The sequence below is a fragment of the Rhizobacter sp. P2_D12 genome (genome assembly GCF_056404395.1).
On record NZ_JBFUEB010000021.1, the window covers coordinates 1 to 54066 of the forward strand.

At 69.6% G+C, this 54066-nt stretch carries 57 protein-coding genes (1 of these 57 only partly in view); 34 read left to right on the forward strand and 23 right to left on the reverse strand.

Annotated elements, in window-relative coordinates; all coding sequences use genetic code 11:
• The coding region (locus tag AC1DYN_RS09505) for a hypothetical protein (protein WP_477958882.1) at positions 1-256 on the reverse strand (256 nt) is incomplete at its 3' end.
• Positions 257-469: 213 nt separating this feature from the next.
• On the opposite strand from AC1DYN_RS09505, the gene AC1DYN_RS09510 reads away from it, so the two are divergent.
• The 3 genes from AC1DYN_RS09510 to AC1DYN_RS09520 all read left to right on the forward strand — a co-directional run bounded on the left by AC1DYN_RS09510 (position 470) and on the right by AC1DYN_RS09520 (position 5201).
• Positions 470-3319 carry a YncE family protein gene (locus AC1DYN_RS09510; protein ID WP_477958883.1) on the forward strand — a complete coding sequence of 950 codons (2850 nt, stop codon included), beginning with the start codon at positions 470-472 and terminating at the stop codon, positions 3317-3319.
• 26 nt (positions 3320-3345) lie between these two features.
• Positions 3346-4332 carry a LysR family transcriptional regulator gene (locus AC1DYN_RS09515; RefSeq protein WP_477958884.1) on the forward strand — a complete coding sequence of 329 codons (987 nt, stop codon included), beginning with the start codon at positions 3346-3348 and terminating at the stop codon, positions 4330-4332.
• Between the two features lie 89 nt (positions 4333-4421).
• A complete protein-coding gene (locus AC1DYN_RS09520; RefSeq protein WP_477958885.1) occupies positions 4422-5201 on the forward strand; it encodes an SDR family oxidoreductase in 780 nt (259 codons plus the stop codon).
• Between the two features lie 3 nt (positions 5202-5204).
• Here the strand turns inward: AC1DYN_RS09520 and AC1DYN_RS09525 are convergent, their stop codons facing one another.
• The gene (locus tag AC1DYN_RS09525) at positions 5205-6527 is read right to left on the reverse strand and encodes an alpha-hydroxy acid oxidase (protein WP_477958886.1); all 1323 of its coding nucleotides are present in this window, start codon (positions 6525-6527) and stop codon (positions 5205-5207) included.
• Between the two features lie 249 nt (positions 6528-6776).
• Here AC1DYN_RS09525 and AC1DYN_RS09530 point away from each other — a divergent pair, with 249 nt between their 5' ends.
• The 9 genes from AC1DYN_RS09530 (at position 6777) to AC1DYN_RS09570 (ending at position 11268) form a co-directional block, all read left to right on the forward strand.
• Positions 6777-7166: a YciI family protein gene (locus tag AC1DYN_RS09530; protein ID WP_477958887.1), complete on the forward strand. Its 390-nt coding sequence runs from the start codon at positions 6777-6779 to the stop codon at positions 7164-7166.
• 32 nt (positions 7167-7198) lie between these two features.
• Positions 7199-8038: a PA4780 family RIO1-like protein kinase gene (locus AC1DYN_RS09535; RefSeq protein ID WP_477958888.1), complete on the forward strand. Its 840-nt coding sequence runs from the start codon at positions 7199-7201 to the stop codon at positions 8036-8038.
• A gap of 9 nt (positions 8039-8047) precedes the next feature.
• Complete coding sequence (locus tag AC1DYN_RS09540; RefSeq protein ID WP_477958889.1) at positions 8048-8662, forward strand: DUF938 domain-containing protein; 615 nt, start codon at positions 8048-8050, stop codon at positions 8660-8662.
• On the forward strand, positions 8659-9459 hold the full coding sequence (locus AC1DYN_RS09545; protein ID WP_477958890.1) for an AAA family ATPase: 801 nt from the start codon (positions 8659-8661) through the stop codon (positions 9457-9459). The genes AC1DYN_RS09540 and AC1DYN_RS09545 overlap by 4 nt, the downstream gene beginning before the upstream one ends.
• A gap of 37 nt (positions 9460-9496) precedes the next feature.
• Positions 9497-9736, forward strand: a complete 240-nt coding sequence (locus AC1DYN_RS09550) for a hypothetical protein (protein WP_477958891.1) — start codon at positions 9497-9499, stop codon at positions 9734-9736.
• 49 nt (positions 9737-9785) lie between these two features.
• A complete protein-coding gene (locus tag AC1DYN_RS09555; protein WP_477958892.1) occupies positions 9786-10232 on the forward strand; it encodes a hypothetical protein in 447 nt (148 codons plus the stop codon).
• Entirely contained in the window at positions 10229-10441 is a 213-nt protein-coding gene (locus AC1DYN_RS09560; protein ID WP_477958893.1) for a protein tyrosine phosphatase, read from the forward strand. Before AC1DYN_RS09555 ends, AC1DYN_RS09560 begins: the two co-directional genes overlap by 4 nt.
• Position 10442: 1 nt before the next feature.
• Entirely contained in the window at positions 10443-10922 is a 480-nt protein-coding gene (locus tag AC1DYN_RS09565) for a DUF7684 family protein (protein WP_477958894.1), read from the forward strand.
• A gap of 118 nt (positions 10923-11040) precedes the next feature.
• Positions 11041-11268 (forward strand): hypothetical protein, encoded by a 228-nt coding sequence (locus AC1DYN_RS09570; protein ID WP_477958895.1) that lies wholly within the window; start codon positions 11041-11043, stop codon positions 11266-11268.
• 38 nt (positions 11269-11306) lie between these two features.
• Here AC1DYN_RS09570 and AC1DYN_RS09575 read toward each other — a convergent pair whose 3' ends face one another.
• The gene (locus AC1DYN_RS09575) at positions 11307-12059 is read right to left on the reverse strand and encodes a pirin family protein (RefSeq protein ID WP_477958896.1); all 753 of its coding nucleotides are present in this window, start codon (positions 12057-12059) and stop codon (positions 11307-11309) included.
• A gap of 137 nt (positions 12060-12196) precedes the next feature.
• Between AC1DYN_RS09575 and AC1DYN_RS09580 the strand changes: the two genes are divergently transcribed.
• Positions 12197-13129 (forward strand): LysR family transcriptional regulator, encoded by a 933-nt coding sequence (locus AC1DYN_RS09580; protein WP_477958897.1) that lies wholly within the window; start codon positions 12197-12199, stop codon positions 13127-13129.
• A 6-nt stretch (positions 13130-13135) separates the two neighbouring features.
• On the opposite strand, the gene AC1DYN_RS09585 is transcribed toward AC1DYN_RS09580, so the two are convergent.
• Positions 13136-13720: an NADPH-dependent FMN reductase gene (locus AC1DYN_RS09585; RefSeq protein ID WP_477958898.1), complete on the reverse strand. Its 585-nt coding sequence runs from the start codon at positions 13718-13720 to the stop codon at positions 13136-13138.
• A 54-nt stretch (positions 13721-13774) separates the two neighbouring features.
• Positions 13775-14749 (reverse strand): LysR family transcriptional regulator, encoded by a 975-nt coding sequence (locus tag AC1DYN_RS09590; RefSeq protein ID WP_477958899.1) that lies wholly within the window; start codon positions 14747-14749, stop codon positions 13775-13777.
• A gap of 130 nt (positions 14750-14879) precedes the next feature.
• Between AC1DYN_RS09590 and AC1DYN_RS09595 the strand changes: the two genes are divergently transcribed.
• Genes AC1DYN_RS09595 through AC1DYN_RS09625 form a run of 7 tightly spaced genes read left to right on the forward strand, consistent with a single transcriptional unit; the run spans position 14880 to position 22546 of the window.
• Positions 14880-16388: an ABC transporter substrate-binding protein gene (locus AC1DYN_RS09595; protein ID WP_477958900.1), complete on the forward strand. Its 1509-nt coding sequence runs from the start codon at positions 14880-14882 to the stop codon at positions 16386-16388.
• A 7-nt stretch (positions 16389-16395) separates the two neighbouring features.
• Positions 16396-17313 (forward strand): ABC transporter permease, encoded by a 918-nt coding sequence (locus tag AC1DYN_RS09600; protein WP_477958901.1) that lies wholly within the window; start codon positions 16396-16398, stop codon positions 17311-17313.
• Between the two features lie 8 nt (positions 17314-17321).
• Complete coding sequence (locus AC1DYN_RS09605) at positions 17322-18158, forward strand: ABC transporter permease (RefSeq protein WP_477958902.1); 837 nt, start codon at positions 17322-17324, stop codon at positions 18156-18158.
• A gap of 23 nt (positions 18159-18181) precedes the next feature.
• Positions 18182-19189 carry an ABC transporter ATP-binding protein gene (locus AC1DYN_RS09610; protein ID WP_477958903.1) on the forward strand — a complete coding sequence of 336 codons (1008 nt, stop codon included), beginning with the start codon at positions 18182-18184 and terminating at the stop codon, positions 19187-19189.
• Complete coding sequence (locus AC1DYN_RS09615; protein ID WP_477958904.1) at positions 19186-20001, forward strand: ATP-binding cassette domain-containing protein; 816 nt, start codon at positions 19186-19188, stop codon at positions 19999-20001. The genes AC1DYN_RS09610 and AC1DYN_RS09615 overlap by 4 nt, the downstream gene beginning before the upstream one ends.
• Positions 19998-21401, forward strand: coding sequence for a M20 family metallopeptidase (locus AC1DYN_RS09620; protein WP_477958905.1), 1404 nt, complete (start codon positions 19998-20000; stop codon positions 21399-21401). The genes AC1DYN_RS09615 and AC1DYN_RS09620 overlap by 4 nt, the downstream gene beginning before the upstream one ends.
• Positions 21398-22546, forward strand: coding sequence for a M20 family metallopeptidase (locus tag AC1DYN_RS09625; protein WP_477958906.1), 1149 nt, complete (start codon positions 21398-21400; stop codon positions 22544-22546). The genes AC1DYN_RS09620 and AC1DYN_RS09625 overlap by 4 nt, the downstream gene beginning before the upstream one ends.
• A 9-nt stretch (positions 22547-22555) precedes the next feature.
• Here AC1DYN_RS09625 and AC1DYN_RS09630 read toward each other — a convergent pair whose 3' ends face one another.
• Together AC1DYN_RS09630 and AC1DYN_RS09635 are read right to left on the reverse strand one after the other, a co-directional pair.
• Entirely contained in the window at positions 22556-23281 is a 726-nt protein-coding gene (locus tag AC1DYN_RS09630; protein ID WP_477958907.1) for a hypothetical protein, read from the reverse strand.
• Between the two features lie 98 nt (positions 23282-23379).
• Positions 23380-24396, reverse strand: a complete 1017-nt coding sequence (locus AC1DYN_RS09635) for a 1-aminocyclopropane-1-carboxylate deaminase (protein ID WP_477958908.1) — start codon at positions 24394-24396, stop codon at positions 23380-23382.
• A gap of 113 nt (positions 24397-24509) precedes the next feature.
• On the opposite strand from AC1DYN_RS09635, the gene AC1DYN_RS09640 reads away from it, so the two are divergent.
• Positions 24510-25019 (forward strand): Lrp/AsnC family transcriptional regulator, encoded by a 510-nt coding sequence (locus AC1DYN_RS09640; protein ID WP_477958909.1) that lies wholly within the window; start codon positions 24510-24512, stop codon positions 25017-25019.
• 95 nt (positions 25020-25114) lie between these two features.
• The gene (locus AC1DYN_RS09645) at positions 25115-29251 is read left to right on the forward strand and encodes a patatin-like phospholipase family protein (RefSeq protein WP_477958910.1); all 4137 of its coding nucleotides are present in this window, start codon (positions 25115-25117) and stop codon (positions 29249-29251) included.
• A gap of 2 nt (positions 29252-29253) precedes the next feature.
• On the opposite strand, the gene AC1DYN_RS09650 is transcribed toward AC1DYN_RS09645, so the two are convergent.
• A complete protein-coding gene (locus AC1DYN_RS09650; RefSeq protein ID WP_477958911.1) occupies positions 29254-30582 on the reverse strand; it encodes an aspartate aminotransferase family protein in 1329 nt (442 codons plus the stop codon).
• Positions 30583-30677: 95 nt separating this feature from the next.
• Here AC1DYN_RS09650 and AC1DYN_RS09655 point away from each other — a divergent pair, with 95 nt between their 5' ends.
• From AC1DYN_RS09655 to AC1DYN_RS09665, 3 genes are all read left to right on the forward strand, one after another.
• The gene (locus tag AC1DYN_RS09655) at positions 30678-31535 is read left to right on the forward strand and encodes a LysR family transcriptional regulator (protein ID WP_477958912.1); all 858 of its coding nucleotides are present in this window, start codon (positions 30678-30680) and stop codon (positions 31533-31535) included.
• A 120-nt stretch (positions 31536-31655) separates the two neighbouring features.
• Positions 31656-32054: a nuclear transport factor 2 family protein gene (locus AC1DYN_RS09660; protein ID WP_477958913.1), complete on the forward strand. Its 399-nt coding sequence runs from the start codon at positions 31656-31658 to the stop codon at positions 32052-32054.
• A 30-nt stretch (positions 32055-32084) separates the two neighbouring features.
• Positions 32085-32564 carry a VOC family protein gene (locus tag AC1DYN_RS09665; protein ID WP_477958914.1) on the forward strand — a complete coding sequence of 160 codons (480 nt, stop codon included), beginning with the start codon at positions 32085-32087 and terminating at the stop codon, positions 32562-32564.
• Between the two features lie 5 nt (positions 32565-32569).
• Here AC1DYN_RS09665 and AC1DYN_RS09670 read toward each other — a convergent pair whose 3' ends face one another.
• On the reverse strand, positions 32570-33403 hold the full coding sequence (locus tag AC1DYN_RS09670; RefSeq protein WP_477958915.1) for a DUF4256 domain-containing protein: 834 nt from the start codon (positions 33401-33403) through the stop codon (positions 32570-32572).
• On the opposite strand from AC1DYN_RS09670, the gene AC1DYN_RS09675 reads away from it, so the two are divergent.
• The gene (locus tag AC1DYN_RS09675) at positions 33395-34114 is read left to right on the forward strand and encodes a Crp/Fnr family transcriptional regulator (protein WP_477958916.1); all 720 of its coding nucleotides are present in this window, start codon (positions 33395-33397) and stop codon (positions 34112-34114) included. The genes AC1DYN_RS09670 and AC1DYN_RS09675 overlap by 9 nt on opposite strands.
• Here AC1DYN_RS09675 and AC1DYN_RS09680 read toward each other — a convergent pair.
• The 7 genes from AC1DYN_RS09680 to AC1DYN_RS09710 are packed head-to-tail and all read right to left on the reverse strand — an operon-like array spanning position 34068 to position 42958.
• Positions 34068-34715, reverse strand: coding sequence for a PAS domain-containing protein (locus AC1DYN_RS09680; protein ID WP_477958917.1), 648 nt, complete (start codon positions 34713-34715; stop codon positions 34068-34070). The genes AC1DYN_RS09675 and AC1DYN_RS09680 overlap by 47 nt on opposite strands.
• A gap of 36 nt (positions 34716-34751) precedes the next feature.
• Positions 34752-37292, reverse strand: coding sequence for a chemotaxis protein CheB (locus AC1DYN_RS09685; protein ID WP_477958918.1), 2541 nt, complete (start codon positions 37290-37292; stop codon positions 34752-34754).
• On the reverse strand, positions 37292-37552 hold the full coding sequence (locus AC1DYN_RS09690; protein ID WP_477958919.1) for a UBP-type zinc finger domain-containing protein: 261 nt from the start codon (positions 37550-37552) through the stop codon (positions 37292-37294). Before AC1DYN_RS09690 ends, AC1DYN_RS09685 begins: the two co-directional genes overlap by 1 nt.
• A gap of 15 nt (positions 37553-37567) precedes the next feature.
• Positions 37568-39247 (reverse strand): FAD-dependent oxidoreductase, encoded by a 1680-nt coding sequence (locus tag AC1DYN_RS09695; protein ID WP_477958920.1) that lies wholly within the window; start codon positions 39245-39247, stop codon positions 37568-37570.
• A 60-nt stretch (positions 39248-39307) separates the two neighbouring features.
• Positions 39308-40834 carry an amidase gene (locus AC1DYN_RS09700; RefSeq protein WP_477958921.1) on the reverse strand — a complete coding sequence of 509 codons (1527 nt, stop codon included), beginning with the start codon at positions 40832-40834 and terminating at the stop codon, positions 39308-39310.
• Between the two features lie 2 nt (positions 40835-40836).
• Positions 40837-41799: a Bug family tripartite tricarboxylate transporter substrate binding protein gene (locus AC1DYN_RS09705; protein WP_477958922.1), complete on the reverse strand. Its 963-nt coding sequence runs from the start codon at positions 41797-41799 to the stop codon at positions 40837-40839.
• A 31-nt stretch (positions 41800-41830) separates the two neighbouring features.
• Positions 41831-42958 carry an NAD(P)/FAD-dependent oxidoreductase gene (locus AC1DYN_RS09710; RefSeq protein ID WP_477958923.1) on the reverse strand — a complete coding sequence of 376 codons (1128 nt, stop codon included), beginning with the start codon at positions 42956-42958 and terminating at the stop codon, positions 41831-41833.
• A gap of 31 nt (positions 42959-42989) precedes the next feature.
• On the opposite strand from AC1DYN_RS09710, the gene AC1DYN_RS09715 reads away from it, so the two are divergent.
• Positions 42990-43589 (forward strand): helix-turn-helix domain-containing protein, encoded by a 600-nt coding sequence (locus tag AC1DYN_RS09715; protein WP_477958924.1) that lies wholly within the window; start codon positions 42990-42992, stop codon positions 43587-43589.
• Here AC1DYN_RS09715 and AC1DYN_RS09720 read toward each other — a convergent pair.
• Positions 43584-44495 (reverse strand): LysR family transcriptional regulator, encoded by a 912-nt coding sequence (locus tag AC1DYN_RS09720; RefSeq protein WP_477958925.1) that lies wholly within the window; start codon positions 44493-44495, stop codon positions 43584-43586. The two genes, AC1DYN_RS09715 and AC1DYN_RS09720, sit on opposite strands and share 6 nt — an antisense overlap.
• A gap of 88 nt (positions 44496-44583) precedes the next feature.
• On the opposite strand from AC1DYN_RS09720, the gene AC1DYN_RS09725 reads away from it, so the two are divergent.
• The 4 genes from AC1DYN_RS09725 to AC1DYN_RS09740 all read left to right on the forward strand — a co-directional run bounded on the left by AC1DYN_RS09725 (position 44584) and on the right by AC1DYN_RS09740 (position 47024).
• Positions 44584-45396 (forward strand): NAD(P)H-dependent oxidoreductase, encoded by an 813-nt coding sequence (locus AC1DYN_RS09725; RefSeq protein WP_477958926.1) that lies wholly within the window; start codon positions 44584-44586, stop codon positions 45394-45396.
• Positions 45368-45802, forward strand: coding sequence for a DUF3806 domain-containing protein (locus AC1DYN_RS09730; RefSeq protein WP_477958927.1), 435 nt, complete (start codon positions 45368-45370; stop codon positions 45800-45802). Before AC1DYN_RS09725 ends, AC1DYN_RS09730 begins: the two co-directional genes overlap by 29 nt.
• 24 nt (positions 45803-45826) lie before the next feature.
• Positions 45827-46750 carry an aminotransferase class IV gene (locus tag AC1DYN_RS09735; RefSeq protein ID WP_477958928.1) on the forward strand — a complete coding sequence of 308 codons (924 nt, stop codon included), beginning with the start codon at positions 45827-45829 and terminating at the stop codon, positions 46748-46750.
• 115 nt (positions 46751-46865) lie between these two features.
• Positions 46866-47024, forward strand: a complete 159-nt coding sequence (locus tag AC1DYN_RS09740) for a hypothetical protein (RefSeq protein ID WP_477958929.1) — start codon at positions 46866-46868, stop codon at positions 47022-47024.
• Between the two features lie 27 nt (positions 47025-47051).
• Here the strand turns inward: AC1DYN_RS09740 and AC1DYN_RS09745 are convergent, their stop codons facing one another.
• Complete coding sequence (locus AC1DYN_RS09745; protein ID WP_477958930.1) at positions 47052-47888, reverse strand: YihY family inner membrane protein; 837 nt, start codon at positions 47886-47888, stop codon at positions 47052-47054.
• A gap of 130 nt (positions 47889-48018) precedes the next feature.
• On the opposite strand from AC1DYN_RS09745, the gene AC1DYN_RS09750 reads away from it, so the two are divergent.
• Complete coding sequence (locus AC1DYN_RS09750; RefSeq protein WP_477958931.1) at positions 48019-49086, forward strand: extracellular catalytic domain type 1 short-chain-length polyhydroxyalkanoate depolymerase; 1068 nt, start codon at positions 48019-48021, stop codon at positions 49084-49086.
• 6 nt (positions 49087-49092) lie between these two features.
• Here the strand turns inward: AC1DYN_RS09750 and AC1DYN_RS09755 are convergent, their stop codons facing one another.
• The 5 genes from AC1DYN_RS09755 to AC1DYN_RS09775 all read right to left on the reverse strand — a co-directional run bounded on the left by AC1DYN_RS09755 (position 49093) and on the right by AC1DYN_RS09775 (position 53094).
• Entirely contained in the window at positions 49093-49290 is a 198-nt protein-coding gene (locus AC1DYN_RS09755) for a hypothetical protein (RefSeq protein WP_477958932.1), read from the reverse strand.
• Positions 49291-49412: 122 nt separating this feature from the next.
• Positions 49413-50534: a DNA polymerase III subunit beta gene (gene dnaN / locus AC1DYN_RS09760; RefSeq protein WP_477958933.1), complete on the reverse strand. Its 1122-nt coding sequence runs from the start codon at positions 50532-50534 to the stop codon at positions 49413-49415.
• Between the two features lie 10 nt (positions 50535-50544).
• Positions 50545-50733, reverse strand: a complete 189-nt coding sequence (locus AC1DYN_RS09765; protein ID WP_477958934.1) for a plasmid-related protein — start codon at positions 50731-50733, stop codon at positions 50545-50547.
• 80 nt (positions 50734-50813) lie between these two features.
• The gene (locus AC1DYN_RS09770; RefSeq protein ID WP_477958935.1) at positions 50814-52055 is read right to left on the reverse strand and encodes a serine hydrolase domain-containing protein; all 1242 of its coding nucleotides are present in this window, start codon (positions 52053-52055) and stop codon (positions 50814-50816) included.
• 4 nt (positions 52056-52059) lie between these two features.
• On the reverse strand, positions 52060-53094 hold the full coding sequence (locus tag AC1DYN_RS09775) for an alpha/beta fold hydrolase (protein ID WP_477958936.1): 1035 nt from the start codon (positions 53092-53094) through the stop codon (positions 52060-52062).
• 262 nt (positions 53095-53356) lie between these two features.
• On the opposite strand from AC1DYN_RS09775, the gene AC1DYN_RS09780 reads away from it, so the two are divergent.
• On the forward strand, positions 53357-53836 hold the full coding sequence (locus tag AC1DYN_RS09780) for a carboxymuconolactone decarboxylase family protein (protein ID WP_477958937.1): 480 nt from the start codon (positions 53357-53359) through the stop codon (positions 53834-53836).
• A 10-nt stretch (positions 53837-53846) separates the two neighbouring features.
• On the forward strand, positions 53847-54066 hold the 5' portion of the coding sequence (locus AC1DYN_RS09785; protein WP_477958938.1) for a cupin domain-containing protein. It continues 191 nt past the right edge of the window; the window shows 220 of its 411 coding nt (coding positions 1-220); its start codon is at positions 53847-53849; its stop codon lies beyond the right edge, outside the window.

The following is a 54066-nucleotide window of genomic DNA, read 5'->3' on the forward strand; positions in this document are numbered from 1 at the left end:
CCTCCAGGCTGGCCAGCAGGCTCGCCGCCAGCGCGTCGGGCCCGGCCGGCGCCGCCGCCAGCGTCAGCCAGGCCGCCGCGCGGCGTTGCCGGCGGCTGCGAAACCATTGCGTCAGCAGCGTGGTCTTGCCCGAGCCGCCCGGCGCCGCCACCACCACCAGCCGCAGCTTGGACGCAGCGTCCAGCCGCGCCATCAACGCGGGGCGGGAGACGCTGGAAGGCGCCAGCAGCGGTGGCTCGATCGTCGTGTCGGACATCGCGGCGGCCGGGATGGACAGGAGCCTCGGGGCGGGACGAGCGCCGGGCCGCCCCAAGCCGGCCCGCCTCCCCTCGGGGGACCGACCGGCGTACCCGCCGGTCGAGGGGTTGTCATCGACGAGTGTAGCGCCCCCTCCCGGCGGAGGGGGCGCCGGGCCGGTGCGCTCCCTACGATGCCTGCCGCGAGCACCACAACGAGACAAGGAGACAACATGCACGCGCATCCGATGCCATGCCGGGGCCGGACCCCGCTCACCCTGTTGCTGTCGCTGTTGGGATGGGCCCTGGCCCTGTGGGCCGGGACGGCAGCCGCCCAGGCCCCGTCCTTCATGCAGTTCGAGAGCGGCCCGGTGCGGCCGATGGCGATGTCGCCCGACCGCAGCCGGCTCTTCGTCGCCAACACGCCGAACAACACGCTGGACGTGTTCGCCATCTCCGCCGCCGGCCTGCAACTGGCCGCGCGCGTGCCGGTGGGCCTGGAACCGGTGGCGGTGGCGGCGCGCAGCAACACCGAGGTGTGGGTGGTGAACCACCTGTCCGACAGCGTCAGCGTGGTCGACCTGGGCGGCACGCCGCGCGTGGTGCGCACCCTGCTGGTGGGCGACGAGCCGCGCGACGTGGTCTTTGCCGGCAGCCCCGAGCGGGCCTTCATCACCACCGCGCACCGCGGCCAGCAGCGCAGCGACCCGTCGCTCGCCGGCGTGCCCGGTGCCGGCGACCCGCAGCTCACGACGCCGGGCATCGGGCGGGCCGACGTGTGGGTGTTCAACCCCGCCAACCTGGGCAGCGCGCTGGGCGGCCTGCCGCTGCGCATCATGAGCTTCTTCAGCGACACGCCGCGCGCGCTGGCGGTGAGCCCGGACCGCAGCACGGTCTACGTCGCGGCTTTCAAGTCGGGCAACCAGACCACCACCCTGCTGGCCGGGCTGATCTGCGGCGGCTTCAACCCGAACGCGCCCTGCCTGGGCCCGAACCTGAAGATCATGCCCGGCGGCAACCCCGGCCCGAAGACCAATTTCGAAGGCAAGCAGGCGCCCGAGGTCGGCCTGATCGTCAAGTTCAACAAGGCCACCGGCCATTGGGAGGACGAGCTGCACCGCAACTGGAACAACGCGGTGCAGTTCCGCCTGCCCGACCTGGACGTCTTCGCGGTCGATGCCAACACGCTGGCGCAGAAGACGGCCTTCCCGGGCGTCGGCACGGTGCTGTTCAACATGGTCACCAACCCGGTGACCGGCAAGGTCTACGTCTCCAACACCGAGGCCGTCAACGAGGCCCGCTTCGAAGGCCCCGGCACCTACGCCGGCCACACGGTGCAGGGCAAGCTGGCGCAGACGCGCATCACGGTGATCTCGGGCGGGACCGTCTCGCCGCGCCACCTGAACAAGCACATCGACTACTCGAAGCTGCCCGCCAACCCCGGCTTCGACTGGACGATGAAGCAGCATTCGCTGGCGATGCCGCTGGACATGGCCGTCACCGGCGACGGCCGCACGCTGTACGTGGCGGCCTTCGGCTCCAGCCGCGTCGGCGTGTTCGACACCGCCGAGCTGGAGAGCGACAGCTTCGATCCGCGCACCGCCAGCGCGCGCTACATCGAGCTGGCGGGCGGCGGCCCGAGCGGGCTGGTGCTCGACGAGGCGCGCGGCCGGCTGTACGTGAGCACGCGGTTCGACAACGCCGTCAAGGTGGTCGACCTGGCCTCGCGCGCAACGCTGTCGTCGGTGGCGATGAAGAACCCCGAGCCGGCCTCGGTGACCGCCGGCCGGCCCTTCCTGTACGACGCGCGCCGCTTCTCGGCCAACGGCGAGGCCTCGTGCGCGAGCTGCCACACCTTCGGCGATGCGGACGACCTGGCCTGGGACCTCGGCAACCCCGACGACCGCGTCACCAACAACCCGATCGCGAAGAACCTGTCGTCGCCGCTGGAGATCGCGCTGGGCAAGCTGCTGTTCGGCGTGAAGTCGCCGGTCAACGGCAGCGACAACGCCAACGAGTTCCACCCGATGAAAGGGCCGATGACGACGCAGACGCTGCGCGGCATGCGCAACTCGGGCGCGATGCACTGGCGCGGCGACCGGGCCACCGGCCTGTTCGGCAGCAGCGGCACCGACAGCACGCTGTCGTTCAAGAACTTCGCAGTCGCGTTCGAAGGGCTGCTGGGCGGCACCGCGCCGCTCAGCGAGGCCGAGATGCAGAAGTTCGCCGACTTCCAGTTGCCGGTGATGCTGCCGCCCAACCCGATCCGCAAGCTCGACAACTCGCTCACCGCGTCGCAGCAGCGCGGGCGCAGCTTCTACCTCGGCTCGCGCCCGTCGGACGGCATCGACGTGGGCCCGCTGGGCGGCCTGGTGCCGAACAAGACCGCCTTCACCTGCGAAGGCTGCCACCGGCTCGACCCGGCCAGCGGCTTCTTCGGCACCGGCGGCAATGCGAGCTTCGAGGGCATCACGCAGATCGTGAAGATCCCGCACCTGCGCAACATGTACCAGAAGGTCGGCATGTTCGGCTCGCCGCGGGTCGAGTTCTTCGGCGCGCCCGACACCGGCTTCCTGGGCGACCAGGTGCGCGGCTTCGGCTTCGTCAACGACGGCTCGGTGGACACGCTGTTCCGCTTCTTCACCGCCAAGGTGTTCAACCCGCAGCTGACGGTGGGCTTCCCGATCGTGAACCCGGATGCGACGCGGCGCGACGTGGTCGACTTCATGATGGCCTTCGACAGCGACCTGGCACCGATCGTCGGCCAGCAGATCACGCTGACCAGCACCAACGCGGCCGCGGTGTCGGGCCGCATCGACCTGCTGCTGCAGCGCGCGCGCACGCCCTTCACGTCGAAGGAACTGGGCGGCACGGTGACCGAGTGCAGCCTGGTCGCGCGGGTGATCGAAGGCGGTGTCTCGCGCGGGCTGGCCTACAACCCGGCGGTCAACGCCTTCGTCGCCTCGGACGGCAGCCAGCGCAGCGACGCCGCCGTGCGGGCGCTCGCGACGGTGCCGGGGCAGGAGGTGACGTACACCTGTGCGCCGCCGGGGTCGGGCTCGCGGATCGCGTTCGAGCCTTGAGGGCAAGCCTGGGTTAGTCTGGGCGGATGGATGAACTGAGGGCGATTTCGACATTCGTGCGCGTGGCCGAACTCGGCAGCTTCAACAAGGCTGCCGAGGCCCAGGCCACCACGCCGCAGGCGGTGAGCAAGACCATCCGCCAGTTGGAGCAGCACCTGGGGGTGCGCCTGTTCCACCGCACCACGCGCAAGAGTTCGCTGACGGAGGAAGGCGAGCGGCTGCTGCAGTCCGCCAAGCCGAACCTCGACGGCCTGGTGGACGCGCTGACGCGTGCCCGCAGCGCGGTGCGCAACGACGAAGGGCTGGTGCGGGTCAGCGCCGCGGGTGCGGTGGGCCGCAAGGTGCTGGTGCCGATGCTGGCGCAGTTCCAGGCGCGGCATCCGGCGATCCAGGTGGAACTGGTACTCGAAGAGCGCTTCACCGACCTGGTCAGCGACCGGATCGACGTCGGCTTCCGCTCGGGCAGCGCACCCGATGCGCAGGTCATCGCGCGCCGGCTGTTCACGATCCAGCAGATCGCCTGCGCGTCGCCCGGCTACCTGGACTTGCATGGTGTGCCGCAGAAGCTGCAGGACTTGCTGCAACACCGCTGCACCGCCTATCGCCAGCCCGGTACGGGCCGGCCGATGCCGTGGGAGTTCGAGGTCGACGGCAGCACGGTTTTCCAGCACGTGACGCCGGTGCTCTGCAGCAGCGAGCCCGAGACCGAAAGCCTGGCCGTGCTGGCCGGCATCGGCCTCGGCCAGATCGACAGCATCAATGCGGCGGCAGCGCTGCGCGACGGACGGCTGGTGCCGGTGCTGCCCGGCCATGTAAGCGAACGCATGGGCTTGTACCTGTACTACGCGCAGCGGGCCGACATGCCGGGCCGCGTGCGCCGCTTCATCGACTTCAGCGTGGCTTGGCTGCGCGACAGCCAGGCGTTCTCCGTCGGGCCGGCGGAGCTGCGATCGCTCGCCAGGCGGTTCCGCGCGGCAGGGCGCGGAATTGGCAACTCCAGGTTGTCAAAGTAACCCAATCGCCTGAACTACCGCGGTTGGGCTCCAAAACCTAGAGTTCCCTGCAAGCGTCGCCTTCGCGGCGCACTGACAGGAAGACTCCCATGGCCCATCCCTCCAACCTCTTCGCTTCGCAACTCGCCGGTCGCGTCGCGGTCGTCACCGGCGCATCCAGCGGCATCGGCCGCGCCTGCGCCTTGCTGCTGGCGGCGCGCGGCGCCAAGGTCGCCGTGCTGGCACGGCGCAAGCAGGCACTGGATCGGCTGGTGGCCGAGATCGCCGAGGCCGGCGGCAAGGCCATCGCGATCGAGGTCGACGTGACCGACCAGGCCTCGGTGGAGGCTGCAGCGGCCGAGGTCGCATCGACGTTCGGCCGGGCGGACCTGGTATTCAACAACGCCGGCGTGATGCTGCCGGGCGCCATCGAGGAGCGCAAGCTCGGCGAATGGGAGCAGCAGATCGACCTCAACGTGACCGGCGTGATGCGCGTCATCCACGCCTTCGTGCCACAGCTGGCGCAGGCCGCGGCCGAGGGCGCGACGGTGGACCTGGTCAACACCTCGTCGATCGCGGGGCAGTACCTGTTTCCGTACTTCGCGGTGTACACCGCGACCAAGGCCTACGTGAGCCACCTCACGCGCCACCTGCGCATCGAGCTGGGGCCGAAGAACATCCGCGTGTCGATGATCGAACCGGGCATCGTCGCGACCGAACTGCAAGGCCACGTCACGTTTCAGGGCGCGAAGGACTGGCTGGAGAACGCTGGCAAGTCCATCGAGTTCCTGCAGCCCGGCGACGTGGCGGAGAGCGTGGGCTTCATCGTCTCGCAGCCGAAGCATGTGAACCTGCAGCAGGTCGTGATCATGCCGACCCGGCAGGGTTGAGGATCAGCGCAAAGCGAAGGCGGGGCCGGTGGCGACCGTCGACGCGACGATCTGCTTCAGCTCGGTCGCGCCGGCCTGGCGCATGATGGTCTCGAACTCGCGCTGCAGGATGGAGAGCACGGCGGCCACGCCCGGCTCGCCGAACGCCGCGAGGCCCCAGCAATAGGGCCGCCCGATGCCGACCGCCGTGGCGCCCAGGGCCAGCGCCTTGTAGGCATCGGTGCCGCGGCGCACCCCGCCGTCGACCAGCACCGGGATCCGTCCCTTGACCGCCTTGACGACCTCGGGCAGCGCGCCGATGGTGGACTGGAAGCTCTCTTCCGCGCGGCCGCCATGGTTGGACACGATGATGCCGTCGACGCCGGCCTGCACCGCGCGGGCGGCGTCCTCGGCGGTCACGATGCCCTTGAGGACGATCTTCGCCTTGGTGGCGGCGCGCAGCTTGGCGACGAAGTCCCAGGTCATGCCGGTGCCGTACAGGTTGTTGACGTGCGACACGTCGATGTCGTTGAACGCCGGCTTGCGCGAGACCTCGTTCTTGAACCCGCCGGCATGGCAGGCGACGCACGGTCGGTCGTCCTGGCGACGCGCGCGGAACAGGGTCTCGGTGTTGCGCCCGCCCTGCCGGTCCACCGTCAGCACGATGGCGGTCACGTTCGACTCTTCGGCGCGCTTGATGAGTGCGCGCGTCACGTTCCAGTCATCGGTCGGGTAGAGCTGGAACCAGATCGGTGCACCGTGCGCGCGCGTCACGTCGGCGATCGACGAGTTGCTGGAGGTCGACAGGATCATCAGCTGCTTCTTCAGGCCCGCGGCACGCGCGGCCGGAATCTCGGCTTCCGGGTTGAAGGCGCCCTGGCTGCTGACCGGAGACAGGAAGATCGGGCTCGCGTACTCGTTGCCGAACAGGCGCAGCCGCGTGTCGATCTTGCGGGCGTCGACCAGCCGCCGCACGCGGATGCGGATCTTGTCGTAGTCGTCATGGTTCGCACGCAGCGTGGCATCGCCGTCGACGCCGGTGGCCAGGTAGCCCCAGTGCGCCGGCATGGCCTCCAGGGCCTTGCGCGCTGCCGGCTCGAAGTCCATCACGTTCAGCGCGTCTTCGGGCGCCTCGATGATCTCGCCGACCTTGCGGGTCTGGGCACGCAGCACGTCGTAGCTCTGGGCCGAAGCGAGCTCGGGCAGCGCCGCCGACAGCGCGGCGATCAGGCCCGGCGCCGCGGAGCCGGCCAGCAAGGGGCTGCCGGCCAGGAAGCGCAGCAGTTGGCGGCGGGCCGTGGCACGATCGGCGAGGCCGGCGGCGGTGGGTGTGACGGGATGGTTCAAGGCGATCGTCCTTTCAGGGGGATACCGAAGCGGTTGTCCGATCGTTCGATTGTCTTTGTCATTCAACCGGGCTGCTGGTGATCGGGAATTGCGGCCAGCGGATGGCAACAGTGCGGACATGTTGATGACGGAATCATCTCGGGTACGCTCTCGCATCCAACTCGACAGGCCACGTCCCGATGGACCTTCGAGCAACTGACACCCTGGCTCGGGATCGCTGGAACACCCCCCCTGTGCGGAGACCTACCGATGACCGACAAGAGTGACCTGTCCGAATACCTCGTCATTTCCCGCGGCCAGTGGGACAAGGACAAGTCGCCCGAAGAAATTCAGCAGGCCATCGACGACTTCTACCGATGGCACGACCGGCTGGTCGGCGAAGGGAAGATGAAGGCCGGCCAGCGCCTCGCACGCGAGACCAAGGTCGTCTCGATCCGCGGGGTGCTGGATGGCCCGTTCGCCGAAGCCAAGGAGGTGATCGGCGGTTACTGGTTCGTCCTGGCCCGCAGCCTCGAGGAGGCGGCGGCACTCTCCGCGCAGAACCCATGCCTGGCCTGCGGCCTCAGCTACGAGGTTCGGCCCATCGAAGCGGAACGCGCCAGCGCCTACAGGCCGGGCAACGAAACGCCGGACCGCTGAGCCGGCACGTCCACGTGCCCGACAATCGGGCCATGAAAATCCCCGCCCGCCTGCAGACCCTGGTGACCGAAGGCCTGATCGACAGCGTGGTGCGCCAGCTCAAGAGCGGCAAGGAAGCCGATGTCTACGTCGTGCGCTGCGGCGACGAGACCTGCGCGGCCAAGATCTACAAGGAGGCCCACAAGCGCAGCTTCCGCCAGGCGGTCGACTACACCGAGAACCGCAAGGTGCGCAACAGCCGCCAGGCCCGCGCGATGGCCAAGGGCACGAGCTTCGGCCGGCAGCAGCAGGAAGCCGCATGGCAAAGTGCCGAGGTCGACGCGCTGTACCGCCTGGCCGCCGCCGGCGTGCGCGTGCCGCGGCCCGTCAACTTCTACGACGGCGTGCTGCTGATGGAGCTGGTGGCCGACGAGCGGGGCGATGCCGCACCGCGGTTGAACGACGTTCCCTTCACCGAGGCACAGGCCCTGCAGCACCACGCCTTCCTGATCGGCGAGGTGGTGCGCATGCTGTGCGCCGGCGTGATCCACGGCGACCTGTCGGAGTTCAACATCCTGCTGGCTGCCGACGGCCCGGTGATCATCGACCTGCCGCAGGCGGTGGACGCCGCCGGCAACAACCACGCGGCGCGGATGCTGATGCGCGACGTCGACAACCTGCGCAACTTCTTCGGCCGCTTTGCGCCGGGTCTGCTGCCCACGCGCTACGGCCCGGAGATCTGGGCGCTCTACGCCGGCGGCCTGCTGGTGCCGGGCATGCCGCTGACCGGCCGCTACGAACCGCGCGCCGGTGCGATCGACCTGTCGGGCGTGCTGCGCGAGATCGAAGACGCGCGGCTCGAAGAGGCGGCGCGCGTGCTGCGCATGGGCTGAGCCATCGCGATGACCGAAGACCTTCGCCGCCACAGCCCCGCTGCCGAACGCAACCGCGCGCCCATCCTGGCCGAATTGCAGCGCATGCTGCCGGCCCGAGGCTTGATGCTGGAGATCGCCAGCGGCACCGGCCAGCATGCCGCCTGGTGCAGCGCCGGCCTGCCGGGCTGGGAATGGCTGCCCACCGATTTCGAAGCGAGCTCGCTGCCGTCGATCACCGCCTGGTGTGCCGGCCTGGACCGCGTGCGCGCACCGCTGCGGCTGGACGTGCTGCAGCCGCAGTGGCCGGGTGTTCCCGCACAGGTGGATGCGGTCTTCTGCGCCAACATGATCCACATCGCGCCCTGGGCCTGCTGCGCCGGGTTGATGCAGGGCGCTGCGCGCCACCTGTCGGCGCAGGGGTTGCTGGTCACCTATGGGCCCTACCTGGAGGACGCCGTGCAGACATCGCCCGGCAACCTGGCCTTCGATGCGGAGCTGCGCGCGCGCAACCCGGCCTGGGGCGTGCGCCGGCGTGAAGACGTGGAACACGTGGCGGCCCAAGCCGGCTTCGCGCTGCGCGAGCGCGTGGCGATGCCGGCCAACAACTTGCTGCTGGCGTGGGGCCGCAGCGGGCCGCCATGATCCCCTCGCAATACGTGTTCCGCGTCTCGCTGAAGCGCGACGAGGTCGGCTCCTTCGACCGGTACCCGTTCTCGCTGCCTGCCGTCCGGTCGCTGGAGCAGATCGACCTGCATCCGAAAATGACCTACTTCATCGGCGAGAACGGATCCGGCAAATCGACGCTGCTGGAGGCGATGGCGGTCTCGCTGGGCTTCAACGCCGAAGGGGGCACGAAGAACTTCAGCTTCGGCACGCGGCGCTCGCATTCGGAACTGCACGAGTACTTGCGCGTGGCCAAGGGTGTTCGCAGGCCGCGCGACGGGTTCTTCCTGCGGGCGGAGAGCTTCTTCAACATCGCCACCGAGATCGAGAACCTCGATGAAGGGCCGGGGGGTCCACCGATCATCGACTCCTACGGCGGCATCTCGCTGCACGAGCAATCGCACGGCGAATCCTTCCTCGCGCTGATGACCCATCGATTCGGGGGACAAGGCCTGTACATCCTCGACGAGCCCGAAGCCGCGTTGTCGCCACAGCGGCAACTGGCGGTGCTGTCGCGCATGCATGAGCTGATCCGGGACAAGTCGCAGTTCATCATCGCGACGCACTCCCCGATCCTGATGGCCTACCCCGACGCCTGGATCTACCAGTGCAACCAGGATGGGGTTGCGAGGATTGCCTACGAAGACACCGAACACTTCCGGGTGACGCGCGACTTCCTGTCGGATCCACAGGCCATGTTGCGCACCTTGATGGAACGCAATGCCGCCACGCCGGCCGGCAGCGCAACAGACGAAACACGGCGCCGACCCGGGTGAAATCCAGGCGATACGCAGCGCGGCAACACTGCCTTGCATGAAATCGACACACACCTCATCGCTGCTGGTTGCGCCGCTCTGCTGGGCGGCCCTCGGCTTCGCCTTCGCATGCCTGGCCGCGCCGGTGCTGCCGTGGCACGCGGCCGACCCTGAGACTCGCGCCCCCCGTGCTGCAGACCCGGGCCGGGCCCTCGTGGTCACTGCCGTCGCAGACACGTACGTGGCGGGCGGGCCGGGCCCCGAGGACGACACCGAGTGGATGCCGGGCAACCGCTAGCCTCGGGCGCTGGCATGATGGCGCTCCATCATCCGCAGCGTCCTCGGGCATGCCCTACGCGACCGTCTTCACCGCCATCCTCGTGCTGAATGCGCTCTGGTTCGGCATCGGCTTCCGGTACTTCAGCCTCACGCCGGATGCGGCCGCCCGGCTTCTTGTCCCCCGCTCGGCACGCGACTCGCCGCTGTTCCCGACCCTGGCGGCCTCGGTCCGTTTCCTGGGCGGCATGAACCTCGCATTCGCCGTGTTCGCGGTGCTGCTCCTGCTCAACGGCTCGCTCTTCCCGCAGCCGTCGCAACGAGCGCTGTTCGCGGGCGTCTTCTCGCTGGCACATGCCAGCCAGTTCGTCTCCAACCTGCCGGTGGCCCTGCGGGGTGGCAGGGTCGGCGAATCGTTCTGGCCCGTGCTGTCGGGACCGATGCTCTTCATCTTCGTCGTCGACCTCACGCTCGCGCTTGGCAACGCGGCCATGGCGGCGGCGTTGATCATCCCTTGACGCTGGCGCAGCGCATGGCCTCTGAACGGCTCAAGGTCCTCTTCGTCATGGAAGAGAAGCACAAGTCTCGTTTGGCAGCAGAGTACGGCCGCGTCGTCGAGGGCAAGCCAGTCCACGTTCTCGACATCCCGGACGAGCACGAGTACATGGATCCTGCGCTTGTCGACGAACTGGAGCGCTCTGTCGGCGCCATCCTTGGCCTGGCTTGACATGCAACGAACGCATCCCGTTGATACGCCGCTGAGGCACGCTGAAACCAGGCGCTCCGCTGCCGTCCTTCGGGTCGACAGCTTCTGGGAAACCGCCCCCGTTTCCATCACGGACGGACGCTACGTTCTTGTCGTCGCGAGCGAACGGCTGGCTGCGCTGTCGAGCACCGAAACAGCCCGGGCCTGGGTGGAAGCCGGTGCTTCGTACATTTGCGCCTGGGGTCCCGATTCGCGCGAGGTGGAAGACACCTTCGACTACGCATCCTTCCTGCCGGAGTTCGGCGATCCCCTGTCATTCACGCTGATGACCACTTCGCACCCGGACGAAGCCCTGGACGAAGCGCTGTGGTTCGCCTTTCACAATGCGACGGCGCCCGACGACCTGGGCGAAACACTGAATTCGGTCGTGATCGTTGTCGACTCCGATTCGCTGGCATCACGCTGCCTCGCGTGGGTGCAGGGTCTGCATACCGCCTCCTAGCGTCGCGCAGCAAGCCCGACGCCTGCGACCCTCCACACTAGGGGGGCGCAAGCGCGAGGACGGCAGGCTCCCGGTGGCAGGATGGAGGCTTCACCACTTCATTCGCCCAGGGAGACCCATGAACGCCACCAACACCCAGTCCGGCATCACGATGGAGCGCATCGCCAAGCGCTTCCAGGGCCTGGTCGCCGCCCACGGCCTCGACGGCAACCAGGACGTCAAGGATTTCGGCGCGCTGCTGGAGACCTTTTCCGAGAAGCTCGACGGCGAACTCAACACGCTGAAGACGCAACTGACCGACGTCGCCTCGCAGGTTCGCACGCTGATGCAAGCCCCGAAGCCCTGAACTTCACAGGGTGCTCGGCGCAGGGGCCGGTGCAGAACCTACCCCACCCGCCCCTCGGCCCGCAGCCGCGCCCCGATCTGCCGGATCCGCGCTTCCCCTTCGCGCAACGCCGCCGCACTGGTGTGCACCGAGTAGTACCCCAGCACCAAGTCATGCGGATGCTTCGCCGCAGAGCCCAGCACGAACTGGCTGTCGACCTCCGCATGGAAGTCGATGGCCTCCGGCGATTCGTCGAAGACCGCCAGCTCCCCTGCACGCAAGCCCTGCGGCACCCGCAGGCGCCCCTCGCCCACCGCGGCCCACGCCACCGTGTGCCCTGCCGGCGGCTGGTACCGCCACTGCTCGCCGGCCTTGAGCTTCACCGACAGGTAGTTCACCGGCGAAGGCGACGCGATCGCGCTGGCGGCCGAGCCGTATCGGCCCAGCAACACGCTGGCCGGCCCTTCGCGCTTGATCAGGTGCGGCGCCAGGTAGCTGCTCTCGGCCTCGCCCAGCTCGGCCGCCGGCGGCAATGCCAGCGAGATCTGCCCGCGCCGGCCCAGCGTGTCCTCGTAGTTCACCCGGCCTTCCAGCAGCCAGGTGACGGTGGCGATCCCCGAGTGCGGGTGCAGGCCGTAGTCGCCCTGCGCGGCCCGGGGCACGCCCTGCGTGTCGACGTGATCCAGGAAGACGAAGGGCCGCAACAGCTCGCCCAGGTCCGACGGGCTCATCAAGCGGGTGATCGGTCCGCGCCGGTGGCCGCTGGTGCGGAACACGACGCTGCGTGATTGGAGGGCTTGTTCAGTGATCATCACCGGAATCTAGGGGCGATGGCCCGCACCGGGTAGCCGGCCCGCGCGGATGGCACACGTCCACCCGACGAAGCAATCCGCGCCCGACGGCACCGCGCGCTAGACTGCCGGCAAAAAATGAGCGCCTCGAACCTTCCATGCTGGACCTGAACAACGTCGCGCTGTTCGTCCACGTCGTGCGTGCCGGCAGCTTTGCAGCCGCCGCACGGCGCCTGGACATGCCGGCCAACAGCGTGAGCCGGCGCATCCAGGACCTGGAACAACAGCTGGGCATGCGCCTGATGCAGCGCTCCACCCGCCGCCTGACGCTCACCGATGCCGGCACCACCTTCTACGCGCGCTGCGCCGACCAGGTCGAGGCGCTGGCCGAGGCGGCGATCGAGGTCGGCCAGGGCAGCCAGCTGGCCAGCGGCAAGGTGCGCGTCGCCGCACCCGCCGACCTGTTCCGCTGGTTCCGCGTGGAATGGGTGGCGGACTTCCTCGCGAGCCATCCGAACGTGCGGCTCGATTTCGTGCTCAGCGACGAGCGGGCCGACCTGATGGGCGAAGGCATCGACGTCGCGATCCGCTCCGGCCGCGAGTTGGAAGCTTCGCTGGTCGCGCGCCAGATCGGTACCAGCCGCGCCACGCTGGTGGCGAGCCCCGCCTACCTCGCCGCGCGCGGCACGCCCGACTCGGTGGCCGCCTTGGCAAGGCACGATTGCCTGGCGCTGCCGCGACCGTCCGGGCACGCGGCGGTGTGGCGGCTCGACGGTCCGCAAGGCCCGCAGGACGTCGAGGTCGACGGGCGCTTCCGGGCCAACACGATGCACGCGCTGTACGAGGCGACGCTGGCCGGGCTGGGCATCGGGCTGCTGCCGTCGGTGGTGACGGCGCCGCACCTGCGCAGCGGCGACCTGCGCGAGGTGCTGCCTGGCCACGGCGTCGACGGCCTGGGCGTGTACATCGTCTACCTGAGCCGCCGGCAGCTGTCGCGCGCGGTCAGCGCATTCATCGAGTTCGCGATGGGCAAGCTGGTCGACGAAGGGCTGGTGACGCCGGCGCCCGGTGCGCAAGTCCTGATCGAATAGCGGGACTCAGCGGGCGTTGCCACGCGCGGTCTTGAGCGCCGCCGTCCACCACGCCAGGTCGTCCAGCATCGCCTTCGCGGGACCGTCGAGCTCGGCCAGTGCCGCCTCCACGTCGCCGCCCTGGAAGTGCGCCATCAGCGCGCCGACCGGGATGTGGACCGAGGGGCGGATCGGCGCGAGCTGCACCTCGATCGCCGTCTCGCGCAGCTGCTGCACGCTGCGCGCACCCGCCACGCTGCCGTAGCTCACGAAGGCGGCCGCCTTGCGGTTCCACTCCGGGTAGACCCAGTCGATCGCGTTCTTCAGCACCGCGGGCGGTCCGTAGTTGTATTCCGCGGCCACGAAGATGAACGCGTCCGAGCGGGCGATCTCGGCGGTCCACTTCCTGACGGTCTCGTGCTCGTAGGGCGCGCGCCCCGGCATCGCCGGCGGCACCGGCGCGTCGAAGAAGGGCATCGGGAAGTCCCGCAGGTCGAGCAGGCGCGCCTCGACGCCGGGCCGGCTGGCGAGGTGCCGCAGGATCCACTGCGCAGGCTTCTCGGCGAAGCGACCCTGGCGGGTGCTTCCGACGATCACGGAAATGACGGTCATCCAGTTCTCCATGGTTGGCAATGGAGGCAGCGTATCGACGCGCTGGGGGCCGCACTAGCCGTCGATGGCGGATCGCACCCCTCCAGCGCCGGAAGGAATCTGCCCCGACAGCCGCCCCTTTAGGAACTGCAGAAACGCCTGCGCCGCGCTCGACAAGGTCCGCCCCGTCAGCGTCTGCACTTCGATGTTGCGCAGGTCCAGCCCGCGGTCGCGCAGCCCCACACAAGCCACCTCGCCGCGCTCGACCTGGTAGCGGATCGAGATCTCGCCCGAGATCGTCACGCCGTCCTGCTGGTGCCGCAGGAAACCGAACAGCCCGGCGATGTAGTTGCTCGTCAGCACCGGCTCGAAGTTCAGCCGCTGGCGGCTGCACGCGATGTCGAACAACTGCCGCACCGTGGTGTCGGGCTCGGGCAGCGCGATCGGGTAGGCCAGCAACTGCGACAGGCTGACCTGCTTGAAGCGCGTCAGCGGATGGCCCGGTCGCATCACCGCCAGCAGCGGCGACGGCTGCGAATGCTCCACCTGCACGCCGCTCTCGGGCGTGCGGCTCATCGTCACCCCGATGTCGGCATCGCCATGCAGGATGCGCCGCGTGCACTCGGCCGGTGGGTGCACGCCCAGGTTGAACTGGATGCCCGGATGCTGCAGCACGAAGTCGGTGACCAGCCGCGGGATGAACTCCATCGCGAAGCCCTCGGTCGACACGACCCGCACCCGCCCGCGCCGCATGCCCTGCAAGGCCTGGATGTCGTGCACCGCGCGCTCCGCGTCGTGCGCCGACTTGAGCGCATGCACGGCCAGCGTCTCCCCGGCCGCGCTCGGGATCATGCCGCGCGCGTGCCGGTCGAACAGCTGGGCCCCGAGCAGGTCCTCCAGCTGCGCGATGGCCCGGCTGATGGCCGACGCGGCCACGTTCAGGCGCTGCGACGCCTCGCGGATCGAGCCGCAGCGCACCACCTCCAGGAAATAGCGCAGCGCGGTGTCCTGCAACTGACGGGCGATCTGCGGCGGCGGCTTCATCGGCATCGAAACTCCAGCGTTGCCCGTTCGGCAACAGGTGCATCGATATTCTGTACCGCGTGAAACGCTCTTGCGGCCCTCTTCTTGCACACACTGCGCAGGTCGTCCCGTTGCGGCCCGACGAAGGAGTGTCCCGATGAAGCACCTGTCCCTCACGCTGTGGCTGGCCACGGCCGCGGTCGCGGCGCATGCCGGCAAGGCCAACGACACGCTGGTCTATGCCTCCGACAACGAGGTCGAGAACGTCAGCCCGTACCACAACAACATGCGCGAAGGCGTGATCCTCGCGGCGATGGCCTGGGACACGCTGGTCCACCGCGACCTCAAGACCGGCGAGTACAGGCCGCAGCTCGCGACCTCGTGGAAGTGGGAGTCGCCCACCGCGCTGGTGCTCGAACTGCGCCAGGGCGTGAGCTTCCACAACGGCGACCGGTTCAGCGCCGACGACGTGGTCTACACCTTCAATGTCGTGACCGCGGCCGACGCGAAGATCGCGACGCGGCAGAACACCGACTGGATCAAGAGCGCCGAGAAGCTCGGCGACTACCGGGTGCGCATCACCCTGAAGGCGCCCTTCCCGGCCGCGCTCGAGTACCTGTCCGGCCCGACCCCCATCTACCCGGCGGCCTACTTCAAGAAGGTGGGCCTGGAGGGCTACAGCAAGCAGCCCGTCGGCACCGGCCCGTACAAGATCGCGGCCGTCGTGCCCGGCCAGGGCGTGACGCTGGTCAGGAACCCGGTCTACTACAAGGACAGCCCGCTCGGCCAGCCGCGCATCGGCACGATCCGCTTCGCGGTGGTGCGCGATCCGGAAGCGCGTGCCGCCCAGTTGATGACGGGTGCCGTCGACTGGATCTGGCGCGTGCCCGCCGACCAGGCCGAGTCGCTGAAGGCGGCGCCCAACACGACCGTGCTGAGCGGCGAGACCATGCGCGTGGGCTTCGTCTCGATCAACAACAACGGCAGCACGCCCGAGGCCGCGCCGTTCAAGGACGTGCGCGTGCGCCAGGCGGTCAACCACGCGATCAACCGCAAGGGGCTGGCCGACAGCCTGGTGCGCGGCGGCAGCCAGCCGGTGTTCGCACCGTGCTTTCGCACCCAGTTCGGCTGCGACACGGCCAAGGTGACCGCCTACGACTACAACCCGGCCAAGGCGCGCGCGCTGCTGGCCGAGGCCGGCTATGCGAACGGCTTCGACACCGACCTGTGGGCCTACCGCGAGCGCGACTATGCCGAGGCGATCATCGGCGACCTGCGCAAGGTGGGCATCCGCGCACGCCTGCATTTCGTGCAGTACCCGGCCCTGCGCACCGAACTGCGCTCCGGCCGTGCACCGTTGTCGTTCCAGGCCTGGGGCTCGTTCGGCGTCAACGACGCCTCGGCCTTCGTCGGCAACTTCTTCAAGGGCGGGCCGGACGACACCGCGAAGGACCCGCAGGTCATCGCGCTGCTGCAGACCGCCGACAGCACCGTCGACAAGGCGGAGCGCAAGGCGCGCTACGCCCAGGCCCTGCAGCGCATCTCGGCGCAGGCGATGTGGGCACCGGTGGTCTCCTACTCGACCAACTACGCCTTCACGTCCGAGCTGAAATTCGACGCGCAGGCCGACGAACTGCCGCGCTTCTTCCAGGCGAGCTGGAAGTAGGCCCGCCATGCTGGCCTACATCCTGCGCCGGCTGCTGGTGGCCCTGGGCGTGATGCTCACGGTGGCCGTCGTCAGCTTCATGCTGCTGCACCTGTCGGGCGACCTCGCCACCGCGATCGCGGGCCCGGAATCCAGCGCCGCCGACATCGAGAAGGTGCGCGTCCAATACGGCCTCGACCGCCCCGTCGCGGCCCAGTTCGCCGACTGGCTGGGGGCCGCCCTGCGGCTGGATTTCGGGCGCTCGTTCTACTTCCAGAACACGGTGATGGAGCTGGTCGGCGAGCGCCTGCCCGTCACGCTCAAGCTGGGCGCCGTCTCGCTGCTGCTGGCGGTGGCCGTGGCCATCCCGCTGGGCGTGCTGGCCGCGCTGCACCGCGACGGCTGGATCGACCGCCTGTCACTGGCGGTGGCCGTGGTCGGGCAGGCGATGCCGAATTTCTGGTTCGCTCTGACGCTGGTGCTGGTGTTCGGGGTGGGGCTCAAGTGGCTGCCGGTGGCCGGCAACACGGGTTGGCAGCATTTCGTGCTGCCGGCGCTGGCGCTGGGTTACTACGCGATGCCGTCGCTGATGCGGCTGACGCGCGCCGGCATGCTCGACGTGCTGGGCTGCGACTACATCCGCACCGCGCGCGCCAAGGGCCTGCGCCCGGCACGCATCGTCTTCAAGCATGCGCTGCGCAACGCGATCATCCCGGTGATGGCGCTGGCCGCGGTCGAGCTCGGCTTCATGCTGGGCGGCTCGGTCGTGATCGAGTCGGTCTTCTCGCTGCAGGGCCTGGGGCAGCTCGCCTGGGATTCGATCTCGCGCAACGACTACCCGGTGGTGCAGGCGGTGGTGCTCATCATCGCGGTGTTCTACATCGGCCTCACCTTCGTCGCCGACGTGGTCAACGCCGCGCTCGACCCGCGCATGCGCACACGCTAGGGCCCACCATGCGAGCCACCCTCCCCCACCGCGGCCTGGCGATCGGCGGCGCGATCCTCGGCCTGGTCGCGCTGGCCGCGCTGCTGGCGCCCTGGCTCAGCCCGCACGACCCGTACGCGCAGGACGTGACGCAGCGCCTGATCCCGCCCGCCTGGTACGACAAGGGCAGCTGGGAGCACCTGCTGGGCACCGACAAGCTCGGCCGCGACTACCTCAGCCGCCTGCTGCACGGCGCGCGCGTGTCGCTGCTCATCGGCCTCGCGGCGGCGCTGATCTCGGGCCTGATCGGCACCACGCTGGGCGTGCTCGCCGGCTACTTCGGCGGGCGCATCGACGCGCTGGTCAGCTATGTCGTGACGACCCGGCTGGCGCTGCCGGTGGTGCTGGTCGCGCTGGCAATGGCTTCGCTGGTGGGCGGCTCGCTGAAGGTGGTGATCGTGCTGCTCGGCCTGCTGCTGTGGGACCGCTTCGCGATCGTCACCCGCTCGGCCACGCAGCAGCTGCGCGACGCCGAGTTCATCGCCGCCGCCCAGGCGCTGGGCGCGCCCACGCACTGGATCCTGCTGCGCGAGCTGCTGCCCAACCTGGCCGGTGCGCTCACCGTGGTGGCGACGCTGGAGATGGCGCACGCGATCCTGCTCGAGTCGACGCTGTCGTTCCTGGGCCTGGGGGTGCAGCCGCCGACACCGTCGTGGGGGTTGATGGTGGCCGAAGGCAAGGCCTACATGTTCTTCCAGCCCTGGGTGATCCTGATCCCCGGCGTCGTGCTGGCGCTGCTGGTGCTGGGCATCAACCTGGTGGGCGACGGGCTGCGCGACCTGGGCGCACCGGACGGACGCAACTGACGGACGCAACGGAAGGAATGGCGATGAACCAGCCGGCGGACGAGTTCCTGTTGGACGTGAAGAACCTGCGGGTGGACCTGCCGACCGCGCGCGGCCCGCTGCACGCGGTGCGCGGCATCGACCTGCAGGTGCGGCGCGGCGAGATGCTGTGCCTGGTCGGCGAATCGGGTTGCGGCAAGTCGATGACCTCGCTGGCGCTGATGGGCCTGCTGCCGCGCCAGGCGCGCCGCAGCGCCGACCACCTCCGCTTCGACGGCATCGAGCTGCAGGGCCTGCCCGAGCGCGCGATGACGGCGCTGCGCGGTGCCCGCATGGCGATGGTCTTCCAGGAGCCCATGACCTCGCTGAACCCGTCGTACACGCTGGGCGACCAGCTGTGCGAGGCCTTGCGCGCGCACCGCCGCGCCAGCGCCGCGCAGGCGCGCGAGCGGGCCGTGTACCTGCTCGAACGGGCCGGCGTTCCGCAGGCCGCGGAACGCCTGCGGCAGTACCCGCACCAGCTGTCCGGCGGGCTGCGCCAGCGCGTGATGATCGCGATGGCGCTGATGTGCGGGCCCGACCTGATCATCGCCGACGAGCCGACGACCGCGCTGGACGTGACCATCCAGTCGCAGATCCTGCAGCTCATCCGCGAACTTCAGCAGGAGTTCGGCACCGCGGTCGTCTTCATCACCCACGACCTCGGCGTGGTGGCGCAGATCGCCGACCGCGTCGCGGTGATGTACGCCGGCGAGGTGGTCGAGACCGCGGCGGCCGCAGAGCTGTTCGCCCAGCCCACCCACCCCTACACGCGCGGCCTGCTCGGCTGCATCCCGGTGCGCGGGCGCACCGTGCCGGGCAGCCGGCTGCAGGCCATCCCCGGCGTCGTTCCGAGCCTGGTCGGGCCGCTGGCCGGCTGCGCCTTCGCGAACCGCTGCGCCGAAGTGCGCGAGGCCTGCACGCAGGCGCCGCCGCTGGTGCAGCTGGGTGCGGAGCATGCGGTGCGCTGCGTCGCGGCGCGGCGGCTGCACATGTTCCCGGAGGCGGCATGACGGGAGCGCAGTATTCACTCGAGCTGTGCGCGCTCAGCCGCAGCTTTGCGCTCAAGCGCGGCCTGTTCAGGACGCCCGGCGAGATCAAGGCGGTCGACAACGTGACGCTGCGCCTGGCGCGCGGCGAGACGCTGGGGCTGGTCGGCGAATCCGGCTGCGGCAAGAGCACGCTGGCGCGCATGCTGCTGGGCCTGCTCGAACCGAGCTCGGGCAACGTGCTGGTGCACGGCAAGGAAATCCACACCGGCGACCCGCGCCAGCGGCACGCCCGCGCCCGCCGGATCCAGCCGGTCTTCCAGGACCCGTACTCGTCGCTGAACCCGCGCCGCACCGTGGCCGACATCGTCGCCGTGCCGCTGCGCCTGCACGGCGTGGGTTCGCGCGCCGAGCAGCAGCAGGCGGTGCGCGCGATGCTCGACCTGGTCGGCATGCCCGAGCGCACGCACCGGCAGTACCCGAACCAGCTGTCGGGCGGGCAACGCCAGCGCGTGGCGATCGCGCGCGCGCTGGTGCTGCGTCCGGACATCCTGGTCTGCGACGAGCCGACCTCGGCGCTCGACGTCTCGGTGCAGGCGCAGATCCTGAACCTGCTGCTGGACCTGAAGGCCGAGTTCGGGCTGAGCTACTTCTTCATCAGCCACGACCTGGCCGTGGTGGAGCACCTGGCTGACCGCGTGGCCGTGATGCACCGCGGCGCCATCGTCGAGCTGGGCACGCGCGAGCAGGTCTTCGAGCGGCCCGAGCACCCCTACACCCGCGCGCTGCTGGCGTCGGCGCCGCGGCCTGCCTTCACCTTAGGACACCTTTCATGAGCCGTCAGCAAGCCATCGACCGCACCCTCGCCTGCTTCGACGACGGCCGCTTCCGGCAGGTGCTGGCGCGCCGCGTCGCGATGCGCACCGAAAGCCAGGACGCGGCCAGCGGCCCGGTGCTGCACGCCTACCTGAGCGACGAGATCGCGCCGCAGCTCGAACGCCTGGGCTTCAGCTGCCGCATCGTCGAGAACCCGGTGACGCCGCGCTGCCCCTTCCTGCTGGCCGAGCGCAGCGAGCCCGGCGCCGCGTTCACGCTGCTGACCTACGGCCACGGCGACGTGGTGCGCGGCTACGACGCGCAGTGGCGCGAAGGGCTGAGCCCATGGGAGATCGTGGTCGACGGCAACCGCTGGTACGGGCGCGGCACGGCCGACAACAAGGGCCAGCACACCATCAACCTGATGGCGCTGGAGCAAGTGCTGGCGGTGCGCGGCGGCCAGCTGGGCTACAACGTCAAAGTCATCCTGGAGATGGGCGAGGAAGCGGGCTCGCCCGGCCTGGATGCCGTCTGCGCGCAGCACCGCGAGCTGCTGGCGGCCGACCTGTTCCTGGCCTCGGACGGCCCGCGCGTGGCGGCCTCGCGCGCGACGATGTTCCTCGGTTCGCGCGGCGTGTTCAATTTCGACCTGCACCTGAAGCTGCGCGACGGCGGCCACCATTCCGGCAACTGGGGCGGGCTGCTGCGCAACCCCGGCATCCGGCTCGCGCATGCGATCGCGAGCCTGGTCGATGCACGCGGGCGGATCCTGGTGCCGCAGCTGCTGCCGGCCGGGCTGCCCGACAGCGTTCGCAGCGCACTGCAGGACATCGAGGTCGGCGGCGGCCCCGGCGACCCCGTGATCGACCCCGACTGGGGCGAGCCGGGCCTGACGCCGGCCGAGCGCGTGATCGGCTGGAACAGCCTGGAGGTGCTGGCCTTCACGACCGGCAACCCGGCCATGCCGGTGCATGCGATCCCGGCCGAGGCGCGCGCGCACTGCCACATGCGCTACGTCGTCGGCAGCGACGTGGCCAACTTCCTCGCGCACATCCGCCGGCACCTGGATGCGCACGGCTTCGACGACGTCGAGCTGCGCGGGACCGACGTGCACATGGCGGCCACGCGGCTCGACCCCGACGACGCCTGGGTGCGCTGGGGCCTGGCCTCGATGGAGCGCAGCACCGGCAAGCGGCCGGCGCTGCTGCCCAACCTGGGCGGCTCGCTGCCCAACGACGTGTTCTCGCAGACGCTGGGCCTGCCCACGCTGTGGGTGCCGCACTCGTACGCGGCCTGCTCGCAGCATGCGCCGAACGAGCACATCCTGGCCGACCTGACGCGCGAGTCGCTGCAGATCATGGCCGGCATGTTCTGGGACCTCGCCGAAGAGGGCCCGGCCGTGATGAAGGCGCGCGCATGACCCCCGACTGGCTCGCCGGCCAGCGACCGGCGATGCAGGCAGCCCTGGCCACGCTGGTCGGCATCGACTCGAACAGCCACGACCGGGCCGGCACCGACCGGGTCGCCCAGGCCATGCTCGGCTGGCTGCAGGCGGCGGGCATCGCGGCCGAGCACCGCGCCGATGCAGGCGAAGGCGACGCGCTGCTGGCGCGCCTGCCGGGCAGCCGGCCGACGGCGGCGCCGGTGCTGCTGATGGGTCACCGCGACACGGTGTTCCCGACCGGCACGGTGGCACGGCGGCCGTGGCGCGTCGACGGCGACCGCGGCCACGGGCCCGGCGTGTCGGACATGAAGTCGGGCCTGGTGCTGCAGTGCTTCGTGCTGATGGCGCTGCAGCGGATGCCGCCGCTGCCGTTCCCGGTGCTGGGCTTGTTCACCGCCGACGAGGAGATCGGCTCGCGGCGCGGCCGCATCGCGATCGAGGCGCATGCGCGCGGCGCGCGCGCCGCCTTCAATGCCGAGCCGGGCCGCGTCAGCGGCAACCTCGTCACCGAGCGCAAGGGCGGTGCCACCTTCACCATCGACGTGACCGGCCGTGCGGCCCACTCGGGGGTGAACCATGCGGACGGCGCGAGCGCGATCGAGACCCTGGCGCGCAAGGTGCAGGCCCTGCATGCGCTGACCGATTACGCGGCCGGCATCACGACCAATGTCGGGCTGGTCAGCGGCGGCCTGTCGACCAACACCGTCGCACCGTCGGCGCAGGCGCGGCTCGACGTGCGCTTCTGTTCGCTGGCGCAGCGCGAGGCGGTGTTCGAGCGCATCCGCGCCATCGTCGATGCGCCCGGCGTGCCGGGCACGACGGCCACGCTGGCCCAGGATTCGGAGTTCCTGCCGCTCGAGCGGTGCTGGAGCGGCGAGCTGTTGCAGCGCTACCAGGCCAGTGCCGCGCGCGTCGGGTTCGCCGTCGACGGCGAGTTCACCGGCGGCTGTTCGGACGCGGGCTTCACCGCGTCGCTGGGGATCCCGACGCTGTGCGGCGTCGGCCCGGTCGGCGGCAAGGCGCACACCGACGGCGAGTACTGCTGCCTGGAGACGCTGGTGCCGCGTGCGCAGGCGCTGGTGGGGACCATCGTGGGGCTGGCGGACCCTGCGACACCATAGAGGTCGATGTCAGTTGTCGGTGAAGTCGAAGCCGATCTGGAAGGCTGCCCAGGTCTGGCCGTTGCGCGCGTACTTCACCGCATTGCCTGCACCCACGTAGTCGCGGCCGATGAAGAGGCCGATCTTGAAGGGCTTGCCCCCGGGCGACTTGCTGATGTCGTACATCCAGCCCGCAGCAATCGACAAGGCCAGCAGCTCGGGCGTGTCGGTGGTGACGCCGGCGCTGTCCTTGACCTCGCCCTTGACCGAGCCGATGGCCAGCGTACCGGCGAAGGTGATGGCCGATCCCGCAGCGCCCGAACGACGGCCGACATACGGCCCGAGCGACCCCGCCGACGCAAAGCTCTTGTCGTGCGCGTAGTACTTGAACGGCAGCGTCAGCATGCCGTAGGTCCAGCCGAGGCGTTCGGCGCCGATCTCGGTCATCACGCTGGCCTTGACCTTCTGCACAGGATCGCCCTTCGGGCTGCAGAAGTAGCGCGCCGTCGACGTGGCCGAGACGATCGTCAGGTTGGGGTCGTTCTTGTCGTCGCTTTGCGATTGGACCTGCCAATAGGTGCCTGACGGCAGCTTCGCGTCCGGCTCGGCCGGTGTGGCAATGATCTTGAAGCAGTCTCCGATGTAGTCTCCGCGCGCGCTGCTCGCCGGCTTGGCCGCCTCCTCCGCATGCGCCAGGCCGACACCGGCGAAGAACAGCGCCGATGCCAGCGCACGACAGGTCTTGTGTGCATTCATGCCGACTCCTCCAAAGCAGCCCCCGACAGCCGGGTGAGCGTTTGTAGGGCGGCCCGCACGACGCGGCATCCGCAAGGTTGCGGACGACGTGGAGAAGATCAGCCGTTGCGGAACAGGAAGCTGTAGGCGTTGAGCGCCGGCACGCCGCCCAGGTGCGCGTACAGCACCCGCGAGCCGGCCGGGAATTCGCCGCGGCGCACCTTGTCGATCATGCCGTGCATCGACTTGCCCTCGTACACCGGGTCGGTCAGCATGCCTTCCTGGCGTGCGCACAGGCGGATCGCCTCCATCGTGCCGGCGTTCGGCAGGCCGTACTCGGGGCCACCGTAGCGGGTGTCGAGCACCACGTCGTCCTCGGCGATCTCGCGGCCCAGGTCGACCAGCCTGGCCGTGTTCTGCGCGATGCGCAGGATCTGCGCCTGGGTCTGCGCCGGCTTCGCCGACGCATCGATGCCGATGACGCGGTCGGCCCGGCCATCCGCCGCGAAGCCGACCACCATGCCGGCCTGCGTGCTGCCGGTCACCGAGCACACGACGATGTAGTCGAACCTGAAGCCGAGTTCGGCCTCCTGCGCGCGCACCTCTTCGGCGAAACCGACGAAGCCCAGGCCGCCAAGCGGGTGCTCCGAGCAGCCGGCCGGGATCGGGAACGGCTTGCCGCCGGCGCGGCGCACGTCTTCCATCGCCTGCTCCCAGCTCGGGCGGATGCCGATGTCGAAGCCCGCGGCATCCAGCCGCACGTCGGCACCCAGGATGCGCGACATCTCGATGTTGCCGACGCGGTCGTACACCGCGTCCGAGTAGTTGACCCAGTTCTCCTGCACCAGCACGCACTTGAGGCCCAGGTGCGCCGCGACGGCCGCGACCTGCCGCGTCTGGTTCGACTGGATGCCGCCGATCGACACCAGCGTGTCGCAGCCCTGCGCCAGGGCCTCGGGGATCAGGTACTCGAGCTTGCGCGTCTTGTTGCCGCCGAACGCGAGGCCGCTGTTGCAGTCCTCGCGCTTGGCGTACAGCTCGACCTCGCCGCCCAGGTGTGCGCCCAGGCGCTTCAGGTGCTGGATCGGCGTCGGCCCGAAGGTCAACGGATGGCGGGGGAATCGATGGAGGTTCATGGCATCCATCGTAGAAAAAATGCTGCGCCGCAGGGTTGCAAAGTCGGCGTCATTCGCGAAACATTGCGTGCCAGTTTCAGGTTGATGATTTGAATAGTTTCAAGGAATCCTGCATGCGCGCAACAAAAATTCGCAACGCCTCGATGCTCCCGGGTTCGCTGGTTCACGAGATCGACCGCACCGACAAGGCCATCCTGCGCTCGCTGCAGCGCGATGCGTCCCTGTCGAACGTGGCGCTGGCGGCCAAGGTCAACCTCAGTGCGCCGGCCTGCCTGCGGCGCGTCGAGCGGCTCAAGCAGATGGGCCTGGTCACCGGCGTCGTCGCGCTGCTGAACCCGCGCGCGCTCGATGCCGGCCTGCTGGTGATGATCGGCGTCGTGCTCGACCGGTCGACACCCGACTCGTTCGCCGACTTCGAGAAGGCCGCCGCCAAGGTGTCGGGCTGCATGGAGTGCCACGTCGTCACCGGCGAGTTCGACTACTTCATGCTGCTGCGCACGCGCGACAACGACAGCTTCAACCGGCTGCACGCCGAGCAGCTGCTGCACCTGCCCGGCGTGCGGCAGATCCGCTCGTTCATGGTGCTGAAGCAGGTGCTGTCGACGACGCAGTTTCCGATCTGAGGCGCCGGCCGCCCTGCGGCCCCTCAATGTGGAGGATGCGCCGTGACCGGCCCGGGGATAGCTTCGCGGCAAATCCACAGCCCTCGCAGGAAACCATGACCAACCGCATCGACGACATGGTGCGCGCGCGGCGCGCGGCGCTGGACGATCTCGCCGCCGACGACGACCGGTGGGGCCTGGCCCTGTCGGGCGGCGGCATCCGCAGTGCGACGTTCTGCTTCGGGCTGCTGCACGCCTTGGCGCGCCGCGGCATCCTGCTGCGCTTCGACCTGCTGTCCACCGTCTCCGGCGGAGGGTACATCGGAGCCATGCTGGGCCGCCTGCTGCAGCGGGCGCGCAACGCCGGCGAAGTGCGCGAGATCGTTCGCGTGCTCGGCGAGGGAAACACCAGCTGGTTCTCCTGGTGGCTGCGGGCGAACGGCCGCTACCTGGTCCCGCGCGGGATCAGCGACACGATCAGCGCCTTCGCGGTGTACCTGCGCAACATCATCGGCGTGCACGTCGAACTCGGCATCGCAGGGCTTCTGCTCGGCGCTTCGCTGGCCGTGCTGAACCTCGGCATCTGGACCCTGCTCGCGCGGATCGCCCGTGACAGGTGGCCCGATTGGCTCGAGTCTTCGCGCGATTGGCTGGCATGGTTGCCGACGCTGTGGCTGCTCCTGGTCCCGCTGGCATTCGCCGCCCTGGTCGTTGTCGTCGTGTACTGGGCCGTGCCGCTGGTCGCGAAGCGCTCTGCCGGCCTGCTCGGCTTCGCGATCGCGGCGGCGGCCTCGCTGGCCCTGTCGTACTGGAGGGAACCGTTCGTCGGCGCGAAGGACGTTGCCGGCTCCGCCGCGCGGGACTTGCTGTGGATCGTCTGCTTTTCCGTCGGCATCGCCTGGATCTGCGCGTTGCCCGTGGCGCTGCTGCTGAACCGGCAAACGACCCGGACCAACGGAGTCCAGCCGCATCGCCCCGGCGGCACGATGCTGAGGTCGCTGCGCGAGGCCATGGCCGAGCAGGCCTCGACCGACGCGCAGGACGAAGCCCGCAATCGATCGACGAAATGGCTGGCAACCCTGCTGCAGGCCATGGCGATCGTGCTGCTGCTGGGCGTGCTGGACCGTTCTGCCTGGTGGCTTGCGTTCGATTCCGGCGATTGGGTGCGAACCGGCGTCTGGTTGGCCGCGGCCGCGGCCGTGCTGCGCGCGCTGCTGCCCTTCGTTTCGTCGCTGCAGTCGGGCAGCGCCGGCACCGCGGGGCTGCTCGCCGTCGGCAACCTGGCGGGCCGGGTGCTGACCTTCTGCGTCTTCGCATGGTGGATTGCCGTCGTCCAGAAGACGGCCCTGGGCTCGATGTTCAAGACCACCGACCAGCTCGACCTGAAAGCGGCATGGATACCGGTGGCGGTGATCTTCGGCGGTGCGCTTGCGTACGCATTGCTGACCGGCTGGAACGTCCGTTTCCTGAACCTGTCGTCGCTGCATGGCTTCTACCGGTCGCGCCTGGTGCGCAGCTATCTCGGCGCCTCCAACCCGGCGCGCTTCTTCGGCGACGCGGCGGTGCCACCTTTGGGCGCAGCATCGTCATTGCCGGCCGATCCGCACCTGCACGGCATCAAGAAGATCTGGGAGGTGCACCGCGACGACGACGTGCCGATCGGCAGCTATCTGCCGCACACCCATGGCGGCCCCGTGCACCTGATCAATGCCTGCCTGAACGAGACGCGGGACCCGAGCAGCGGCCTGTTCAACAAGGATCGCCGTGGACGCCTGGTGACCATCGCACCCGGCGGCTTGCTGCGGGTGAGCCGCCAGCCGTGGCATGAACTCGCGCCCAGCCCGGGCAGCCTGACGCTGGGCAGCTGGACGGCGATCTCCGGGGCCGCCCTCGCCCCCGGGCTCGGCAGCCTGACGCGCGGCGGCATCTCGGCATTGACCATGTTCGCCGGCGCGCGCCTCGGGTTCTGGTGGGACAGCTCCGTGCTGCGGGACGACAAGTCGCGCGTGCGCCTGCAACCGGCCAAGCTCTGGGGCGTGCTCGACGAGACCCGCGGCGTCTTCTCGGGCATGGAGCAGCGCGACTGGTTCCTGACGGATGGCGGTCACTTCGAGAACACGGGCGCCTATGCCCTGCTCGCCGAACGCTGCAAGCTCATCATGCTCGCCGACTGCGGCGCCGATCCGCAGTACCGCTTCCGGGACCTCGAGAACCTGGTCCGCAAGGCACGCATCGACTTGCGTGCCGACATCGAGTTCCTGCGCCCCGATGTCGCGCTGATGGCACCGGCGCCGGCATCGCCACCGGCGGGGCCGCCGGGGCCGCCCCAGGTGGACGGCCGCAGCCTCCTCGCGATGTTCGGATCGCTGAACGACCTGGCATCGAACACGAGCCGTGCCTGCTATGCGCTGGCCCGCGTGACCTACCGCGACGAAGGCCCCGACGGCAAGACGGTCGAACATATCGGCCACCTGGTGCTCGTCAAGCCCAACCTGTTCGGCGGCTTGCCGGTCGACCTGTTCAACTTCAAGGCCGAACACCCGCAGTTCCCGCAGCAGGGAACGGCCGACCAGTTCTTCGACGAAGCCCAGTGGGAGAGCTATTTCCAGCTGGGCAAGGGCATGGGCGAACCCCTGCGCCTGGACTCGCTGACGCTGCTCGTGCGCCACGCCGGCCAGTGGTTCACCGACGACGACGGCAGCCCCATCGACAAGGAAACCGCAGCGGCAACGCCCCCGGATGCCGACGCGATGCCCCTGGCAGCCCCCGGGAAGGCAGCCAGGCCGGCGGCAGAGGGCCGCCTGCCGGCGCGCATCGCCGCCAGCGCCGTGACGGCCGCGTCGGTGGGCCTGGGTGCCGCCGCCACGGCAGGCGTCGCGGCCTGGCAGGCAATCGATTCAGTCCGCAAATCGTCGGAGGAGCAGACGAAGGCGGAACGCAGCGCACTGAAGGAACTGACGGACCTGTGGGCCAAGCTGCAGGCCGACGGCAGCAAGACCACGACGCCCGGCGAGCTCGCCGCCGCGCTGGCCCGGGTGTCGGACACGCTGTGCCCGTCGAACGAGGCGGGCTGGTTCAATCAATCGGCGCTGGCGGTGGACATCCTGCAGAGCGCGCGGCACGTGTGCAGCATCCCCGGCGAAAACTCGATGGCGTGCAACTGGCTGCTCAATGCCTCGGATCCGTTCGCGGCCGGTCCGCGCGCCAGTTGCCTGGCGGCCGGCAGCGTGCTGGCGGAGCAGCGCTACGCATCGACCTCGTGCACGCAGTACTGGGGGTGGGACTACCGCAGCAGCGCGCTGCCGCGCTGCGCGCATCCGAACGATCCGCTGGCCGTTGCACGTCGCGCAGACGTCAGGCGGCGGCTGTTGGAGTATTCGGTGGAGGTGTTCGCGGCCGATGCGGCGCCGCAGTCGGAGCGCAGGCCCAGCGATGCCGAGCCCTGCGCCGGATTGACCGTCTACCCGATGTTGTACGGCCGCGGCGAACAGCAGCGCGTCGGCACCTACCTGCCTGCATGGCGCGGCATCGGGGCGCGCATGGCAGCCACCGAGGATGTCAACGCCCGCGCCGCGATGGAGCGCCTGGCCAGGCCGCTGCCCTTTGCGGTCACGCGCGTGCGATACCACGAGGGCACGTCGCGCCAATGTGCGCTGCAGCTGGTCGGCGCGGCGGCCGTCGTCGACCCCGGGAAAGCGGAGACCACCCGGACCTGGCAGATCGAAGCGGCGACACCCCTGTCGCCTGCCAAGCCGGGCGGTATCGAGGTGTGGATCGTGGCACAACCGGCGCCGGCTGCATCGGCACCGTCCGCGCCCGCGTCGGCGGTGCCCCCGCCGCCACCACCGCCGCCGCCGCCGTCACCACCACCACCACCACCACCACCACCGCCCGCGCCGCCTCAACCGCCGACCGTGTTGCCTCCGCTGTCCCCGGTCGCTGCCCCCGCCTCCGCGCCTGCAGCGACGACCACGACAACGGTCACGACGGTCACCACGACGACGACGGCGTCGACAGGGCCATCGGCCCCGCAGCCGGCGACGCCTGCGGGCGCAGCGATCCCTGTGTTTCGCGTCGAACCCTGCCAGCCGACCGCCTGCGAGACCCGGTGCAACAAGCCGCCCGCGAAGAACGCCACGGCCGGCCCGCGCAAGACCGCTGCGGGCCCGCCGCCGGCGCCGCCCACCTTGCGGACCGACTGCCCCGACCAACGCGTCCAGGCACGCGACGGCTCAGCCGTGGCCAAGGAGTAGCTTCATCGGGATGGCGGCCCGGCGTGCCGCACCGCCGTGCCGATCGCCTTGTCCAGCAGCTCCAGCCCCAGGTCGATCTCGCCATCGCTGACGGTGAGCGGCGGCGCGACACGGAACACGCCGCCCATCGAAGGCAGCTTGACGATGTTCATGCTGAGACCGAGCTTCATGCACTCGCGCGTGATCGCCTCGCCGAGCTCGAAGGCCGGCTCCTTGCTGCCGCGGTCCTTCACCACCTCCAGCCCCAGCAGCAGGCCGCGGCCGCGCACGTCGCCGATGCAGTCGTGCTCGGCCTGCAGGCGCCGCAGCCCCTGCTCCAGCCGGGCGCCTGCGATGCACGCGCGTTCGACCAGGCCGTCGCGCTCGACCACCTCCAACACCTTCAGCCCCACCGCCGCCGGCAGCGGATCGGACACGTGCGTCGTGTAGAACAGGAAGCCGCGCGCATGCGCCTCTTCCTCGATCGCCGCGGTGGTCACCATCGCCGCGAGCGGCAGGCCGGCCCCGAGGGTCTTGGACAGCGTCAGGATGTCGGGCGCGACGCCGTCGCGCTGGCACGCGAACATCAGTCCGGTGCGGCCGACGCCGGTCTGCGCCTCGTCGAGGATCAGCAGCATGCCGCGCTCCACGCACTTGCGCTTCAGCGCCGCCATGTAGCCCGGCGGCAGCTCGAGGATGCCGCCGCTGCTCAGGATGGGCTCGGCGATGAAGGCGGCGAGCGCGCCGGTGGATTGGCGGTCGACCTGCTCGAAGCCGTCGTCGAGCTCGCGCCGCCAGTCGAGCTCGCCGTCCGGCGTCGTGAAGCGCGGCCGGTAGTGGTTCGGCGCCGGGATCGCCATCGAACCGACCGTGGCCGGCCCGTAGCCCTTGCGCCCCGCGCTGTACGTGGCCGACGCGGCGGCACCGGTCATGCCGTGCCACGACTGCGTAAAGCCCACCACCTCATGCCGGCCGGTCACCAGCTTGGCCATGCGCAGCGCGGCCTCGTTGGATTCGGCGCCGGTGCTCAGCAGCAGGCAGCGCTCCAGCCCCGGCGGCGCATGCCGGGCGATCTGCGCCGCCAGCGCGACGACCGGGCGCGACAGCATGCCGCTGAACAGGTGGTCCAGCGAATGGATGTGCTCGGTGACGGCGGCCGCGATGTCGGGGTGTGCATGCCCCAGCACCGCGCTCATCTGCCCCGACGTGAAGTCGAGGATCGCGCGGCCGTCGGCGTCGTAGACGAAACTGCCCTGCGCGCGCTCGATGATCAAGGGCTCGAACGTGCCGCCATAGCGCACGAGGTGCCGGCGGGCCTGCTGCCAGAACTGCGGATCGTCGTTCCTGCTCATGGGGTGCCTCCTGTTGCGGTTGTGGCATCTTGCGCACCGGCATGCGCTTCGTGAAGCGAATTGTTTTGGAACGAGCTATCAGGAGTATTCATACCGTGAGCCTCTCCCTGGACATCGACCTGCTGCGCAGCTTCGTCGCGATCGCCGAGACCGGCGTGCTGGGCCATGCGGCCGCGCGCGTCGGGCGCACGCAATCGGCGCTGAGCATGCAGATGCAGCGGCTGGAGGGCGTCGTCGAGCAGCCGCTGCTGTTTCGCACCGGGCGCGGCGTGACGCTGACCGCGGCCGGCGAGCGGCTGCTGGCTCACGCCGGCCAGCTGCTGCGCCTGCACGACGAGACGCTGGCCGAGCTGCGCGGCGAGCAGCTCTCGGGCGTGCTGCGCTTCGGCTGCCCCGACGACTACGCGGTGGTGTTCCTGCCGCACCTGCTGCGCGGCTTCGCGAGCCTGAACCCGCGCGTGCAGCTGGAAGTGGTGTGCGCGCCGACACCGCGGCTGCGCGAACTGCTGGCCCGGCACGCGATCGACCTGGCGCTGGTGTCGGTCACCGACGATCCGGGCCGCGCCGACGTGATCCGGCGCGAGCCGCTGGTGTGGGTGGCGCAGCGCGGCAGCGTGGCCGCGTCGCTCGACCCGCTGCCGCTGGCGCTGGGCGCGCCCGACGGCTTCGACCACCAGGCGCCGCGCCAGGCGCTGGACAGCGCGGGCCGCACCTACCGCCTGGCCTGCGCGAGCAGCAGCCTGGCCGGGCTGGTGGCGATGGCGCGCTCGGGCCAGGCCGTCACGGTGCTGACACAGACCGCCGTGCCGGACGACCTGCAGGTGCTGCCGGCCGGCCCGGGCTTGCCGGCCCTGCCGACGGTGGGCATCGCGCTGGCGTTCGATCGCGAGGCGCCGACGGCGCTGGTGTCGGCCTTCGGCGAGCACGTGCGGCAGGCGCTGCCGCTGGCCTAGTCTGAGGTGTCAGAAAGCCGTGCCGGCGTCGGCGAATCCCTACAGCGGCATCAGTGCTGTCCGATGGACCGCGTTGCCTCGAAGAGGACGATGGCAGATCCTCACTTCAAGGAGAACGCGATGCAGAACCCCAGCTCGACCCTGGTCGATCTCGAAACCAAGTTCTGGCAGTCGATGGTGGACCACGACACGGACGTGGCGCTGAACCTGCTGTGCGAACCGGCGCTGATGGTCAGTTCGCACGGCGCGATGAAATTCGACCATGCCGACTACCGCAAGATGGCCGACCACGGGACGATGGTGGTCAACTCGTTCGAGTTCAGCGACATGGACGTGGTGTTCCCGAACGACGCGACGGCGATCCTGTCCTACCGCGTCAAGCAGGGCGTGGGGCCGCGCGGCAAGGGTGCGAAGAGCGCAAGCACCGAGCAGCAGATGAACGACACGTCGACCTGGATCAAGACGGCGAAAGGCTGGCGTTGCGCCATGCACACCGAGACGCCGGTCGAGACCCACTGACGCGTTGTTCAACCCTCCAGGAGACTCGAAGTGACCCCCAAGAACACCATCTGCCTGTGGTACGACGGCACCGCCGAAGACGCCGCGCACTTCTATGCCGAGACCTTCCCCGACAGCGCCGTCGGTGCCGTCCACCGTGCCCCGAACGACTACCCCGATGGCAAGAAGGGCAACGTCCTGGTGGTCGAGTTCACCGTGGCCGGCATCCCCTGCATCGGCCTGAACGGCGGCCCGCAGTTCAAGCACAGCGAGGCCTTCTCGTTCCAGATCGCGACCGACGACCAGGCCGAGACCGACCGCCTGTGGAAAGCGATCGTCGGCAATGGCGGCGAGGAAAGCGCGTGCGGCTGGTGCAAGGACAAGTGGGGCCTGTCGTGGCAGATCACCCCGCGCGCCCTCACCGCGTGGATGGCCGACCCGGACCGCGCGGCCGCCAAGCGCGTGTTCGACGCGATGATGACGATGAAGAAGATCGACATCGCCAAGCTCGAGGCGGCCCGGCGCGGTTAGCCGGCTCAGACCTGGAGGGCGCCGCGGAAGCCTCTCGCGGCGTAGTACGACTGCGCGCCGTTGTGGTAGGTGAACACCTGGCCGTAGCGCTTGTCGCAGAACAGCGCACCGCCCAGCGATCGCATGTCGGGCGGCGTCCAGACCCAGCTGGACGTCCTGGTGTCGAAGTCGCCAAGATCCTGCAGCGCGCGGTACTGCGCCTGCGTCAGCAGCGCGATGCCCATTTCCGCGGCCATCCCGACGGCGCTGGCGGCGGGTCTGTTTTCCTTCCGCGCCGCCAGCGCTTCGTCGTCATAGCAGACGCTGCGGCGTCCTGCAGGGCTGTCGGCGCAGCAGTCGCAGAAGGTGAAGCGGCCAGTCTTCGGATCGGAGCCGATCACGTCGGGCTCGCCGCCGGAGGCTTCCATGGCGCCCAGCGATTTCAGTGCCGGCGGGTGGGCTTCGAGCCTCGCCCGGACATCGGCCCAGGCGATGCCCTCGTGCCTGTGCGTGTTGTCCTCGAAGCGGGCCTGCAGGGTGTTCAACAGAACTTGAGTTGCCTTCATGTTCGAACTCACGGCGAACGGCGGACGGCGACCACCCGCGCGATGGTGGATTGCAGGAGCACGGCCACGCACTGTGAAGCCGAGCCCGATGGCAACGACCTGCGGATTTGCGTCGATGGCCGGATCGAAGGGTACATCGAAGGATGTCTCCTCGGAACCCGGGTGCGATTGCGCGAGCTGAAAGCGCAGCAGCGTGCTTGCAAGTCTGCCGAAGACATGCCCTACTGAACGATCGGCGCCATGTACGGCAGATGCAGCCCGATGCACAGCAACGGAGGAATCGCGATGACCCATGCCACCGGCCCCAGCTCGAATCAGCTGATCGCGGCGCTTCCTGCCGAAGACCTGACGCGATGGCTGCCTCAGCTCGAACTCGTCGAGCTGCCCCTCGGGACGGTCCTGTACGAGTCGGGAAGTGCCCCCAGCCATGCCTACTTCGCGACCACGGCCATCGCGGCCCTGCTCTACGTGACGGAAAGCGGCACGTCGGCCGAGATGGCCGTCGTCGGAAACGAAGGCATCGTCGGCATCTCGCTGTTCATGGGTGGAGAGGCGACATCGAGCCGGGCGATGGTCCAGAGCGCCGGCATGGCCTATCGGCTCAAGGCAGAAACGATCAAGGCCGAGTTCCTGCGATCCGCTGCGGTCCTGCATCTGCTGCTGCGCTATACGCAGGCGTTGATCACCCAGATGGCGCAGACGGCCGTGTGCAATCGGCATCACTCGCTGGATCAGCAACTGTGCCGGTGGCTTTTGATGCGCCTGGATCGCCTGCCGGGCAGCGAACTCACGACGACGCAGGAACTGATCGCCAGCATGCTCGGTGTGCGGCGCGAGGGCGTGACCGAGGCTGCGCTCAAGCTGCAGCGCGCCGGTCTGATCCGCTATGCACGGGGCCACATCTGCGTCCTGGATCGCGCGGCGCTCGAAAGCCGAAGCTGCGAATGCTATGGCGTCGTCAGGAAGGAGTACGCCCGTTTGATCCCGCAGCGCGCAGCGACGTAGGCCCCTGTTCTTCGCCGGCGCTCGCCAGGACCACGAAGTACCTCTGCCCGGACGGGGCGGCGTCGACGTGGGCCCGAACCGGCCACCCAGGCCCGTCCTTCGGACACCACTGGAGGAGGGCCGAATCGTGCGGCCCCGGCCCGCCGACGCTCGACAGCAGTTCCTTCAGCCTGTGCCTGCTTTGCGTGCCGAGGAAGTTGCCGAGGCTCAATCCGAGGGCGTCGTCGCGCTCGACGCCGAGCATCGCTGCAGCGGTCCGGTTCAGCTCCAGCACGACCAGATGCGAATTGACGGTGAAGCAGCCCACCGGCTGAAAGTCGTAGACCTCGATCTGCCGGCGCAGTGCGGACTCCAGCTCGGCACGGGACTCCCTCAACTCCTCCGCCTGGAGGTCGAGCTCGACCTGATGCACCTGCAGTTCGTGGAGAAGCGCCAGTGCGTCGGCAGCGGTTTCCGGGGATGAAGCCAATGCATGCAGGACCGCCAGGGCATCGGCGGCTCGGGCCGTTGCGCCCTTGGCGGCCGCGCCCCCCGTCAGCCGCGAGGCGGCCCGACTTCGCAGGTCTGCCAGGCGCGACAGTTCGGTGACGTGGTCGGACATGGAAACCTTCTGAACGGCTGCCCCGGGACCTTGACTCTACGCTTTGCGCAGGCGGGATTCGAGTTCTTTCGCGACGGTGATGTCCACGAAGGTGATCACGACGCCTTGGATGACGTTGGCGAGGGTGCGGTACGGCATGATGCGCACCGTGAACCAGTGTCCGTCGCTGGTGGCGATCTGCTTCTCGCTGAACGCCAGCGTGCGCAGCGTCTCCTTCACGTCAGCGTGCATCTCGGGATAGATCAGCGTGCTCGCCAGTTCGCTCAGGGGGCGGCCGATGTCGCCCTCGCGCAGGTGCACCACGCGGGCGATCTGCTCGGTGAAGCGCCGCACGTTGAGCTGGTTGTCCAGGAACAGCGTCGCGATGTCCGTGCTGTTGAGCAGGTTCTGCATGTCGCTCTGCGCGAGCGCGAGATCGTCGAGCTTGGACTGCAGCTCCCCGTTGATGGTCTGCAGTTCCTCGTTCATCGACTGCGCCTCTTCCTTGGAGGTCGTCAGCTCCTCGTTGGCGGACTGCAGTTCCTCGTTGGTGGACTGCAGCTCCTCGTTGGCAGCCTGCAACTCCTCCTGCGACGCCCGCGTCTCGCGACGCAGCGCCTGGATCTCCTCGCGCGAGCGGGTCAACTCGTCGTTGACCGCCGCATCGACGGCGTCCGCCGACCTGGCCCGCCGGGCGCGCCGGCTGGGCACGGCGGCGACCTCTCGAAAGACGATCATCGCCATGCCTTCCAGCGATTTTGGCTGGGTGACCGCCTGCACCGTGATGTCGAGGTTGACCGTCGCATCTTCATCGAGCCGAAGGCCGCGCAGCTCGACCGAGCTCTTCTCCTGCAGGGCAGTCCGCAATGCGACGGCCAGCTGCGCCCGGATGGAGGGTCGGGCCATCACGTGGATGTTCCAGTTCGCCTTGCCCGCCGCGGGTTCCAGGTAGCGCCCGGTGCGTCCGCTGATGTAGACGATGTCGCCGCCGTCGTTGACCAACACGGCCGGCGGCGAAAACGCCTGCAGGAGCAACTGATCGGCCAGCGATTGAAGGTTGGCCGCAGGAGTGTTCAGGGGGGTCAGAGGCATCTCCTGGGTAGGCGATCGTGACGTCGGGCGCCGGTGGGTCGGAAAGACCACCGCACCGATGGAACCCCCATTGTCGTTGCGCCAGTAGAGCCTGGACTTCTGATGCAGCGGAACGAACAGGGACTGGGCCCGGCCGACGGTTTCGGATCCCCCCAGGAACAGCGCCCCGCCGGGTCGCAGGCTGTAGTGGAACAGAGGCACCAGGCGCCTTTGGAGGGCCGTGCCGAAGTAGATCAGCACGTTCCGGCACGACAGCAGGTCGAGCCGGGTGAACGGGGGGTCCAGGATCACGTCGTGCTGCGCGAACAGCACCATGTCGCGGATTCGCTTGTCGATCTGGTACCCCCCGTCCGGCCGCTCGGTGAAGAACCGTTCCAGGCGCTGCGGCGTCAGGTCGCGGGCGATCGTCGCGGCAAAGCGCCCGCTGCGCGCTGCGGCGATCGCGTCTGCATTGAGGTCGGTGGCAAAGATCTGCAGTTCGCAGGAAGCGGGGGCCGGGCGCGACTCCAGGGCCTCGGTGAAGGCCATGGCCAGCGAATACGCCTCCTCGCCGGTCGAACAGCCGATCACCCAGGCACGCAGCGGGCCGTCCTGCGCAGCGTGTCGCCCGATCAAGGCGGGCAGGACGGTGCCCACCAGGTCCTGCCAGGCTGCCGGGTCCCGGAAGAACGACGTGACGCCAATCAGCATCTCCTTGAACAGAAGATCCAGTTCCTGCGCGTTGTCGCGCAGGAAAGCGGCGTAGGCCGTCATGGTGTCCAGGCCATGGACGGCCGTGCGCCGCGCGATGCGGCGTACCAGCGTGTTCGACTTGTACGGCACCAGGTCGTGACGGGTGTGCTCGCGCAACAGGTGAAGAATGGTGCCGAGCGCGGCCTCTGCCTGTTCGGCGGAGTCGGGCGGCGGCAACCCGGTTGGCGGATGAAGGCCCGTCACACCCAGGATGCGCGCCGCCATGTCGGCGGGCAACGCGACGATATCGACGCAGCCCGCGCCGATGGCGCTCGCGGGCATGGTGTCGAATTGCGCCGACTCGGGCTGCTGGGCCAGGGTCAGCCCGCCCTGCGATTTGATCGCCTGCAGCCCCAGGGTACCGTCCGATCCCATGCCCGACAGGACGACGCCGATCGCCCGCTCGCCGAGTTCTCGCGCCAGCGAGCTGAACAGCGCGTCGATCGGCAACCTCTGGCCACGCGGCTGTGAAGGCTTCGTCAGGCGCAGCGCACCCCCCACGACCGTCAGTTCGGCGTTGGGCGGGATGACGAAGACCACGTCGGGCTCCATGATCTGTGCATCCGCTGCCTCGCGCACCGGCATCGACGTCGCACGTTGCAGCAGATCCCCCAGCATCGCCTTGCGTGTCGGGTCCATGTGTTGAACCACCACGTAGCCGAGGCCGCTCGAAGCCGGCACGCCGGACAGGAACTGCTGGAGCGGCTCGAGCCCGCCGGCGGACGCTCCCAGTCCGACGACTCGCACACCGACAGGTTCCTTCGCTTCAAGCATCAACCCACCTGCCGCTGGTGCGCGTAGCACCATTCCCAATCCTCGCCCGGCTCCAGCGAACGGATCACCGCATGCCCCGTGCTCGCGTGGTGCCGCGTGGCGTGCTTGTTCTTCGACGAGTCGCAGCAACCCACGTGCCCGCAGTGCAGGCACAGCCGCAGATGCACCCAGGTGTCGCCCAGCGCGAGGCACTCTTCGCAGCCCTTCGACGTCGCGGCATGCGGCGAGGCGGGGACATGGTCGCAAGGCTTGATCTGCATCGAAGTCTCCCGTGCTCAGGCGGCGGCCGCCGCCAGGTGTTGATGAATCTGAGCGACCGCCGCGGCACCCTCGCCGATCGCACCGCCCACGCGCTTGACCGAGCCCGAACGCACGTCGCCGACCGCGAACACGCCGGGGATGCTGGTCTCCAGCGGCGCCGGCCGCCAGCCGCCGGGGCCGGCCTCCAGCGCATTGCCGGTCAACACGAAGCCGTTCGGGTCGACCGCCACGTGGCAACCCTCGAGCCAGCGCGTCTCGGGATCGGCACCGACGAACAGGAACACGTTGCGCAGCGCCTTCTCCTCTTCGGCGCCGCTGCGCCGGTCGCGCCAGGTCACCGCCGCGAGGCCGCCCGGCGGCTCGCCGTGCAGCCGCGTGATCTCGGTGTGCGGCCGTAGCAGGATGTTGGGCGTGGCCGCGATGCGGTCGATCAGGTAGCGCGACATGGTCGCCGCGAGACCGGGCCCGCGCACCAGCACGTGCACCCGCGCGGCATGCTGCGAGAGGAACACCGCCGCCTGCCCGGCGGAGTTGCCGCCGCCCACCAGCGCCACCTCGGTCTGCGCGCACATCGTGGCCTCGAGCGCCGAGGCCCAGTACCAGATGCCGCGCCCTTCGAACTCGGGCAGCCGCGGCACCTCGGGCCGGCGGTAGCGCGCACCGCTCGCGATGACCACGGTGCGCGCGCGCAGGCGCCGGCCGTCGGTGAGGCGCAGCGTGAGCTCCCGGTCGGGGCCGGTGCGCGCACAGTCCAGCGCGCGGACTTCGGACGGGATCAGGATCTCGGCGCCGAACTTCTGCGCCTGCACATAGGCCCGGCCCGCCAACGCGCCGCCCGAGATGCCGGTCGGAAACCCGAGGTAGTTCTCGATGCGCGCACTCGCGCCCGCCTGGCCGCCATACGAGCGGCAATCGAGCACGACGACGCGCAGACCCTCGGACGCGGCGTACACCGCCGTCGACAGCCCGGCCGGCCCGGCCCCGACCACCGCCACGTCGTACAGCTCGTCGTGGTCTTCGGTGTCGACCATGCCGATGCAGCGCGCCAGCACCGTCTCGCCGGGGTTGACCAGCACCGCGCCGTCGGGACACACCACCAGCGGTTCGCCGGGAGCGACGCCGTACTGCTCGAGCAGCGCGGCGGCACCGACGTCCTGCTGCGCATCGACCACGTGGTAGGGCTCGCCGTTGCGGCGCAGGAAATTCTGCAGCCGCAGCAGGTCGGCCGCGCCCGGCTGGCCGATCAGCACCGGGCCGCTCGCGCCCGACTCGATCAGCGCCACGCGCCGCAGGATCAGCGCGCGCACCAGGCGTTCGCCCAGGTCGGCCTCGGCGATGATCAGCGAGCGCACCTGGCCCGGCGGCAGCAGCAGCACCTCCACCTCCTCCTGCGCGATGCCGTCCACCAGCGAGGGCTTGCCCGACAACGTACCGACCTCGCCGACGAACTGGCCGCGGCGGTGCTGCACGATCGGCGTGACATTGCCCAGGCCGTCGCGCTGGGTCATCGCGACCGTCCCCTTCAGCACCACGAACATGCCCGGCCCGGGCTGGCCCGCGGTGACGAGGTGGGCGCCGGGCGCATGCGTCTGCACGCTGCCGAAGCGCTGCATCCGCGCGATCTCGGCGTCGCTGAGCACGGGGAACATCTGGTGGCGGCGAGACAGCAGCTCGCTGGGGGCGTCATCGGCCATCGCAAACTCCGGTGAAGGGCGTTGGGCGGATTAGACGACAAGCCGCCGGCCGCGGCGCACCTACACGGCGGTCATGCCCGCGGCAGGGCCGCCCTCCCCGCCCTGCACGGGCGGGTGCGTCACGATGGATTTCAGCGCCGGCTGCGCCGCCTGCAGCGCGGCGAGCGCGGGCCGCGGCCGGCGCAGCGCAGCCTGGCCGTCGAAGGCCTGCTCCAGCGCCTGCGCCGCCGCCAGCAGCGCGCCATCGCCGCGCAACCGCCCCACCACCTGCAGGCCGAAGGGCATGCCGTGCTCGTCGCGGCCGCAAGGCAGCGACAAGGCCGGGTTGGTCGCGAGCGTCACCACGTAGGTCAGGCCCAGCCACTGGTAGTAGTTGCGCATCGCCTGGCCGTCGATGCGGCCGGCATACAGCTCGGTCCACGGGAACGGCGTCAGCGGCGTGGTCGGTGCGAGCACCAGGTCGAACTGCTCGAACACCGTGGCGAAGCGCCGCGCGATGCGGGTCTGCTCCAGGTGCGCCCAGGCGCGGTCGGCCAGCGTGATCGCCGCCGCCATCTCGACATTGGCGCGCACGTTGGGCCCCAGCGTCTCGGGGGCCCGGCGGTAGGTGTCGGCGAACGCGGCGACGAAGCTTTCGGCGCGCAGCACGTCGAAGGCCCGGTCGGGGTCGCCCAGCTGCCAGTCGATCGGCTCGCAGCGCGCCACCCACGGCCGGATCGCCTCGATGCGGTCGCGGAAGACGCGCCGGATCTCCGGGTCGACGATGCACATGCCGAAGTCTTCGGAGTAGCCGATGCGCAGCGTCGACAAGTCGACCTGCCGCAGCGGCCACAGCGCGTCGGGCGAGGCGTCGACCGACAGCGGGTCGTGCGCATCGAAGCCGACGCTGGCCGACAGCTGCAGCGCGGTGTCGGCCACGTCGCGGCCCATCGGCCCGAGCACCGACAGCACCGACCAGCCGAGCGGACGCGCGGTGTTGGCGACCAGCCCCGGCGACGGCCGCAGCCCGACCACGCCGCACAGCGCCGCCGGGATGCGCAGCGAGCCGCCGGTGTCGGAACCGGTGCAGATCGGCAGCATGTCGGTGGCCAGCGCGGCGGCCGAGCCGCCCGACGAGCCGCCGGCGTTGAGCGCCGGGTCGAACGGGTTGCCGGTGGCGCCCCACACCGGGTTGCGCGTGTTGGCGCCGGCCCCCATGTCGGGCACGTTGGTCTTGGCGGTGACGATGGCGCCGGCCGCGCGCAGGCGGGCCACCAGCGTGTTGTCGGCCGACGGCACGTTGCCGCGCAGGCCGGCGTTGCCGTACGTGGTGAGCAGGCCGGCGGTGTCCTGCAGGTCCTTCACGCCGAGCGGCAGGCCGTGCAGGGCGCCGAGCGGTGCGCCCGCCATCACCTGCGCCTCGGCCGCGCGCGCCTGTTCCAGCGCGCGCTCGAACCCGGTGGCCGCGATCGCGTTGACGGCCGGGTTGAAGCGCTCGATGCGGGCGATGCAGGCCTGCATCAACTCGACCGGCGAGATCTCGCGGCGGCCGATCAGGCGCCGCAGATCGAGGGCGGAACGTTCGGGCAGTTCGGTGTCGGGATGCATGCTCACTCCGCCTGGATGTTCGCCTTGTGCACATAGGCCCGCAGCAGCGGCAGCTCCCGGGCCACGCGCCGGCCGTAGGCACTGCCGGGCTCGTAGGCGACGTCGAGCCCGGTCTTCTTCAGCTCGCCGCGGATGCCGGCGTCGGCCACAGTATCGGCCAGGGCCTTGCCCAGCGCATCGCGCGCCGCCGCCGGCAGGCCGCGCGGGGCCACGATGGCGATCCACGGCACCATCTCGTAGTCGGGGTAGCCGGCCTCGGCCACGGTGGGCACGTCCGGCAACGACGGCGAGCGCTTCGGCGTGGTCACGGCCAGCGCCTTGACCTTGCCGGCCTGCAGCATCGGCAGCGCCGCGACGTTGGTGTCGATGCTCAGCTGCACCTGCCCGCCGATCAGGTCGCTCATCGCCGGCGCGCTGCCCTTGTAGGGCACGTGCAGCAGGTCGATGCCGGCGACCAGCTTGAGCATCTCGCCGGCCAGGTGCGACGTGGTGCCGTTGCCGAACGAGCCATACGACACCTGGCCCGGCTTGCTGCGCGCCAGCGCCACCAGCTCCTTCAGGTTCTGCACCGGCAGCGCCTTGTTGGCCAGGATCACCAGCGGCGAGGTGCCGACCAGGCCGATCGCCTCGAAACTCTGCTGCGGGTCGTAGCCCAGGCGCTCGCGCAGCGCCGGGTTCACCGTGAAGGTGGTGTTGGAGCTGATCAGCAGCGTGTAGCCGTCGGGCGCGGCGCGCGCCACCGCGGTCGCGCCGATCACGGTGCCGGCACCGGCCTTGTTGTCGACGATGACCGGCTGGCCCAGCCGTTCGCCCAGGCCGCGCGCGAGGATGCGGCCCAGCGTGTCGGTGGCGCCGCCCGGCGGAAAGGGCACGACCAGGGTCACCGGCTTGTCGGGCCAGGCGGGCGCAGCCGCGGCGATCAGCGGCGCGGCGGCCAGCAACAGGGCAGCGAGGGCTTGTTTCATGGTCGGGTCCTTTCAGGGGGTGAGGGGGTGCTCAGCGCAGGCGGCGCGGATCGGTGGTGGCCGGATCCACGCCGTGGCGCCGCAGCGCCTCGGGCAGCGGCTGGCCCAGCAGCAGCGCTGCGGCCAGGGCCGACGCGCCGGCGGCGGTCTGGATGCCGTAGCCGCCCTGCGCGGCGAGCCAGAAGAAGCCGGGACAGTCAGCGTCCCAGCCGATCGCCAGTTCGCCGTCGGGCACGAAGCTGCGCAGCCCGGCCCAGGTGCTGGCGGGGCGGCGGATCTGCAGCRTGCTGACCGATTCGATGTGGTGGATGCCGGTGGCGATGTCCAGCTCCTCGGGCACGACGTCGTGCGCGAAGGTCGGGTCGGCGTTCGCCGGCGAGCCGAGCAGCCGGCCGGCATCGGCCTTGAAGTACCAGCTCTCGTCGATGCCGACCACCGCCGGCCAGCCGGCGACCTGCAGGCCCGGTGGCGCCTGGAAGGTGAAGGCACTGCGGCGTCGCGGCTCCACGCCCAGCGGCCGTGCGCCGCAGGCCGCCGCCAGCGTGTCGGCCCAGGCGCCGGCGGCGTTCACCACCACCTGCGCGCGCAGCGCCTCGCCGTCGTCCAGGCGCAGCTCCCAGCCACGGCCATCGCGGCGCGCGCCGGCCACCCGCGCCTGCACCTGCAGCGTGCCGCCCTCGCGGCGCAGGCCGCGCAGGAAGCCCTGGTGCAGCGCATGCACGTCGATGTCCTGCGCATCGCGCTCCAGCAGGGCGCCGTGCACCACCTCGGGTCGCAGGCACGGCACGAGGGCGAGCGCCGCCTGCGCATCCAGCCGCTCGACGCTGCCGCCGCTGTCGAGCAGCGCGCGCTGCATCGGCGCCAGCAGGCCCGCGTGCTCGTGCGTCGCCACGTAGAGCGCGCCGCGCGGGGCCAGCAACGCGCTGTCGGTGAAGCCCTCCGGCGGCGCTTCGTAGAACGCGCGGCTGGCGCGCGTCAAGGCCCGCACGCCGGGGGCGCCGTAGCTTTCCATGAACATCGCGGCCGAGCGGCCGGTGGCGTGGTAGCCGGGCTGCGCCTCCGCTTCCAGCAGCACCAGGCTGCGCTGGCCGGCCAGCCGGAAGCCGAGCGATGCACCGGCAATGCCGGCGCCGACGATGGCGACATCAAATTCTCTCATACGAGAATTCTCGCATGCGAGAATCGTGCCCATGCCCGGAAAATCCCTTGCTGCCCGCGCCGGCGCGGCGCCCCACCGCCATCATCTCGGCGAGCGCCTGCGGCAGCTGCGCAAGCACAGGCAGCTGACGCTGAAGGCCTTGTCCGAGCGATCGGGCGTGGCCCTGAGCACCTTGTCGAAGATCGAGCTGGGGCAGATCTCGGTCAGCTACGAGAAGCTGGCCGCGACGGCACGCGCGCTCGGCGCCGACATCGGCGAGCTGTTCGATCCGCGGGCGTCGGCCGCCCCGGCCGCGGCGCCGCGGGTGGTGCGTTCGACGATCGAGGAATCGCCGCGCTACGACAGCGACAGCTACGACTACCGCATGCTGGCGACCGGCTTCGCGGGCAAGCGCATGACGCCGCTGCACGGCCGGATCGTCGCCCGCCGCACCGACGAGTTCGCCGATTTCGTGCGCCACCCGGGCCAGGAGTTCGTCATCGTGCTGAAGGGCCGCGTGCGCCTGTGCTTCGAGACGGGCGAGACGGTCGACCTGAAGCGCCTGGAAACCGCGTACTTCGACAGTGGCATCGGGCACATCTACCTGTCGACCGGGGCGGGCGATGCCGAGGTGCTGGTGGTGATGTCATAGCCGAGCCGGCTGTTCGACGGAAGCGGCAAGGTGCTCGCGCAACCATTGGTGCGCCGGATCGCGGTGCGAACGCTCGTGCCAGAACATCGCCATCTCGAAGCCTGGCACCTCGACCGGCGGCTCGACGAGCTTCAGCGCCGGGTTGCCGCCCACCAGCCGCGACGGCAGCATCGCCACGAGGTCGGTGCCCGCCAGCGCCGACAGCGCGAACAGGAAGTGCGGCACCGACAACACCACCCGCCGCGCGACGCCTGCCGCCGCCAGCGCGTCGTCGGTGAACCCTTGGAAGCTGCCGCCGTCCGGCGACACGATCAGGTGATCGAGGGTGCAGAACTGCGCCAGCGTGGGCCGGCGCTTCAGGCGCGGGTGGCCGGCCCGCCCGGCAAGGACATAGCGCTCCGAGAACAGCACCCGGTGGCGCAAGCCGGGCGGCGCGTACTGCGTGGCGTGCAGGGCCAGGTCGATCTCCCCCTGCTCGGCCTGCCGGGCCATGCGCGACGGCGCAGACCCGAGCACCGCCAAGCGGGTGCCCGGCGCCGCCGTGCGCAAGCCGGCCAGCGCCGGCTGCACGATCGTCAGTTCGCCATAGTCGGCCGCGGCGACGGACCAGGTGTGGGTGGCGCGGGCCGGGTCGAAGGGGTCGGCCGGCGACACCGCGCGCTGCAGCCCTTCGAGCGCCTGCCGCAAGGGTTCGCGCAGTTCGTCGGCCCTGGCGGTCGGCCGCATGCCGCGCGGCCCGGGCAGCAGCAAGGGATCGCCGAAGATGTCCCGCAGCTTCGCGAGGTGCACGCTGACCGAGGGCTGAGAGAAGTTCAGCCGTTGCGCGGCCCGGGTCACGTTGTGCTCGGACAGCAGCACGTCCAGCGTCACCAGCAGGTTGAGGTCGAGCCGGCGGAGATCATTCATCGCAATACCTGCCATCCTGAGAATTCATTTCCAATATAGCGGCTGCGGCCGGACGATGCAGCCATTCCTGCAACGAAGGCCTGTGCCCATGAACATCCTGCTCGTCCACGCCCACCCCGAACCTCGCTCGTTGAACGGCTCGCTGAAGAGCTTCACGGTGGCGCGCCTCGAAGCCGCCGGGCATGTCGTGCAGGTATCCGACCTGTATGCGATGAACTGGAAGGCCACGCTCGACGCGGCCGACAGCCGGGCCCCGCGGACGCAGGCGCGCTTCGACCCGGCACTCGACTCCAAGCATGCGTTCGAGAACGGCCTGCAAAGCGAGGACATCGCGCTCGAGCAGGACAAGCTGCGCTGGGCCGACACCGTGATCCTGCAGTTTCCGCTGTGGTGGTTCTCGATGCCGGCGATCCTGAAGGGCTGGGTCGAGCGTGTCTATGCCTATGGCTTCGGGTACGGCGTCGGGGAGCATTCCGATGCGCGCTGGGGCGACCGCTACGGCGAAGGCACGCTGGCCGGCAAGCGGGCGATGCTGATCGTGACGGCGGGCGGGTGGGAATCCCACTACGCGCCGCGCGGCGTCAACGGGCCGATCGACGACCTGCTGTTCCCGATCCAGCACGGCATCCTGTACTACCCCGGCTTCGACGTGCTGCCGCCGTTCGTGGTGTACCGGACCGGCCGGATGGACGACGCGCGATTCGCGGCGATCCACGAGGAACTCGGCCGGCGCCTGGATGCCCTGGAGACGACGGCACCGATCCCGTTCCGTGCGCAGAATGCCGGCGCGTACGAGATCCCGGCCCTCACGTTGCGGCCGGACATTGCGCCGGATCGGGTAGGCTTCGGCGCGCACATTGCCTGGCCCCACCATGACTCAACGCATCGAAGCCCCGAATGAGCAGGACATCGACCACATCGCCCGGCTGCTGATCCACGCCGGCGAGCTGACGAACGAGGTGACGGGCCAGCCGCTGTCGGCCCGGCTGTCGGACCTGCCGCTGTTGCAGCAGGTGCTGGACGCCGGGGTGATCGAACCCGAGGCGACGTACTCGCTGCAGTCGCTCGGCATCGCCTTCGGCAAGGTCTTCGTCAACTGCAACGAGCACTACGACTGGTGGATGGTCGAGGATGAATACGGCCGGGACCCGGCCGTGCGCTACAAGGAAACGAGCCTGCTCGTCTTCCCGCAGACGATGATCTCCAAGCGGATCGAGGACGGCGAGGACATCCAACTGCCGGCGTTCTACGAGAACCTGGTCGACCAGCTCGAGGAAATCCGGGCCGAGAACTACGCCGGCGACTAGCCGTTCCCACCAGGACGCACACCGATGAGCGACATCCCGAAGCCACCCCGCCCGTTCTCGTTCGAAGGCGGCTGCGCCTTCGCCGACGGTGCCTACGTGCCGCTGTCCGAGGCGAAGATCTCGCTGTTCGACTGGGGCTTCACGCGATCGGACGCCACCTACGACGTGGCGAGCACTTGGCAGGGCGCGTTCTTCCGCCTCGACACGCACATCGACCGCTTCTTCGCGAGCCTCGAGAAGATGCGCCTGGCGATCCCGCACAGCCGCGCCGAGCTGCGCGACATCCTGCATGGCTGCGTGCGTGCCGGCGGGCTGCAGGATGCGTATGTCGCGATGGTCTGCACGCGGGGCGTGCCGCCGCGCGGCGTGCGCGATCCGCGGCTGGCGGTGAACCGCTTCTACGCCTACGCCTTGCCCTTCGTGTGGATCGCACCGAAGGAGAAGCAGCTCGCCGGCATCGACCTGCACGTGAGCGACCGCATCCGCATCGCGCCCGAGTCGGTCGACCCGACGGTGAAGAACTACCACTGGATCGACCTGGTGCAGTCGATGTTCGATGCCTACGACCGCGGGCGCGACACCAGCTGCGTGGTGGATGCCAGCGGCAACATCGCCGAGGGGCCGGGCTTCAACGTCTTCATGGTCAAGGACGGTGTCGTGCACACGGCGGACCGCGGCGTGCTCGAAGGCGTGTCGCGGCGCACGGCGATCGAGCTGTGCGAGCGGCTGGCGATCCCGTTGCGCGTCGGGCCGGTGCCGGTCGAGGCCTTCCGGCGCGCCGACGAGGTCTTCCTCACGTCCACCGGCGGCGGCATCCTGCCGATCGCGCGGCTGGACGGGCAGGCGCTGCCGCGGTTTCCGGGGCCGGTGACGGTGCGGCTGTCAGACGCATACTGGGCGCTGCACGACGAGCCGGCATACCGCGATCCGGTCGACTACTCGCAATGACTCACATGGACTCGATGAGCCACTCGGGCCCCATGCGGACAAAGTCCTCATTCCTCCGGTTCGAGCCCGGGCGCCTCCGAGGGTGTACCCTGCACCCTCACCAACGGAGAACTGAATGGCCATTCAAGCACAGCGAAATCGGGCACGGCTGCACGTCCTGCGGGACAACGTCCACCGCGCCAAGCGCGACGTGAAGCGCGGGCTTGCGGGTGCTGCAGAGCGCCTGAAGATGCACAAGGCCGCGCGCCTGGCCTACGCAGAAACGGGCAAGTAAGCCGCCGGGTGCCGGCCTCCTGAACGATCAGGCCGGCGCCTTGGCCCGGGGCGCCTTGCCCGCGGGCCGCTTCTGCGTGCGGGCGATGTTGGACGTGACCAGCGCCGCTGCCAGCGTCACCAGCCACGAGAAATACACCCACAGCAGGAACACCGGGAACGCCGCGAACGCGCCGTACACCGTCTTGTAGGTCGGGATCTTCAGCACATAGGCCGCGAAGCCGCGCTTGCCCAGCTCGAACCCGATGCTGGCGATCAGGCCGCCGACGATGGCATCGCGCCGCCGCACCTTCGCGTTCGGCACGAAATAGAACAGGCTGGTCAGCACCAGCAGGCCCATCACCACCGGCCCCAGCGTCAACACGAACTTGACCGACGGCGGCAAGGTTTCGATCAGGCCGGCCGACGCGCTGACCGCATACGACGTCGCCCACAGGCTCGCGCCCAGCACCGGCGGCCCCACCGCGATCATCAGCAGGTACATGCCCACGCGCTTCAGGAACGGCCGGTTCTTCTTCACCTTCCAGATCTGGTTGAGCGCGTTCTCCACCGTCAGCAGCAAGGCCACCGCCGTCACCACCAGGAACAGCGAGCCCACCAGCGTCAGGCCGCTCGCGTTGGCCGCGAACTGGTTCAGGTACTTCAGCACCGTGCGCGCGATGTCGGCCGGCAGCAGGCTCTTCAGCAAGATCTCCTCGATCGCGTCCTCGAGCCGCCGGAAGACCGGGAAGCGCGTGAACAGCGCGAAGCACACCGCGAGGAACGGCACGATCGACAGCACGGTCGTGAAGGTCAGGCTGCCGGCGATCTGCGGCAGGCGTTCCTGGCGGGCGCGCTGGATGGTGAGCTTGATCAGGCTGAACATATGCGGCGCCATTGTGCCGGGGCGCGAAATTGCGTAGTCCGAGTCCTGCACGCTGATGCGCGTTTCCCACAGAGCACGGATCCTCAAAGGGGCGCATGATTGCTGCATTGCAGCATTCTCGGATGTACCCATGAACTTCGAATCCATCTCGCGGACCATCGACCGCGCGCTGTCGGCTGCGGGCCTCGGCCGCGCCAACGTCAGTGCCCGCTTCGTGCGCGACACCATCGACCAGGCGATGAAGGCCGGCGGGCTCGGTGGCCCGGGCGTGCTGCCCACGGCAGAGCGGCGGGCTCCCGTCCTGCCGGAAGGGCTGGACGACGAGGCAGGTGTCTTCCTGGAGCGCACCCACACAAGTGCGCACGGCAGCCGCAGTTACAGGCTCTACGTGCCTTCGGGCTACGACGGCTCACCGAGGCCGCTGCTGCTGATGCTGCACGGGTGCAAGCAGGACCCGGAGGATTTCGCGGCCGGCACGCGCATGAACGAGCTGGCGGAACGACATGGTTTCCTGGTGGCGTACCCGGCGCAGACGGCGCGCGCCAATGGCTCGAACTGCTGGAACTGGTTCGATCGCACGCAGCAGACGCGCGAAGGGCCGGAGCCTTCGCTGCTGGCAGGCATCGTCGACGACATCGGCGACAGCCACGCGGTCGATCCGGCGCGGGTCTTCGTGGCCGGCCTGTCTGCCGGCGCAGCGATGGCGTTGATCCTGGCTGCCGCCTATCCCGACGTGTTCGCCGGCGTGGCCGCGCACTCCGGGCTGCCGGTAGGGTCCGCACACGACGTGCCTTCGGCCTTCGCAGCGATGCAGGCGCGGCGCGCACCGGGGGCCCCACGATCGGCCGCGATCGGCGTGCCGACCATCGTGTTCCATGGCGATGCCGACACCACCGTCAACGCAATGAACGGCGCCGCCATCATCAGCCAGGCCGTTGCCGCATTCGAGCGGGACAGCGCCGTCCTGCAGCGCAGCGAGCGCGTGGAACCTTCGGTGAACGGCCGGCGCTGCACGACCAGACGCTTCGACGACGGCGAAGGCCGCACGCTGGTCGAGGAATGGGTGGTGCATGGCGGCACGCACAGCTGGTGCGGCGGCAGCCCCGAGGGCTCGTACACCGATGCGACCGGGCCGGACGCGTCGGCCGAGATCGTGCGCTTCTTCCTCGATCGCGGCGTCGGCGGCCACGCGGCCTGAAGGCGATCAGGCCGCGCTGGGGTGCTCCCTGCGCGGCTCGATCGGGTTGTTGCCCGGTTGCCCGTCTTTCTCCTTGAGCCGCAGCTGTTCCGCGGCCAAGGCCTCGATGACGGCATCGATGGCCGCCATGTCGGGAACGGGGGCGGCTTTCAGCTCGGACAACTTTTCCTGCAACGCCCGGTAATGGCTCGAGTCGATGGCCATGGTCTTCTCCTGAAGTGGACGCACCAAGAATAGACATCGGGCGCGCCAAGTCCTGTCGGAGGACGCGACCGCGACGCGTAGGGATCCCGGCATGACCTGCCAGCCCCGCGCGAGACCCCGCTTCACAGCCGCATCGGACTGACCACGTACTTGAAACCGGCGCGGTCCGGGAACGTGAAGAGCACGCTGGAACCGGCGTCCTGCAGCTCCATCCTGACCATGTCGGCATCCGCGTTGCTCAAGACGTCCAGCAGGTAGGTGACGTTGAAGCCGATCTCGATGCTGTCACCGCCGTAGTCGATCTCGAGGTCTTCGTCGGCCTCTTCGCGTTCGGCGTTGCTGGATGCGATGCGCAAGGTCCCCGGCGCGACATGGACCCGGATGCCCCTGAACTTGTCGCTGGTCAGGATCGATGCACGCTGCAGGCTCGCCAGCAAAGGCGCCCGCCCGAGCGTGACGGCATGATGGTTGTTCTTCGGGATGTACCGCTCGAAGTCCGGGAACTGTCCTTCGATCAGCTTGGTGACGAAGGTGACGCCGTTCAGCGCGAAACGGGCCTGCGCAGCGGCGAACCGGATCTCGACCTGCGACTCGCCCTCGGCACCCGGGGCGTCGCGCAGGTGGCGCTGCAGTTCGTGCACCGCCTTGCGCGGCAGGATGACCTGCTGCCGGGGCAGCTCGACGTCGACAACGGCCTCGGCCAGCGCCATGCGATTGCCGTCGGTGGCCACGAGCCGCAGGCGCTTGCCATCGGCGACGAACAGCAGGCCATTCAGGAAGTAGCGGAAGTCCTGCACCGCCATCGCGAACCCCACCTGCTCGATCAGGCCCTTGAGCACCGATTGCGCAAGACGAAGCGAGGGGCCCGTGTCGGGCGCTTCGGCGACGAGTGGGAAACCCTGCGCCGGCAGCGTGTGGAGCATGAAGCGGCTGCGGCCGCCCTGCAGCTTCAGCTTGTCGGYATCGGCCGTGAGCGTCACCACCTGGTCGGCCGGCATCGCCCGAAGGATGTCGATCAGCTTGCGGGCGTTGACGGTGGTCGAGAAATCGGCATCGTCGCCGGCAAGCTCGAGCCGATGGCGGACCTGGATGTCGAGGTCGCTGGCGGTCAGCTCGACCTGCCGGCCCGATTTGCGCACCAGCACATTGGCCAGGATCGGCACGGTGTGGCGCCGCTCGACGACACCGCAGACCGCTTGCAATGCACCCAGCACCTCGGCTTGCGTTGCTCTCAGGACGATCATCGATGACCTTTCAGTGGCGCTCTGGCTTGGCTTGACCGAAGAGCTGCGCCTGTTCGGTCGAGTGCTTCGCGGCGAACGCGCGCATGAAATCCCTCAGCACCTCCGAGGCGACCAGGCCCTGCGCCTGGCATGCCTGGACGAATGCGTCACGCAGTTCTCGCTCGACGCGTATGCGCATGCCTGCATCCTTGGTGTTCATGGTTCGCCTCCGCATTGGATACACACATGTGTATCCATCTTGGACGAAACTATACACCGCCGGCGGCTCGCGCGGCTTCCTCACCAGTCGCCATAGGCGGCGACGATCCCCCGCAGCAACGCATCCCGCTCTGCCCCCAGGTGGTTGCCGCTGGCATCGCCCGACGCGTCCTTGCCGACCGCCGTGTGCACCACCACCAGGTTCAGCACCGGGTCGACGAAGATGGCCTGCCCGTAGACCCCCAGCAGCGCGAAGCGCCTGTGCGTGCCCGGCAGCAGCCAGGTCTGCAACCCGTAGCCCTGGTAGGTGCTGCCGTGGTATTGCATGCGTCCGGGACGGAAGGCCTCGGGCTGCCGGGCCGCATCGGTCATGTCCAGCAGGTGCTCGCGCGACACGATGGCCGCGCCGCGCACCTGGCCGTCAGCGGCCATCATCCAACCCAGGCGCGCATAGTCGCGCAGCGTCGCGTTGAACCCGCCTTGCGCCACCTCGACCTGGTCGGCCGCGTTCAGCAGCCAGCTCGCCTGCGCCTGCGCGCCGATCGGCTTCCAGATCTTCTCGCCGACGTAGTCGCACAGCGTGCGGCGGGTCGCGCCGCGCAACACCAGGGCGAGCACCTGGGTCTGCGCGCCGGCGTAGTTGAATCGCTCGCCCTCCGGGTCGCTGCGCTCGGTCACCTCGCGCGCGGCCGCGACGTTGCCGCTGCGCCGCGCCGTCGCATTGAAGCGGGCCCGGTCGTCGTACGCCGAGTAGTCCTCGACATAGCGCGCGCCCGAGGCCATGCGCAGCAGGTTGACGATGCGCGTGCCGCCATACAGCGAGCCCTTGAGCTCGGGCACGTAGGTTTCGGCGCGGTCCTCCAGCGAATGGATCAGGCCTTCTTCCTGCGCCTTCAGCACGCCCAGCGCGGTGATGGTCTTGGCCATCGAGTTCGACAGCAGGCGCATCTCGCCGCTGCGCTGGTAGTTGTAGCGCTCGGCGACGATCTCGCCATCCTTCAGCACCAGCAGGCCGGTGGCGCGCTGGTGCTGCAGGTAGTCGTCGAGCGTGAAGCGCCGGCCCTGGTAGCGGTAGCTGAACGCCGTCTCCGCCGCTGCCTTCTTCAGCGGCAGCGGCTCGCCGGCCGGGGCCAGCGTGCAGGCCGGATTGAAGCTGTCCATCGCGCTGAACGAGCCGACCAGGAAGGGCTCCTCGTAGGCCTGCTTCAGCGTGCGTGCCGCGGGATAGCCCGCCGCCCGACCGAGGGCCTCCTCGTCCGGTGCGGCCGCGGCGGCCGCAACGATGAACCAGGAAAGCAGGGGCAGCAGGCGAAGGCGATTCATCCCGTCAGTATCGGTCCACGTCGATGACGGCCTGCGCGAAGGCCTGCGGCGCCTCCTGCGGCAGGTTGTGGCCGATGCCGCCCTGCAGCAGGCGGTGCGCGTACTTGCCGGTGAACCTGGCGCGATAGGTGGCCGGGTCGGCATGCGGGGCGCCGTTGGCGTCGCCCTCCATCGTGATCGTCGGCACGCCGATCGCCGGAAACTGGGCCAGCCGCTTCTCCAGCTCGTCGTACTGCGGCTCGCCCGCCGCCAGGCCCAGGCGCCAGCGGTAGTTGTGCACCGTGATCGCGACGTGGTCCGGGTTGTCGAACGAGGCCGCGCTGCGCTCGAAGGTGGCGGTGTCGAAGTTCCACATCGGCGAGGCCGTCTCCCAGATCAGCCGCGTGAACTCGCGGCGGTACCTGGCGTAACCCTCGACGCCGCGCTCGGTGGTGAGGTAGTACTGGTACCACCAGTCGTACTCGGCCTTCGGCGGCAGCGGGCGCTTGCCGGCGTCCACGTTGGTCATCAGGTAGCCGCTCACCGACACCAGGGCCTTGCAGCGCTGCGGGAACGCGGCCGCGATGATGCAGGCCGTGCGCGCGCCCCAGTCGAAGCCGGCGATGGTGGCCTTCGGGATCTTCAGCGCATCCATCAACGCGATGATGTCCAGCGCCACGGCCGATTGCTGCGCGTTGCGCACGGTGCCGGCCGACAGGAAGCGGGTGCTGCCGTAGCCGCGCAGGTGCGGCACGATCACGCGGTAGCCGGCCGCGGCCAGCAGCGGTGCGACGTCGACGAAGCTGTGGATGTCGTAGGGCCAGCCGTGCAGCAGGATCGCCACCGGGCCGTCGGCGGGGCCGGCTTCGGCATAGCCGATGTTCAGCACGCCGGCGTCGACCTGCTTCAGCGACGCGAACGAGGCGTTCGTTCCGGGCTTGATCGCGGGCACCGCCTGGGCCTGCGCGTTCTCGATGAGACCGAACGGAGCGGCGGCCATCGTGACGGCCGCGGCGCCGAACAGGCGGCGGCGCTGGAGGTTGATTTCGCTGCGGGACATGGGTGACTCCTGGAAGAACGGGGGGGATGAAGCAAGGCCTGCATTCTTGGAGCCGCTTCGGCCGGCAGCCGCCGATTGCGTATGCGCGTGTGTCGGCCGACGAAGTCGACACACTACGTTTCACACCATTGGTGCGGTGCGCTCAACACCGTGGTCCCCGCCGCATGCCTTCTGCCGCATGCCCTGCGCTCCTACGATTTCTCCATTCCGCACTGCGCAGGAAACGGGCCTCCCAGCCGCCCTGGGACTCACGGAGAACACCATGACCCAACGCGTCAACGCGGCCAAGCAATCGGCCACGCTCTTCAAGAAGTTCATCGAGTTCAGCAACACGCTCGAAGACAGCGCGATCGAGCCGACGATCCGCCACCTGGTCGACATCCGTGCCTCGCAGATCAACGGCTGCGCGTTCTGCCTCGACATGCACGTCAAGCAGGCGAAGATCCATGGCGAGCGCGAGCTGCGCCTGCACCACCTGGCCACCTGGCGCGAATCGACGCTGTTCGTGCCGCGCGAGCGCGCCGCGCTGGCCTGGACCGAGGTGCTCACCACGCTGCCCGCGCAAGGCGTGCCCGACGACCTCTACGAACGCGTGCGCACCCAGCTGTCCGAGAAGGAGATCTCCGACCTCACCTTCGCGGTGATGTCGATCAATGCCTGGAACCGCGTCAACGTCGCGTTCAAGACCGTGCCCGGCTCGGCCGACGCGATGTTCGGGCTGGACAAGGCCAACCTCAGCTGAGCGGCGCACCATGACCTCCACCCTCCAGACCCTGGGCGGCGCCGCGGTGCTGGCGCTCGCCGCGACGGGAACGTCGAAGGCCCAGACCGCGCCGCTGCCGACCGTGACGCCGGTGATGGCCCAGGCCCTGGCCGACCTGCCCGGCAAGGAAGCGCTGATGCTCACCGTCGAGTACCCGCCGGGCGGTGCCGACCCGGTGCACCGCCACGACGCCCACGCCTTCGTCTACG

Excerpts from the sequence above, each read along its gene's own strand:
- AC1DYN_RS09510 (WP_477958883.1), top strand. The coding sequence starts at position 470 with ATGCACGCGCATCCGATGCCATGCCGGGGCCGGACCCCGCTCACCCTG.
- AC1DYN_RS09515 (WP_477958884.1), top strand. The coding sequence starts at position 3,346 with ATGGATGAACTGAGGGCGATTTCGACATTCGTGCGCGTGGCCGAACTC.
- AC1DYN_RS09520 (WP_477958885.1), top strand. The coding sequence starts at position 4,422 with ATGGCCCATCCCTCCAACCTCTTCGCTTCGCAACTCGCCGGTCGCGTC.
- AC1DYN_RS09530 (WP_477958887.1), top strand. The coding sequence starts at position 6,777 with ATGACCGACAAGAGTGACCTGTCCGAATACCTCGTCATTTCCCGCGGC.
- AC1DYN_RS09535 (WP_477958888.1), top strand. The coding sequence starts at position 7,199 with ATGAAAATCCCCGCCCGCCTGCAGACCCTGGTGACCGAAGGCCTGATC.
- AC1DYN_RS09540 (WP_477958889.1), top strand. The coding sequence starts at position 8,048 with ATGACCGAAGACCTTCGCCGCCACAGCCCCGCTGCCGAACGCAACCGC.
- AC1DYN_RS09545 (WP_477958890.1), top strand. The coding sequence starts at position 8,659 with ATGATCCCCTCGCAATACGTGTTCCGCGTCTCGCTGAAGCGCGACGAG.
- AC1DYN_RS09550 (WP_477958891.1), top strand. The coding sequence starts at position 9,497 with ATGAAATCGACACACACCTCATCGCTGCTGGTTGCGCCGCTCTGCTGG.
- AC1DYN_RS09555 (WP_477958892.1), top strand. The coding sequence starts at position 9,786 with ATGCCCTACGCGACCGTCTTCACCGCCATCCTCGTGCTGAATGCGCTC.
- AC1DYN_RS09565 (WP_477958894.1), top strand. The coding sequence starts at position 10,443 with ATGCAACGAACGCATCCCGTTGATACGCCGCTGAGGCACGCTGAAACC.
- AC1DYN_RS09570 (WP_477958895.1), top strand. The coding sequence starts at position 11,041 with ATGAACGCCACCAACACCCAGTCCGGCATCACGATGGAGCGCATCGCC.
- AC1DYN_RS09575 (WP_477958896.1), bottom strand. The coding sequence starts at position 12,059 with ATGATCACTGAACAAGCCCTCCAATCACGCAGCGTCGTGTTCCGCACC.
- AC1DYN_RS09580 (WP_477958897.1), top strand. The coding sequence starts at position 12,197 with ATGCTGGACCTGAACAACGTCGCGCTGTTCGTCCACGTCGTGCGTGCC.
- AC1DYN_RS09585 (WP_477958898.1), bottom strand. The coding sequence starts at position 13,720 with ATGACCGTCATTTCCGTGATCGTCGGAAGCACCCGCCAGGGTCGCTTC.
- AC1DYN_RS09590 (WP_477958899.1), bottom strand. The coding sequence starts at position 14,749 with ATGCCGATGAAGCCGCCGCCGCAGATCGCCCGTCAGTTGCAGGACACC.
- AC1DYN_RS09595 (WP_477958900.1), top strand. The coding sequence starts at position 14,880 with ATGAAGCACCTGTCCCTCACGCTGTGGCTGGCCACGGCCGCGGTCGCG.
- AC1DYN_RS09600 (WP_477958901.1), top strand. The coding sequence starts at position 16,396 with ATGCTGGCCTACATCCTGCGCCGGCTGCTGGTGGCCCTGGGCGTGATG.
- AC1DYN_RS09605 (WP_477958902.1), top strand. The coding sequence starts at position 17,322 with ATGCGAGCCACCCTCCCCCACCGCGGCCTGGCGATCGGCGGCGCGATC.
- AC1DYN_RS09610 (WP_477958903.1), top strand. The coding sequence starts at position 18,182 with ATGAACCAGCCGGCGGACGAGTTCCTGTTGGACGTGAAGAACCTGCGG.
- AC1DYN_RS09615 (WP_477958904.1), top strand. The coding sequence starts at position 19,186 with ATGACGGGAGCGCAGTATTCACTCGAGCTGTGCGCGCTCAGCCGCAGC.
- AC1DYN_RS09620 (WP_477958905.1), top strand. The coding sequence starts at position 19,998 with ATGAGCCGTCAGCAAGCCATCGACCGCACCCTCGCCTGCTTCGACGAC.
- AC1DYN_RS09625 (WP_477958906.1), top strand. The coding sequence starts at position 21,398 with ATGACCCCCGACTGGCTCGCCGGCCAGCGACCGGCGATGCAGGCAGCC.
- AC1DYN_RS09630 (WP_477958907.1), bottom strand. The coding sequence starts at position 23,281 with ATGAATGCACACAAGACCTGTCGTGCGCTGGCATCGGCGCTGTTCTTC.
- AC1DYN_RS09635 (WP_477958908.1), bottom strand. The coding sequence starts at position 24,396 with ATGAACCTCCATCGATTCCCCCGCCATCCGTTGACCTTCGGGCCGACG.
- AC1DYN_RS09640 (WP_477958909.1), top strand. The coding sequence starts at position 24,510 with ATGCGCGCAACAAAAATTCGCAACGCCTCGATGCTCCCGGGTTCGCTG.
- AC1DYN_RS09645 (WP_477958910.1), top strand. The coding sequence starts at position 25,115 with ATGACCAACCGCATCGACGACATGGTGCGCGCGCGGCGCGCGGCGCTG.
- AC1DYN_RS09650 (WP_477958911.1), bottom strand. The coding sequence starts at position 30,582 with ATGAGCAGGAACGACGATCCGCAGTTCTGGCAGCAGGCCCGCCGGCAC.
- AC1DYN_RS09660 (WP_477958913.1), top strand. The coding sequence starts at position 31,656 with ATGCAGAACCCCAGCTCGACCCTGGTCGATCTCGAAACCAAGTTCTGG.
- AC1DYN_RS09675 (WP_477958916.1), top strand. The coding sequence starts at position 33,395 with ATGACCCATGCCACCGGCCCCAGCTCGAATCAGCTGATCGCGGCGCTT.
- AC1DYN_RS09670 (WP_477958915.1), bottom strand. The coding sequence starts at position 33,403 with ATGGGTCATCGCGATTCCTCCGTTGCTGTGCATCGGGCTGCATCTGCC.
- AC1DYN_RS09680 (WP_477958917.1), bottom strand. The coding sequence starts at position 34,715 with ATGTCCGACCACGTCACCGAACTGTCGCGCCTGGCAGACCTGCGAAGT.
- AC1DYN_RS09685 (WP_477958918.1), bottom strand. The coding sequence starts at position 37,292 with ATGCTTGAAGCGAAGGAACCTGTCGGTGTGCGAGTCGTCGGACTGGGA.
- AC1DYN_RS09690 (WP_477958919.1), bottom strand. The coding sequence starts at position 37,552 with ATGCAGATCAAGCCTTGCGACCATGTCCCCGCCTCGCCGCATGCCGCG.
- AC1DYN_RS09695 (WP_477958920.1), bottom strand. The coding sequence starts at position 39,247 with ATGGCCGATGACGCCCCCAGCGAGCTGCTGTCTCGCCGCCACCAGATG.
- AC1DYN_RS09700 (WP_477958921.1), bottom strand. The coding sequence starts at position 40,834 with ATGCATCCCGACACCGAACTGCCCGAACGTTCCGCCCTCGATCTGCGG.
- AC1DYN_RS09705 (WP_477958922.1), bottom strand. The coding sequence starts at position 41,799 with ATGAAACAAGCCCTCGCTGCCCTGTTGCTGGCCGCCGCGCCGCTGATC.
- AC1DYN_RS09715 (WP_477958924.1), top strand. The coding sequence starts at position 42,990 with ATGCCCGGAAAATCCCTTGCTGCCCGCGCCGGCGCGGCGCCCCACCGC.
- AC1DYN_RS09720 (WP_477958925.1), bottom strand. The coding sequence starts at position 44,495 with ATGAATGATCTCCGCCGGCTCGACCTCAACCTGCTGGTGACGCTGGAC.
- AC1DYN_RS09725 (WP_477958926.1), top strand. The coding sequence starts at position 44,584 with ATGAACATCCTGCTCGTCCACGCCCACCCCGAACCTCGCTCGTTGAAC.
- AC1DYN_RS09730 (WP_477958927.1), top strand. The coding sequence starts at position 45,368 with ATGACTCAACGCATCGAAGCCCCGAATGAGCAGGACATCGACCACATC.
- AC1DYN_RS09735 (WP_477958928.1), top strand. The coding sequence starts at position 45,827 with ATGAGCGACATCCCGAAGCCACCCCGCCCGTTCTCGTTCGAAGGCGGC.
- AC1DYN_RS09740 (WP_477958929.1), top strand. The coding sequence starts at position 46,866 with ATGGCCATTCAAGCACAGCGAAATCGGGCACGGCTGCACGTCCTGCGG.
- AC1DYN_RS09745 (WP_477958930.1), bottom strand. The coding sequence starts at position 47,888 with ATGTTCAGCCTGATCAAGCTCACCATCCAGCGCGCCCGCCAGGAACGC.
- AC1DYN_RS09750 (WP_477958931.1), top strand. The coding sequence starts at position 48,019 with ATGAACTTCGAATCCATCTCGCGGACCATCGACCGCGCGCTGTCGGCT.
- AC1DYN_RS09755 (WP_477958932.1), bottom strand. The coding sequence starts at position 49,290 with ATGGCCATCGACTCGAGCCATTACCGGGCGTTGCAGGAAAAGTTGTCC.
- AC1DYN_RS09765 (WP_477958934.1), bottom strand. The coding sequence starts at position 50,733 with ATGAACACCAAGGATGCAGGCATGCGCATACGCGTCGAGCGAGAACTG.
- AC1DYN_RS09770 (WP_477958935.1), bottom strand. The coding sequence starts at position 52,055 with ATGAATCGCCTTCGCCTGCTGCCCCTGCTTTCCTGGTTCATCGTTGCG.
- AC1DYN_RS09775 (WP_477958936.1), bottom strand. The coding sequence starts at position 53,094 with ATGTCCCGCAGCGAAATCAACCTCCAGCGCCGCCGCCTGTTCGGCGCC.
- AC1DYN_RS09780 (WP_477958937.1), top strand. The coding sequence starts at position 53,357 with ATGACCCAACGCGTCAACGCGGCCAAGCAATCGGCCACGCTCTTCAAG.